This is a genomic window from Pseudomonas urethralis, from assembly GCF_021602465.1.
GTDB classification, from domain to species: domain Bacteria; phylum Pseudomonadota; class Gammaproteobacteria; order Pseudomonadales; family Pseudomonadaceae; genus Aquipseudomonas; species Aquipseudomonas vlassakiae.
Genome location: NZ_BQIJ01000022.1, coordinates 1 through 57,016, shown reverse-complemented (window position 1 = coordinate 57,016; position 57,016 = coordinate 1). Strand labels below are relative to the sequence as shown.

Below are 57,016 nucleotides of genomic sequence, written 5' to 3'. Positions count from 1 at the left end.
CCATCATGGTCAACTGCAACCCGGAAACCGTCTCCACCGACTACGACACCTCCGACCGCCTGTACTTCGAGCCGCTGACCCTGGAAGACGTGCTGGAAGTCTGCCGCGTCGAGAAGCCGAAGGGTGTCATCGTTCACTACGGCGGCCAGACCCCGCTGAAACTGGCTCGCGCCCTGGAAGAAGCCGGCGTACCGATCATCGGTACCAGCCCGGACGCCATTGACCGTGCCGAAGACCGTGAGCGCTTCCAGCAGATGGTTCAGCGCCTGAGCCTGCTGCAGCCGCCAAACGCCACCGTGCGCAGTGAAGAGGAAGCCATCAGCGCTGCGGGTGGCATCGGTTACCCACTGGTCGTGCGCCCATCCTATGTGCTGGGTGGTCGCGCCATGGAGATCGTCTACGAGCTGGACGAGCTCAAGCGCTATCTGCGTGAAGCCGTGCAGGTTTCCAACGACAGCCCGGTACTGCTCGACCACTTCCTCAATTGCGCCATCGAGATGGATGTGGATGCAGTCTGCGACGGCACCGACGTGGTGATCGGCGCGATCATGCAGCACATCGAGCAGGCCGGCGTTCACTCCGGTGACTCGGCGTGCTCGCTGCCGCCGTACTCGCTGAGCAAGGAAGTGCAGGACGAAGTCCGCGTACAGGTCAAGAAAATGGCCCTGGAGCTGGGCGTCGTCGGCCTGATGAACGTGCAGCTGGCCCTGCAGGGCGACAAGATCTACGTGATCGAAGTCAACCCGCGCGCCTCGCGTACCGTACCGTTCGTGTCCAAGTGCATCGGCACCTCCCTGGCCATGATCGCTGCACGCGTGATGGCCGGCAAAACCCTGAAAGAACTGGGCTTCACCCAGGAAATCATCCCGAACTTCTACAGCGTCAAGGAAGCCGTCTTCCCGTTCGCCAAGTTCCCAGGGGTTGACCCGATCCTCGGCCCTGAGATGAAATCGACCGGTGAAGTCATGGGTGTCGGTGACAGCTTCGGTGAAGCGTTCGCCAAGGCCCAGATGGGGGCCAGCGAAGTGCTGCCGACCGGCGGTACTGCGTTCATCAGCGTGCGTGACGACGACAAGCCGCAAGTGGCTGGCGTTGCCCGCGATCTGATCGCCCTGGGCTTCGAAGTGGTTGCAACTGCAGGCACCGCCAAGGTCATCGAAGCGGCAGGCCTGAAAGTGCGCCGTGTGAACAAGGTGACCGAAGGGCGTCCGCACGTGGTCGACATGATCAAGAACGACGAAGTGTCGTTGATCATCAACACCACCGAAGGTCGCCAGTCGATCGCCGATTCCTACTCGATTCGTCGCAATGCGCTGCAGCACAAGATCTACTGCACCACTACCATTGCGGCTGGTGAAGCCATCTGCGAGGCGCTGAAATTCGGTCCCGAGAAGACTGTTCGTCGCCTGCAGGATCTGCATGCAGGACTCAAAGCATGAGCATTACCAAGTACCCGATGACCGTCCAGGGCGCCCGCGCCCTGGAAGAGGAGCTGGCCTTCCTGAGCAAGACCGAGCGCCCACGCCTGAGCCAGGCCATTGGCGAAGCGCGTGAGCTGGGCGACCTCAAGGAAAACGCTGAATACCACGCGGCCCGTGAGGAGCAGGGCATGGTCGAAGCGCGCATCCGTGATATCGAAGGCCGTCTGCAGAACTCGGTGGTGATCGATGTCACCACCATCGCCCACACCGGCAAAGTGATTTTCGGCACCACCGTGGTGCTGGCGAACACCGAGACCGATGACGAAGTGACCTACCAGATCGTTGGCGAAGATGAAGCTGACGTGAAAATAGGCAAGCTTTCGAGCAGCGCACCGATCGCCCGTGCCATCATTGGCAAGGAAGAAGGTGACACCGTGGTGGTGAAGACGCCAAGCGGTACGGTCGAGTACGAGATTGTCGAAGTCAAACACATCTGACCGGCGCCTGCGGGCGCCATCCCTCGAGGGGATTCTATGGCAACTGGCCCAGGTTTTCTGGGTCGGTGGCTTATGGGTGTTCCATGTAGGGCTGGTGCCGGCGCTGAAAGTCAGTGGCCTGGCGCCTTTGCTGGTGCAGGACGTCGCCGGGCAGATCGACCGCTGGTTGATCGGTGTGGCGTTGCTTGGCTTGTTGACCCAGCTGGCGGTGCTGGCGAGGGTGGACGGCCTGGTGGCCTGGTGGCGGCAGTTTCGTGGCCAGATGCTGTTGTTGGGCTTCGCAGCCTGCGTGGGGTATTACACCTTGCGCTACGGCATCTCGGTCGGCGAGCGCTGGCAGATGTTCTGTTTTCTCGTGTTGGGCTTCTCCGGCATCGTGCTGGTGGCCCAACCGGTCCCGGTCAGGGCGCGCCGCTAGCCGGTATGGAGCCTTGTGGGAGCGGCCTCGTGTCGCGAAAGGGTCGCGAAGCGACCCCAGGATGTCAGCTTTATCGCAAATACCGCAGGGGCTGCTTTGCAGCCCTTTCGCGACGCAAGGCCGCTCCCACACCCGTCACTTGTAACGGTGGATGTTGGACAACTGCTTGTTCGGCTGCGGATTCTTGCGATAGATCAGTGCCTTCTTGCCGATGGTCTGTACCAGTTCGGCGCGGCCGGCCTTGCACAGTTCGGCAATGACGACGGCGCGCTCTTCGCGATCTTCCGAGCGGATTTCGACCTTGATCAGTTCGTGATCGACCAGCGCGCGCTCCAGTTCGGCGATCACGCCTTCGTTCAAGCCGTTGCCAGCTACGATCAGGACCGGCTTCAGGTCATGACCAATGGACTTGTATTGCTTCTTCTGCTCGTTATTGAGCGGCATAATCTGACCCTTTCCGTCTGATTCTGTAAAATTGACCGGCATTTTACCCGAGGGCCACCGGCTCCGCCCAGTCAATCACGACGCATATCATCGAGGTGCCCCGTGGTACAACGTTCCAAAAGCAGCGCAAACTGGCTGCGAGAGCATTTCAACGATCCTTTTGTGAAGCAAGCGCAGAAGGATGGCTACCGCTCGCGTGCGAGCTACAAACTGCTGGAGATCCAGGAGAAAGACCGCCTGATCCGTCCTGGCATGAGTGTGATCGACCTCGGCGCGGCCCCTGGAGGCTGGTCGCAGGTGACCAGTCGTCTGATTGGTGGCCAGGGTCGCTTGATCGCCTCTGACATCCTGGAGATGGACTCGATCCCCGACGTGACCTTCATTCAGGGCGACTTCACCCAGGATGAAGTGCTGCAGCAGATTCTGCAGGCGGTCGGTGATTCGCACGTAGACCTTGTGATTTCCGACATGGCCCCCAATATGAGTGGTACGCCCGCGGTGGATATGCCGCGAGCCATGTTTCTCTGCGAGCTGGCCCTGGACCTGGCGACCCGCGTGCTCAAGCCGGGCGGGGACTTCCTGATCAAGATCTTCCAGGGCGAAGGTTTCGACATGTACCTCAAGGACGTGCGCAGCAAATTCGACAAGGTGCAGATGCGCAAGCCGTCGTCCTCGCGGGACCGGTCCCGCGAACAGTACCTGCTGGGCAGGGGTTTCAAAGGAGCATGAGGCGTATTGCGGGGTGGCTGATAGTTAATTCCAATCGGCTGCCCCGTCTGGATTGTCCGAACTTCGTGTAGTCTAGGTTTCACAAAGGGTTACAGACGGTGCCTGCGGATGCGTAGGTAATGTAGTAAGTTAGGGCGATGAATATCATGCGAGGCACGGCTGCGTCGTGCGCCGGCCTCAGAGGGTAGCGAATTGAACGACATGGCAAAGAATCTGATCCTGTGGTTGATCATCGCAGCTGTCCTGGTGACGGTGATGAACAACTTCTCCAGCCCTAACGAGCCGCAGACCCTCAACTATTCCGACTTCATCCAGCAGGTCAAGGATGGCAAGGTCGAGCGTGTGACCGTCGATGGCTACATCATTACCGGCAAGCGCGCCGACGGCGACAACTTCAAGACCGTGCGCCCGGCCATTACCGACAACGGCCTGATCGGCGACCTGGTCGACAACCATGTAGTCATCGAAGGCAAGCAGCCGGAACAGCAGAGCATCTGGACTCAGCTGCTGGTGGCAAGCTTCCCGATCCTCGTGATCATCGCCGTGTTCATGTTCTTCATGCGCCAGATGCAAGGTGGTGCAGGGGGCAAGGGCGGGCCGATGAGCTTCGGCAAGAGCAAGGCGCGCCTGCTTTCCGAAGACCAGGTCAAGACCACCCTGGCTGACGTCGCCGGTTGCGACGAGGCCAAGGAAGAGGTCGGCGAACTGGTCGAATTCCTGCGCGACCCGGGCAAGTTCCAGCGTCTGGGCGGTCGTATCCCGCGCGGCGTGCTGATGGTCGGCCCGCCAGGTACCGGTAAGACCCTGCTGGCCAAAGCTATTGCCGGTGAAGCCAAGGTACCGTTCTTCACCATCTCCGGTTCCGACTTCGTCGAGATGTTCGTCGGTGTAGGTGCAAGCCGGGTGCGTGACATGTTCGAGCAGGCCAAGAAGCATGCTCCGTGCATCATCTTCATCGATGAGATCGACGCTGTTGGTCGCCACCGTGGCGCCGGCATGGGCGGTGGTCACGACGAGCGCGAGCAGACCCTCAACCAGTTGCTGGTTGAAATGGACGGCTTCGAAATGAACGATGGCATCATCGTCATTGCCGCTACCAACCGCCCGGACGTGCTCGACCCTGCGCTGCTGCGCCCTGGTCGCTTCGACCGTCAGGTCGTGGTCGGTCTGCCGGATATCCGTGGCCGTGAGCAAATTCTCAAGGTGCACATGCGCAAGGTGCCGGTCGGCGAAAACGTCAATCCGGCCGTCATTGCCCGTGGTACCCCAGGCTTCTCGGGTGCCGACCTGGCCAACCTGGTCAACGAGGCTTCGCTGTTCGCCGCTCGCGCCAACAAGCGCCTGGTCGAAATGAAAGAGTTCGAACTGGCCAAGGACAAGATCATGATGGGTGCCGAGCGCAAGACCATGGTCATGTCCGAGAAGGAAAAGAGGAACACCGCCTATCACGAGGCCGGTCACGCCATTGTCGGTCGCCTGGTGCCTGAGCACGATCCGGTCTACAAGGTTTCGATCATACCCCGTGGTCGTGCCTTGGGTGTCACCATGTTCCTGCCGGAGGAAGACCGCTACAGCCTGTCCAAGCGTGCGCTGATCAGCCAGATCTGCTCGCTGTACGGTGGTCGGATCGCCGAGGAGATGACCTTGGGCTTCGATGGCGTTACCACCGGTGCGTCCAACGACATCATGCGAGCCAGCCAGATCGCTCGCAACATGGTCACCAAGTGGGGGCTGTCGGAAAAACTCGGTCCGCTGATGTACGCCGAAGAGGAAGGCGAGGTATTCCTCGGTCGCAGTGCCGCCAGCCAGCACGCCAGCGTTTCTGGCGAGACGGCCAAGCTGATCGACTCCGAAGTGCGCAGCATCATCGACCAGTGCTACGCCACTGCCAAGCAGTTGCTGATCGACAACCGCGACAAACTAGAGGCGATGACCGAAGCCTTGATGAAGTACGAGACCATTGATGCCGATCAGATCGACGACATCATGGCTGGCCGTACGCCGCGTGAGCCCCGTGATTGGGATGATGACAAGGATTCGGGCGCGCCGACTGCCCAGAATGATCGCCCGGAATCGCCGATCGGCGGCCCCGCAGCTCAACACTAAGGGCAGCTATGAGCTCAGTGCAGTACCCGACCCGGTTGCCTTGCGGCAACCGGGTTCTTGATCTCTCCCGTACCCATGTCATGGGTATCCTCAATGTCACTCCCGACTCCTTCTCCGATGGCGGGCGCTTCAGTCAGCGCGACGAAGCGTTGCGCCATGCCGAGGCGATGATCGCGGCAGGGGCCACGTTGATCGACATCGGTGGAGAATCGACCCGCCCCGGTGCGCGTGCGGTTTCGGTCACCGAAGAGATCGAGCGCGTGGCGCCGATGGTCGAGGCCATCAACAGTCGCTTCGACGTGGTCATCTCGGTCGATACCTCAACGCCGGCGGTCATTCGCGAGTCGGCGCGGTTGGGTGCCGGCCTGATCAACGACGTGCGTGCGCTGGAGCGCGATGGCGCCCTGGATGCGGCGGGGGACACCGGCTTGCCGGTTTGTCTGATGCACATGCGCGGTGAACCCGGGAACATGCAGGACGATCCGTATTACGACGATGTGACTGCCGACGTAACGCGCTATCTTGAACAGCGGATGGCCGCTTGCGCAGCGGTGGGTATCCCCGCCGAACGCATCATTCTTGACCCAGGCTTCGGTTTCGCCAAGACACTCGCGCACAACCTCAGCTTGTTCAAACACATGGAAGCGCTCTATCGCCTGGGGCGCCCGCTGCTGGTGGGCGTTTCGCGCAAGAGCATGATCGGCCTGACGCTGAATCGTCCGGTCGGTGAGCGACTGTATGGCAGCCTCGCGCTGGCGGCTCTGGCCATGACCAAGGGCGCCAGCATCCTGCGCGTCCATGACGTGGCCGAGACCGTCGACGTGGTGCGCATGATTGCCGCAGTACAGAACGCCGAATAAGAACATTGGAGTCCCTATGAGCAGAAAATATTTTGGTACCGACGGTATTCGTGGCCGCGTCGGCGAATACCCGATCACGCCGGACTTCATGCTGAAGCTGGGCTGGGCGGCTGGCATGGCCTTCCGCAAGCAAGGCAATTGCCGTGTACTGGTGGGCAAGGACACGCGTATTTCCGGTTACATGTTTGAATCCGCGCTCGAGGCCGGCTTGTCTGCAGCCGGTGCTGACGTCATGCTGCTCGGGCCTATGCCGACGCCGGCCATCGCTTACCTGACCCGTACTTTCCATGCTGAAGCAGGCATTGTCATCAGTGCCTCGCACAACCCGCATGACGACAACGGCATCAAGTTCTTCTCCGGGCAGGGCACCAAGCTGCCCGACGAAGTCGAGCTGATGATCGAGGAGTTGCTCGATCAGCCGATGACCGTGGTCGAATCGAGCAAGCTGGGCAAGGTTTCCCGCATCAACGACGCGGCTGGCCGCTACATCGAGTTCTGCAAGAGCAGCGTGCCGAGCAGCACCAGCTTCGAAGGCCTCAAGCTGGTGGTCGACTGCGCTCACGGTGCCACCTACAAGGTTGCCCCGAGCGTGTTCCGTGAATTGGGTGCCGACGTGACCGTGCTGCATGCGCAGCCGGACGGCCTTAACATCAACGAGGGCTGCGGCTCGACCCATATTGAGTCGCTGCAGGCTGCCGTACTGGTAGGGCATGCCGACCTGGGCATTGCCTTCGACGGCGATGGCGACCGGGTATTGATGGTCGACCACACCGGCGCCATCGTCGACGGCGACGAGTTGCTGTTCATCATCGCTCGTGACTTGCAGGAGCGTGGCAAGCTGCAAGGCGGCGTGGTCGGCACACTGATGAGCAACCTGGGCCTCGAGCTTGCGCTCAAGGATCTGGATATTCCGTTCGTGCGGGCAAAGGTCGGCGATCGCTATGTAATGGCAGAACTGCTCGAGCGCGATTGGTTGCTCGGGGGTGAAAACTCCGGGCACGTGGTGTGCTGTAACCACACCACCACCGGTGACGCGATCATTGCTGCCCTGCAGGTGCTGATGGCGCTCAAGCGTCGTGGCGAAACCCTGGCGCAGGCGCGTCAAGCCCTGCGCAAATGTCCGCAGGTCCTGATCAACGTGCGTTTCGGTGCGAGCAAGGTGGACCCGCTGGAGCATCCGGCCGTCAAGGAAGCCAGCGCCAAGGTCACCGAGGCCATGGCGGGGCGTGGGCGTGTGCTGCTGCGCAAATCCGGCACCGAGCCCTTGGTGCGGGTAATGGTCGAAGGTGACGACGAAAACCAGGTGCGTGGTCATGCCGAAGCCCTGGCCAAGCTGGTCGCAGAAGTTTGTGCCTGAAAGAGGCTTGCCAGCGCAGATCGGGTTGGGTAAGATCTGCGCCCACTTTGACCGACGAGGTAAAGCATGCGTCGCCCCATGGTAGCTGGTAACTGGAAGATGCACGGTACCCGCGCCAGCGTCGCTGAGCTGATCCTGGGCCTGGGCAATATGTCCGTGCCAAGCGGTGTTGAAGTCGCGGTGTTTCCGCCGACGCTGTTCATCAATCAAGTGGTTGATGGTCTGCAGGGTAGCGGGATCGCTGTCGGAGCACAGAATTCTGCGATAAAGCCCGAGCAGGGCGCGCTGACCGGTGAAGTTGCACCGAGTCAGTTGGTTGAAGCAGGTTGCAAGTTGGTCTTGATTGGTCACTCGGAGCGTCGCCAGATCATTGGCGAAAGTGAAGAAGTACTGAAAGAGAAGTTTGCAGCCGCTCAACTTAGTGGTTTAATGCCGGTGCTCTGCGTAGGGGAAACTCTTGAAGAGCGCGAGGCAGGCAAGACACTCGAAGTTGTCGGGCGTCAACTAAGCAGTATCATCGACGCGTTCGGTGTTAAGGCTTTTGCCAAGGCTGTAATTGCCTATGAGCCGGTTTGGGCTATTGGCACAGGTTTGACGGCTTCGCCTCAACAGGCTCAGGATGTGCATGCAGCCATCCGCGCCCAGTTGGCGGTCGAAGACGCCGAAGTTGCCGCAAGCGTGCAGCTTCTCTACGGCGGCAGCGTGAAGGCGGCCAATGCGGCCGAACTGTTCGGCATGCCGGATATCGATGGGGGGCTCATTGGTGGAGCGTCCCTGAACGCAGACGAATTCGGTGCAATTTGTCGCGCCGCAGGAAACTGAACAAATGCTGGAAACAGTTATCGTTGTTTTTCATCTGTTGGCAGCGCTGTCGCTTGTAGTGCTGGTTCTGCTGCAACAGGGTAAGGGTGCGGAAGCAGGTGCATCTTTCGGCGCAGGTGCCTCAAACACTGTGTTCGGAAGCCAAGGTTCTGCTACCTTCCTGAGTAAATTGACTGCTATACTCGCTGCCACTTTCTTTTTGACAGCACTTGGGTTAGGATACTTCGCGAAGCAACAAGCTCACCAGCTTAGCCAAGCAGGTCTTCCAGATCCAGCGGTGCTAGAAGTGAAAGAGCCGCAGAAACCGGCAGTTAATGATGATGTACCGGTGCTCCAGGAACAGAAGAGTGACACCACCCCTAAAGGTGACGTACCTCCTCCGGCCGAAGAGCAGAAGTAACGGGTTTCAAGTAGTAGTATTGCCGAGGTGGTGGAATTGGTAGACACGCAACCTTGAGGTGGTTGTGCCCATAGGGTGTAGGGGTTCGAGTCCCCTTCTCGGTACCAATTGAAGCTTGAGAGCCCGCTTTAGCGGGCTTTCTTGCAGGTGAAGGTTTGGGTTTGACCCATAAGCAGGTTAAGTCTTATACTTTCGCCCCAGCTTTGTCGCGGGGTGGAGCAGCTTGGTAGCTCGTCGGGCTCATAACCCGAAGGTCGTTGGTTCAAATCCAGCCCCCGCAACCAGCTTCAGCGGAGCCCCTTTTCAGGGGCTTTTTGCTAGCTGAACGAAATTTACGGCGTCGTTGTCCTACGGCGCTTTCAGGGATGGGCGCTTCGCCCATTTTTTATTTGCACAGCATGCACGAGGGGGTTCAGGTGTCGAGCAAGCTAGAACAGTTGCAGGCCTTGTTGGCCCCGGTGGTCGAGGGTCTGGGCTATCAGTGCTGGGGGATCGAATTCGTATCCCAGGGTAAGCATTCGGTACTGCGCATCTATATCGACAAGGAAGACGGCATCCTGGTGGACGACTGCGAAGCGGTCAGCCGTCAGGCCAGCGCGATCCTCGATGTGGAAGATCCGATCAGCAGCGAATATACCCTTGAGGTCTCCTCTCCAGGCATGGATCGCCCACTGTTCACTCTGGAACAGTTTGCCTCGCATGCCGGCGAACAAGTGAAGATCAAGCTGCGTTCACCCTTCGAGGGGCGTCGTAACTTCCAGGGCCTTCTCCGCGGTGTGGAGGATCAGGACGTGGTGGTCCAGGTGGACAACCAGGAGTTCCTGCTGCCGATCGATTCGATCGACAAGGCCAATATTATTCCCAGTTTTGACTGAGACGTGCCGGGCCCGGCGGACTATCCGGGCCTAATGGCTTGCGCAAGGCGAGGCGTACGATGAGCAAAGAAGTACTGCTGGTTGTTGAATCGGTATCCAACGAAAAAGGTGTACCGCCCGGCGTCATTTTCGAAGCGCTGGAAGTGGCCCTGGCTACTGCAACCAAAAAACGTTTTGAGGACGAAGTCGATCTGCGTGTGGAAATCAACCGCCACACCGGTAGCTATGAGACGTTCCGTCGCTGGACCGTGGTCGACGAAAACGACCTGGACGATCCGGCGATCGAAACCTGGCTGGACAAGATCAAGGACACTCACCCTGAAGCGAAAGTCGGTGACGTGATCGAAGAAAAGATCGAGTCCATCGAATTCGGCCGTATCGCCGCGCAGACCGCCAAGCAGGTCATCGTGCAGAAGGTTCGTGAAGCCGAGCGCGCCCAGGTGGTTGACGCCTACCGCGAGCGGGTCAACGAGATCATCTCCGGCACCGTCAAGAAAGTCACCCGTGACAACGTCATCGTTGATCTGGGTAACAACGCCGAGGCCCTGCTGGCCCGCGAAGACATCATTCCACGTGAGACCTTCCGTGTTGGCGTGCGCCTGCGTGCGCTGCTCAAGGAAATCCGCACCGAGAACCGCGGTCCTCAGCTGATCCTGTCGCGCACCGCGCCGCAGATGCTGATCGAGCTGTTCCGCATCGAAGTGCCGGAAATCGCCGAAGGCCTCATCGAAGTCATGGCTGCATCCCGTGATCCGGGGTCGCGTGCCAAGATCGCCGTCCGCTCCAAGGACAAGCGCATCGACCCGCAAGGTGCCTGTATCGGCATGCGCGGTTCGCGCGTCCAGGCCGTATCCGGCGAGCTGGGTGGTGAGCGCGTGGATATCGTCCTGTGGGACGAGAACCCGGCGCAATTCGTCATCAACGCCATGTCGCCGGCTGAAGTCGCGGCGATCATCGTTGATGAAGATGCCCATGCAATGGACATCGCCGTTGCCGAAGACAACCTGGCACAAGCCATTGGCCGTGGTGGCCAGAACGTTCGCCTGGCCAGTCAGCTGACTGGCTGGACCCTGAACGTGATGACCGAGAAGGACATCCAGGCCAAGCAACAGGCTGAAACCGGCGACATCCTGCGTAATTTCATCGAAGAGCTGGAAGTCGACGAGGAGCTGGCCCAAGTGCTGGTCGACGAAGGCTTCACCAGCCTCGAAGAGATTGCCTACGTACCGTTGGAAGAAATGCTCAACATCGATGGCTTTGACGAAGAAATCGTCAATGAGCTGCGCGCTCGTGCCAAGGACCGTTTGTTGACCAAGGCCATCGCTACCGAAGAAAAACTGGCAGACGCCCATCCGTCCGACGACTTGCTCTCCCTCGAGGGCATGGACAAGGACCTGGCAGCGGAACTGGCGGTGCGCGGCGTGGTTAACCGCGAAGACCTGGCCGAGCAGTCGATTGACGACCTGCTCGACATCGACGGCATCGACGAAGAGCGTGCCGGCAAGTTGATCATGGCCGCCCGAGCCCACTGGTTCGAGTAATTAGGCGCGGCCTGAGGAGAGAAGTGCATGACGCAAGTCACGGTGAAAGAACTGGCCCAAGAGGTCGAGGCACCGGTAGAGCGCCTGCTGCAGCAGATGCGTGAGGCAGGTCTGCCGCACACCGACGCCGGTCAGGTAGTGACCGACAATGAAAAGCAGACTCTGCTGACCCATTTGAAGAGCAGCCACAAGAGCAAGGCGGAAGAGCCGCGCAAGATTACCTTGCAGCGCAAGACCACCAGCACCCTGCGTGTCGCCGGTAGCAAAAGCATCAGCGTAGAAGTACGCAAGAAGAAAGTTTTCGTTCAGCGCAGCCCGGAAGAAATCCAGGCCGAGCAGAAGCGTGAGCTGGATGATCGCCGCGCGGCTGAAAATGCCGCTCGCGAAAAGGTCGAGGCCGAAGTTCGCCAGCGCAACGAAGAGCAGGCTCGCCGTCAGGCGGCCGATGCTGCTGCAGCGCCAGCTCCGGCGCCTGTGGCAAAGGCCGAACCAGCACCGGCTCCGGCTCCGGCCCCGGTAGTCGCCGACGCCCCGGCGTCCGAAGACGCCGCCGCCCGTGCTGCCGAGCGCAAGAAGGACGAAGCCCGTCGCAACGAAGGCCGCACCCGTGACGAAGACCGTCGTGGTGGCGAGCGTCGTGGCGAAGCGCCGCGCGTGTCGATCAAGGTCAAGGTCAAGGAGAAGGAAAAGGCTCCGACTCCTCGTGCCGCACCGCGCACCACCGACGAAGAGAGCGATGGCGCTCGTCGTGGCCGTGGTGGCAAGAGCAAGCTGAAGAAACGTAATCAGCACGGCTTCCAGAACCCGACCGGCCCCGTCATTCGTGACGTGACCATCGGCGAGACCATTACCGTCTCCGAGCTGGCCAACCAGATGTCCGTCAAGGGCGCCGAAGTGGTCAAGTTCATGTTCAAGCTGGGTACCCCGGTTACCATCAACCAGGTGCTCGACCAGGAAACCGCTCAGCTGGTCGCAGAAGAGCTGGGTCACAAGGTCACCCTGATCAGCGATACCGCCCTGGAAGATTCCCTGGCCGAATCGCTGAAGTTCGAAGGCCAGACCGAGTCGCGTGCGCCGGTAGTTACCGTCATGGGTCACGTCGACCACGGTAAGACCTCGCTGCTCGACTACATCCGTCGTGCCAAGGTTGCTGCCGGCGAAGCCGGTGGTATTACCCAGCACATCGGTGCCTACCACGTGGAAACCGACCGCGGCATGGTCACCTTCCTCGATACCCCGGGCCACGCCGCGTTTACCGCGATGCGTGCCCGTGGTGCCAAGGCCACCGACATCGTCATCCTGGTGGTGGCGGCGGACGACGGCGTGATGCCGCAAACCCGCGAAGCCGTTCAGCATGCCAAGGCTGCTGGCGTTCCGCTGGTGGTTGCAGTGAACAAGATCGACAAGCCGGGTGCCGACCTCGATCGCATCCGCAACGAACTGGCCGTCGAAGGCGTGACCTCCGAGGACTGGGGTGGTGACACGCCGTTCGTCAAGGTTTCGGCGAAGATGGGTACCGGTGTCGACGAATTGCTCGAAGCCGTCCTGCTGCAGGCCGAAATCCTCGAGCTGACCGCCACCCCGACCGCTCCAGGTCGTGGCGTCGTGGTCGAATCGCGCCTGGACAAGGGCCGTGGCCCGGTGGCGACCATCCTGGTCCAGGACGGTACCCTGCGTCAGGGCGACATGGTCCTGTGCGGCTCCAACTATGGCCGCGTACGTGCGATGCTCGACGAGAACGGCAAGCCTGTGAAGGAAGCCGGCCCGTCGATCCCGGTCGAGATCCTCGGCCTGGACGGTACCCCGGAAGCCGGTGACGAGCTGTCCGTGGTTGCCGACGAGAAGAAGGCCCGTGAAGTTGCCCTGTTCCGTCAAGGCAAATACCGCGAGGTCAAGCTGGCCCGTGCTCACGCCGGCAAGCTGGAAAACATCTTCGAGACCATGGGTCAGGAAGAGAAGAAGACCCTCAACATCGTCCTCAAGACCGACGTGCGGGGCTCCCTGGAAGCACTGCAGGGCTCGTTGTCTGGTCTGGGCAACGACGAAGTTCAGGTGCGCGTGATTGGTGGCGGCGTCGGTGGTATCACCGAAAGCGACGCCAACCTGGCGCTGGCTTCGAATGCAGTACTGTTCGGCTTCAACGTGCGTGCCGATGCCGGCGCGCGCAAGATCGTCGAGCAGGAAGGTCTGGATATGCGTTACTACAACGTGATCTACGACATCATCGAAGACGTCAAGAAAGCCCTGACCGGCATGCTCGGCAGCGATGTTCGCGAGAACATCCTGGGCGTTGCTGAAGTCCGTGACGTGTTCCGTTCGCCGAAGTTCGGCGCCATCGCTGGCTGTATGGTCATCGAAGGTACCGTGTACCGCAACCGTCCGATCCGCGTACTGCGCGAAGACGTTGTGATCTTCGAAGGTGAACTGGAATCGCTGCGTCGCTTCAAGGACGACGCTTCCGAAGTGCGTTCGGGCATGGAGTGCGGTATTGGCGTCAAGAGCTACAACGACGTCAAGGTCGGCGACAAGATCGAAGTCTTCGAGAAAGTCCAGGTTGCTCGTACCCTTTAAGGGTGAGCAGGGCGCCAGCCCCCGCCGCAGGGCGGTGGGCAGCGCCTCAGTAGGTAGCGCCCGGTCAGGCTTAAGCCTCACCGGGCGTTTGCCGCTTTAAGTTACAGGTAGCAAGAATGGCCAAAGAATACAGCCGTACCCAACGTATCGGTGATCAGATGCAGCGTGAGCTGGCCGAGCTGATCCGCCGTGAAGTCAAGGACCCACGCGTCGGTCTGGTGACCATCACCGCTGTGGATGTCAGCCGCGACCTGGGCCATGCCAAGGTCTTCATCACCGTCATGGGCGAAGAAGCGCCAGACGCCGTGCAGCAGTCGCTCAAGGCCCTTAACAGCGCCGCAAGCTTCCTGCGCCTGCACCTGGGCCGCTCGATGCAACTGCGCAGCGTGCCGCAGTTGCACTTCCACTTCGATGAAAGTGTCAGCCGCGGTGTCCACCTCTCGGCGCTGATCGAGCGTGCAGTGGCCGAAGACCGCCTGCACAAGGATGCCGACGAGTCGGACGCCAAGGAGTAAGCGGTGGCCCAGGTCAAACGTATCCGCCGCAACGTCAGCGGCATCATCCTGCTCGACAAGCCGCTGGGCTTTACCTCCAACGCCGCGCTGCAGAAGGTCCGTTGGTTGCTCAATGCCGAGAAGGCCGGCCACACCGGCAGCCTCGACCCACTGGCCACCGGCGTGCTGCCGCTGTGCTTTGGTGAGGCGACCAAGTTTTCGCAGTACCTGCTCGATTCCGACAAGGGCTACGAAACGGTCATGCAGCTGGGGCAGACTACCAGCACCGCAGACGCTGAAGGTGAAGTCCTGCAGACCCGCGAGGTGACCGTTGGTCGCGCCGATATCGAAGCGGTGATCCCGCGTTTTCGCGGTGAAATCCTTCAGGTACCGCCGATGTACTCGGCGCTCAAGCGTGACGGCCAGCCGCTGTACAAACTGGCGCGTGCAGGAGAGGTAGTGGAGCGCGAGGCGCGTTCTGTTACTATTGGCCGCTTGGAGTTGCTCGAGTGCGAAGGCACCCGTGCACGGTTGTCGGTTGGCTGCAGCAAAGGCACCTATATCCGCACCCTGGTGGAGGATATCGGCGAGGCCCTGGGCTGTGGCGCCTACGTCGCCGAGTTGCGCCGGACCCAGGCCGGGCCTTTTGCCCTGGCCCAGACGGTGACCCTCGAGGCACTCGAGCAGGCCCATGCCGAAGGCGGCAACGAAGCGCTCGACCGCTTCCTGATGCCGTCCGACAGCGGGCTGCAGGACTGGCCACTGGTGTGCCTGTCCGAGCACAGCGCGTTTTACTGGCTGCATGGCCAGGCAGTGCGTGCGCCGGATGCACCGCAGTTTGGCATGGTCCGCGTACAGGATCACAATGGCCGCTTCATCGGTATCGGTGAAGTGAGCGAAGACGGGCGCATTGCGCCGCGTCGATTGATTCGGTCGGAATGACCGAAACCACAGGTCGAGGCTTTGGCTGAAACCGGTGGGTCGAGGGTGGCTGTCAGTAGGCACGGTCACAGCTCATTTTATTAATACAGGGTTTTGTCCCTGGCCTATTGGACCCCGCTTGCGGGATCCGTTTGATTTGGAGAAGCCTCATGGCCCTCAGCGTTGAAGAAAAAGCTCAGATCGTTGCCGAATACCAGCAAGCCGCCGGCGATACCGGTAGCCCGGAAGTGCAGGTTGCTCTGCTGACCGCCAACATCAACAAGCTGCAAGGCCACTTCAAGGCCAACGACAAAGACCACCACTCCCGTCGTGGTCTGATCCGTATGGTCAACCAGCGTCGTAAGCTGCTGGACTACCTGAAGGGCAAAGACACCACTCGTTACAGCGCCCTGATCGGTCGCCTGGGCCTGCGTCGCTAATAGCGGCCTGGTCAGTGGTGTGCATGGCGTGTCGCAAGCTTCGGCTATGCTGCTTTGCAGCATCGCCGTCGGGCACGCCACGCGTATCTCCGAGGTTGGCAGCCTGGTTTTGCTGAGCGGTTTACCGCACAGCAGCCAGGTTCCCAACCTCGTGTTGTATCTGGACGGTCAATGGGGCCGATTCCCCGTTCTGCCCAAGAATTCGCAAGAAACCAGTTCCCCCAGAGCCACTGAAAAAAGGTAGGAAACCGTGAACCCGGTAATCAAGAAATTCCAGTTCGGTCAATCGACCGTTACTCTCGAAACGGGCCGTATCGCCCGTCAGGCAACCGGCGCCGTGCTGGTTACCGTCGACAACGACGTCACCGTGCTGGTGACCGTGGTCGGTGCCAAGCAGGCCGACCCAGGCAAGGGTTTCTTCCCGCTGTCGGTCCACTACCAGGAAAAGACCTACGCCGCCGGCAAGATCCCGGGTGGCTTCTTCAAGCGTGAAGGCCGTCCTTCCGAGAAAGAGACGCTGACCTCGCGCCTGATCGACCGTCCGATCCGCCCGCTGTTCCCAGAAGGGTTCATGAACGAAGTGCAGGTTGTCTGCACCGTGGTTTCCACCAGCAAGAAGACCGATCCGGACATCGCTGCGATGATCGGTACCTCGGCTGCCCTGGCCATCTCCGGCATTCCGTTCGAAGGCCCGATTGGCGCTGCCCGTGTTGCCTTCCACGAAAGCACCGGCTACCTGCTGAACCCGACCTACGAGCAGCTGGCTGCTTCGAGCCTGGACATGGTCGTTGCCGGTACCTCCGACGCCGTTCTGATGGTTGAGTCGGAAGCTCAAGAGCTGACCGAAGACCAGATGCTGGGCGCCGTGCTGTTCGCCCACGACGAGTTCCAGGCTGTCATCCAGGCTGTCAAAGAGCTGGCCGCCGAAGCGGGCAAGCCGACCTGGGACTGGAAACCTGCCGTTGCCAATACCGAACTGTTCAACGCCATCCGTGCAGAGTTCGGCGAAGCCATTTCCCAGGGCTACACCATCACCGTCAAGGCCGACCGCTATGCGCGCCTGGGTGAGCTGCGCGATCAGGCCGTTGCCAAGTTCTCCGGTGAAGAAGGCCAACCTTCGGCTGCTGAAGTCAAAGAAATCTTCGGCGAAATCGAATACCGCACCGTTCGCGAAAACATCGTCAATGGCAAGCCTCGTATCGACGGCCGCGACACCAAGACCGTACGTCCGCTGAACATCGAAGTCGGTGTGCTGCCGAAGACCCACGGCTCGGCCCTGTTCACCCGTGGCGAAACCCAGGCCCTGGTCGTCGCGACCCTGGGTACTGCGCGTGATGCCCAGCTGCTGGACACCCTCGAAGGCGAGAAGAAAGACCCGTTCATGCTGCACTACAACTTCCCACCGTTCTCGGTGGGCGAGTGTGGTCGCATGGGGGGTGCCGGTCGTCGCGAAATCGGCCACGGCCGTCTGGCCCGTCGTTCGGTTCAGGCCATGCTGCCATCTGCCGACGTGTTCCCGTACACCATCCGTGTGGTGTCGGAAATCACCGAATCCAACGGTTCCAGCTCCATGGCTTCGGTCTGCGGTGCTTCCCTGGCCTTGATGGACGCCGGTGTACCGATGAAGGCACCCGTTGCCGGTATCGCCATGGGCCTGGTCAAGGAAGGCGAGAAGTTCGCAGTCCTGACCGATATCCTCGGTGACGAAGACCACCTCGGCGACATGGACTTCAAGGTTGCGGGTACCGCCAAAGGTGTTACCGCGCTGCAGATGGACATCAAGATCAACGGCATCACCGAAGAGATCATGGAAATCGCCCTGGGCCAGGCCCTGGAAGCGCGCCTGAACATCCTCGGCCAGATGAACCAGATCATTGGCGAGTCGCGTACCGAGCTGTCGGCCAATGCCCCGACCATGATCGCGATGAAGATCGACACCGACAAGATCCGTGATGTCATCGGCAAAGGCGGCGCTACCATTCGCGCCATCTGCGAAGAAACCAAGGCTTCGATCGACATCGAAGATGACGGCTCGATCAAGATCTTCGGCGAAACCAAGGACGCGGCAGACGCAGCCAAGCAGCGCATCCTGGGCATCACTGCCGAGGCCGAGATCGGCAAGATCTACGTCGGCAAGGTCGAGCGAATCGTCGACTTCGGCGCCTTCGTCAACATCCTGCCTGGCAAGGACGGCCTGGTTCACATCTCGATGCTGAGCGACGCTCGCGTAGAGAAGGTGACCGACGTACTGAAAGAAGGTCAGGAAGTCGAAGTACTGGTACTGGACGTGGACAACCGCGGCCGTATCAAGCTGTCGATCAAAGACGTTGCCGCTGCCAAGGCTTCGGGCGTCTAAGCGACTGACATGCGACAGGAAAAGGGCCCCTCTGGGGCCCTTTTTTTTTGGAGGCCGGGGAACCTTTTGCGGACTTGCATCTTGCATGCAGGTTTTTCGCACTGATTGCAAAATGCACGAATACCGGTTGCTGCCTTATTCGTTAAGTTCTTGATTTACAAGGAAACAAACGAAGCGGGAAAACTGGCATAGCGCATGCAACTACAGTGTTACCTGCCGCCAGGACATACGGCGCAGACCTTTCGACAAACAGGAGTGACCCAAATGAAGAAGTTCGCCATTGCTGCCGCTACTGCTACCGCTCTGACCCTGACCATGGCCAACGGTGCCTTCGCTGCCCAGCCAACTCAGGCTCCGGTCATGTTGGCTGCCAATACCGTGGACAACGCCAAACAGGAAGGCTCTGACACCTGGATCACCACCAAGGTCAAAGCTGACCTGATGACCGAGAAAGGCGTACCGGGTAGCGATATCAAGGTGGAAACCAGCCACGGTGTGGTTTCGCTGTCTTCTGACGTGAAGGTGACTGAATCGCAAAAGGCTGAAGCTGTTCGCATCACCAAAAATATCAAAGGCGTGAAAAGCGTGATGGCTGATGGCTTGAAAGCCGAATAAGGAATGTCCCGTCGGCCAAAAGGATTTGGCCACCTCTACCGAAGCCCCGGCCACTGCCGGGGCTTTTTCATGTTGGCCTCAGTACACCGGGTTACGCGCGATCACATGACTTTCGAAGCACTCCTGCTCTGCGATCAGCGGCTCGACCAGTGGGCGGCTATCGCGAAAGTGGGCGGTCTGGGTATGCGACTCGTACGCATTATCGTCGCGGTAGATCTCGTACAGGTAGATCACGTCTGGATCCATGCGGTCCTGGGATACGTCGAACACCAGGCAGCCGGGCTCGGTAGCGACAGAGGCAGCGGCATTGACCTTGATGGCAGTGAGAAATGCTTCGGCGCAGCCGGCTTTGACGCGGGTCTTGATGAACAGGCTATACACAGGACGTTCCTTTTGTTTTAAATTCTGATATGAATTGTATGCAAAAATGGAGTCGCGCCAATGTCCGAATTACCTGCCCGTCCTGGCCGCCTGAATGGTCTGCGCCATATCGCCTTGCTGGTGCCCAACCTGGAGGAGTGTGAACGTTTCTATGTCGATGTGATGGGCATGGAGGTGCTGAACCGGGCTAATGAGGACCTGGTTTATCTGACTTGCGGTAACGACAATCTGTCGTTGGGGCGTGGGGCGGGGGCGGCCAATGGCCTGCAGACCTTGGACCATTACGGTTTCATCGTCGATAGCGTGGAGGAGCTGGAGGCCTGGTACCACTACTTCAAGGCGCGTGGGGTGACATTGCTCGACAAGCCGTTCAACCATGGTGATGGTGCGCGCAGCTTCCACCTGCTGGATCCGGCGGGGAACAAGGTACAGCCGCTGTATCACCCGTCGGTTTCGGGGCAGCGGCTGGTGTGATAGCCGGCCTGAAGCGGATTTTGTGGGAGCGACCTTGCGTCGCGAAACGGCCGCAGAGCGGCCCTCGGATTTCAGCTTGGTACACCTGTTTCTGGGGCCGCTGCGCGGCCCTTTCGCGACGCAAGGCCGCTCCCACAAGTCCGCGTTCGGGTCAGCTGATCACTCAGCATCCAAGTGCATCGGCGTTACCACCCGTCCATCACTCTCAGCCTGCCCCAGGTTGGTATCGATGAAGTAGACCCGGTCATCCTCGAGCTTGCCCTTGTCAACCAGGTAGTCCTTGATGCTGCTGGCCCTTTCCTGGCCAAGGGTGCGCAGCAACGCAGGGCTTTCAGCCCACGACTTGATCACCGCCTCGCGCAGCTTGGCGGTGCGCTCGTCACGGCTCAACTGCTCCCACTCGGCGGGAGGTTGTTGCTTCAGGCGGGTCCGGTAGATGCCTTCGAGCATCGCCGGCTTGTCGCGCTCATCGACCTGCAGCATCGAGGCATTGGCCGGTACCTTGTCGCCACGGCGTTGCAGGATTTTGTACCAGTTCGCCTGGTATTCACGTTCCAGGCGTTGCTGAGCAATCAAGGGGCCGTCGCTGCTCTGGGCACTGGTGCCTTCGATCTCCAGGCGAAGCTCCGGGCGCTCCTTGAGTGCGGATGCGAGCTTGTCCAGTGCCGATTGCGCATCGCCACTGAGCTCACTGGAGCCTGGGGCGAACGCCACGGTACCGAGGTCTTCCGAGCCGCCACCGGCAATCAGCCCACCGATGAACTTGAACGGCGCCTGCGCCGCACGCAGCACCAGGTTGCGCAGGGTCTGCCAGACGATCGGCATGACGCTGAACTGCGGGTTGTTCAGGTCACCGGAAACTGGCAGTTCAATGGAGATCCGCCCTTCAGTGTCCTTCAGCAGCGCGATCGCCAGGCGGATCGGCAGGTCCACGGCATCCGGGCTGTCGACCTTCTCACCCAGTTGCAGCTGCTCGACCACCACCTTGTTCTCGGCCTTGAGCTGACCGTTGGTGATCAGGTAATGCAGGTCAAGGTTCAGCCGCCCCTTGCGGATGCGGAAGCCGGCGAACTTGCCGGAGTAGGGCGTCAATGTGGTCAGTTCGACGCGCTTGAAGCTGGTGGCGATATCCAGGCTGGCCAGCGGGTTGAAGGGGTTGAGTGCGCCCTTGATGGTGACCGGGGCATAACGGTCGACCTTGCCTTTGACGTCGACCTTGGCCGGGGTCGGCTTGCGGTTGTCGATGGTGCCTATCCGGCCATTGAGCTGCTGGATGGCGGTGGCAAAGTTCGGGGTGAGGGTCAGGTCGGCGAAGTTGGCCGAGCCATCGTTGATGTCGATCTGGCCGATGCGGATGCCCAGTGGCTTGCCGGCATTGGCACTGGCCGGCTTGGCCGGGCTGCTGGCAGGCGCGCCGGCCGGTTGGGGGATCAGCAGGTCGTCGACGCTGGTGGTGCGGTCTTCGTTGATGATGAAGCGTGCGTAGGGCTGCAGCAGGGTCACCTTGTCGATCGACAGGGCATCACCGTGCACGTACGACAGGCCATCGACGTTCACTTGCTGCCATTTGACGAAGTCACGGCCCTTGATGGTGTCCAGGGTGTGCAACTGGTTGACCTGAGCCTTGCCTGCAACGCTGAAGGCCAATGGCTCGGTGCTCGTGAGGTTGACCTTGAGGTCGCTGGCGAGCATGCCACTGCGCAGCTCAAGGCGAATGAACGGGCTGATGTAGGCCTGGGCGACGCGCAGGTCGATGTCACGGGTGCTGACATCGAGCTTGGCCGTGAGCGGCGCCAGATTCACTTCACCTGCCGCCTGCAGCTTGCCTTGCTTGCCAATGCCGGTGTCGAGCTTGAGGGTGAATGGCGACTGGTTGAGGCTGTCGAAACCTTGCATATCGAGGTTCAGCGGGCCTACGTCCAGCGCCACCGGCTCCTTCTGGCTGCGGTCGGCGAGGTGAGCCTGATAGTTGCGCAGTTGCACGTCCTTGAGCAGTACCTGCCAAGGCTTGCTCGGCGCTTTCGCGGCTTTTTCATCTGCGCTGGGCTCGGCAGTCGCCGGCTCGGCTTTTTCTTTCGGGGTGGGCTTGGCCGGCTGGCTGGCGAACAGCTTCTGCCAGTCGAGCTGGCCGTCCTTTTCCAGGGCTGCCCAGGTTTCCAGTTTTTCGCTGCGGACTTTGCCGACGGTGACCAGCTGCCTGGCCAGGTCGATGGACGTCTCACTCACCTCCAGGTTGGCCAGGCGCACCAATGGCCGGCCATCGGGTGCCTTGATGGCGAACGGCGCGACCTTGACCGAGGTGTTGTCCAGCAACAGCTCGGTTTCCTTGGACAGGTTGAGCGTGTAGTGGGTGTCGAGGTTGACCACGCCGTCTTCAAGCACAAGGGGCAGGGCATCGCGGACATAGGGCCAGAACAGCTTCATCTTGCCGTCGGTGACTTTCAGTGTGCCTTTCGAGGCGATCGGCGCCAGGCTGAGGGTGCCATTCCAGTCGACGCGGCCACCATTGGGACCGAGCGCCACCAAGGTCATGTCGGCGTTGTCGTCGGGCAGGGTACTGAGATTCTTCAGCTCCAGGTTCATGTCGTCGTAGAGGAACTCGATCGGTTCGCTCGGGCGCACGTCCTCGAAATGCAGGTAGCCGCCGCTGATCTTGATGCTGTCGATACGCAGCGGGAAGGGATCGCCGGCGGGCGCGTCCGGTTTGGGTTCGCTGGCTGGCAACTTGAACAGTTGGGTCAGGTTGAGCGTGCCGTCCTTGGCGAACAGCACCTCGTTGCGGGGTTTGTCGAGCTCGATCGCCTGCAGGTGCAGTGCGCGTTTCCACAGGCTATCGAGCGCCAGGTTCGCGTATAGCCGTTCGAAGCCGACCTGCTCCTTGCCGGGCTCGCCGAGTTGCAGGCCCCACAAGGTCAGCTCGAGGCTGAAGGGGTTGAGTTCGATGCGTTGCAGATGCGCCGGCACGGTAGCGTATTGCGCCAGCTGCTGGTTGGCGATCCGCAAGGCGACACCAGGGAGGATGAGGAAGCCGAGCAGGCTGTAGAGGCCACAAGAGCCAACAGGGCGCCGAGGGCGCGAGTCAATCCTTTGTACATGTGTCGCTTCGTCTGTCTAAGCAGGAGTGCTTGGAGTATGGCACGTTAAATCGGTTCCGCTGAGGCGACCAGTTTCCCCTCACTCGATACCCATGCGCCGCCTGGCCCGGTGCGCCGAACCGTCACGCATGGCCCAGCGCAGGATCGGTGCCGTGCGCTGCAGGCCAAGGCGGATCATCTGTCGTTGCAGCGGCCCCTGTTGAAGGCCGAGCAGGGCCTGGGCCCAGTCCGGCAGCAGGTCGATACCCGCCTGCAGCATCAATTTGCCCACTGGCTCGGCAAGGCGACTGGGTGCGGGGGCTTCGAGCAGTATCCCGACCACTTCCAGGCTACGGGCGCTGCATTGCAGCTGTGGGCGCATCTGCTGCAGATAGTCCTCGACCTGTTGGCAGGAGCGTGGCACCCCACGGGCACCGAGGCGTTCGGCAATCAGGGCGATCTCGGCGTAGTAAGCGTCCTGATCGGCGCGTGACAGTTGCGGGTCACGGTAGCGCAGGTGGGCAGCAAGGAAGCTGCTGACTTCGGCTACATGCACCCAGGTCAGCAGGTCTGGGTCGCTGGCAGCGTAGGGACGGCCGTCCGGTGCAGTACCGGTCACCTGCACGTGGATGGTGCGCACCTTATCGATCAACCACTCGGCATCACGGGTGGAGCCGAACGTGGTGCCGGAGATGAACTGGCTGGTGCGACGCAGGCGACCGAGCAGGTCTTCGCGAAAATTGGAGTGGTCCCACACCCCGGCCAAGGCCAGCGGATGCAACAGTTGCAGCATCAGGGCACTGATCCCACCAACCAGCATGCTCGGAAAGTCGCCATGCACCCGCCAGCTGATGCTGTGGGGGCCGAACAGGCCGGGGTCGCCCTTGGGAGATTCAAGGTCGAGCTGGCCGAGGGCCAGCCCGGTGAGGCTCATGACCTGGGTTTCGATGCGTCGGCGTAGGGCTTCCATGGCGTCCTGTGCGTCAGGACGGCCAGGGAACGTGGCCGCCCGCTATTGATTGAGGCGTTTGTCGATCAGGCCCTGGACTACGCTCGGGTCGGCCAGGGTCGACGTGTCGCCGAGATTGTCCAGTTCGTTGCAGGCGATCTTGCGCAGTATACGCCGCATGATCTTGCCCGAGCGGGTCTTGGGCAAGGCCGGGGCCCACTGAATCAGCTCTGGCTTGGCGAAACTGCCGATCTCCTTGCTGACCAGCGCCAGCAACTCGGCCTTGAGCGTATCGTCCGGGGTAATGCCATTCATGGGCGTAACGAAGGCATACACGCCCTGGCCCTTGAGGTCATGCGGATAGCCGACCACGGCAGCCTCGGCGACGCTGTCGTGCAGCACCAGCGCGCTTTCCACCTCGGCGGTGCCGATGCGGTGCCCGGAGACGTTGATGACATCATCGATGCGGCCGGTGATCCAGTAGTCACCGTCGGCATCGCGGCGGGCGCCGTCACCGGTGAAATAGTAGCCGGGCATGGGTTTGAAGTAGGTGTCGACCATGCGCTGGTGGTCGCCGTAGACGCTGCGTATCTGCCCTGGCCAACTGGCCTTGATCACCAGCAGCCCGGCGCCGGGGCCTTCGACCAGTTTGCCTTTTTCATCCAGCAGCGCAGGTTGCACGCCGAACATCGGCTGGGTGGCGCAGCCGGGCTTGAGTCGTTGTGCCCCGGGCAGCGGCGTGAGCATGATGCCGCCGGTCTCGGTCTGCCACCAGGTGTCGACGATGGGGCAACGCTTTTGTCCAACCTCTTCGAAATACCACTCCCAGGCTTCCGGGTTGATCGGCTCGCCTACGCTGCCGAGCAGGCGCAGGCTTTTGCGCGAGGTTCCCTGCAGCGGCGCCGAGCCTTCGCGCATCAAGGCACGCAGCGCAGTGGGCGCGGTGTAGAAGATGTTCACCTGATGTTTGTCCACCACCTGCCAGAAGCGCGAGGTGTCTGGGTAGTTGGGGACGCCTTCGAACATCAGCGAAATCGCACCGTTGGCCAGCGGCCCGTAGACGATGTAACTGTGACCGGTGACCCATCCAACGTCTGCCGTGCACCAGAACACCTCGCCATCGCGGTAATCGAACACCACCTTGAAGGTCATGGCTGCCTGCAGCAGGTAACCAGCGGTGCTATGTAGCACCCCCTTGGGTTTGCCGGTACTGCCGGAGGTATACAGGATGAACAATGGGGCTTCGGCGTCCATCGGTTCGGGCGGGCAGTGGTCGCCGGCCTTTTCGGTCACTTCGTGATACCACAGGTCGCGGCCTTCGCTCCAGGCGACATCGCCACCGGTACGACGCACCACGAACACGCTGCTGACCGCAGGGCAACTGCTCAGGGCCTTGTCGACGTTCTGCTTGAGCGGGATGCGTTTGCCGCCGCGTACGCCTTCGTCGGCGGTGATCACGGTGCGGCAGTCGGCATCGAGAATGCGGTCGCGCAGGGCATCTGGCGAGAAGCCGCCGAACACCACCGAGTGGATGGCACCGATGCGTGTGCAAGCGAGCATGGCATAGGCGGCTTCTGGAATCATCGGCATGTAGATGCACACCCGGTCGCCCTTGTGTACACCTCTTGCCTTTAGCGCATTGGCCAGGCGGCAGACCTGGCGGTGCAGCTCGCGGTAGCTGATGGCCTTGGAGTCCTTGGGGTCGTCACCCTCCCACAGCAGGGCGGTTTGCTCGCCGCGCTGTGCCAGGTGACGATCGATGCAGTTGAAGCTGACGTTGAGCTGGGCACCGTCGAACCAGCGGGCCTTGCCGTTCTTCAGGTCGCATTGCTGCACGCTCGACCAGGGTTTGGTCCAGTCCAGGCGTTTGGCCTGTTCGGCCCAGAAGGTGTCGGGATCGTCGACCGACTGGCGGTAGAGGCGCTGGTAGTCGTCGGGGGAAAGGCTGGCGGACTGGCTGACGGCCAAGGCCTGGGGATACTGTCTGATATCGAACATGGCGGGTGGTCCTGCTCTTGTCGGAGGGACGGCAGCGGCTATTCGATGGACAGTGTAGCTGGAGTGGTGTTCAACCGACCCGGCCTCTTCGCGGGTAAGAGGCCGGGACAGGCGTCAGATCAGCCGCGGTGACGGCCGCGGAAGTAGTTGATCAGGCCTTGGGTGGAACCGTCTTCGGCGCTGTCTTCAAGGCTGCCCACAAGACGTTGGTATACGCCTTTGCCCAGCTCCTTGCCCAGCTCGACGCCCCACTGGTCAAAGGCGTTGATGCCCCAGATCACGCTTTGCACGAACACCTTGTGCTCGTACATCGCCACCAGTGCGCCCAGGCGGCGCGGGCTGATGCGTTCGACTACCAGGGTGTTGCTCGGGCGGTTGCCAGGAATCACCTTGTGCGGCGCGAGCTTTTCGATGTCCGCGTCGTTCAGGCCCTTCTGGCGCAGTTCGGCTTCGGCTTCTTCACGGGTCTTGCCGAGCATCAGCGCCTGGCTCTGCGACAGGCAGTTGGCGTACAGCCACTGATGGTGGTCCGCCACCGGGTTGAAGCTGACCACTGGCACGATGAAGTCGGCCGGGATCAGCTGGGTGCCCTGGTGCAGCAACTGGTGGTAGGCATGCTGGCCGTTGCAGCCGACGCCGCCCCAGATCACCGGACCGGTATCGGTCTTCACCGGGGTGCCATCCTGCAGCACGCTCTTGCCGTTGGACTCCATGTCCAGCTGCTGCAGGTGCTTGGTGATGTTGCGCAGGTAATGGTCGTACGGCAGGATCGCGTGGCTGCTGGCGCCCCAGAAGTTGCCATACCAGACGCCCAGCAGGGCCAGCAGCACGGGCATGTTCTTGTCGAACGGCGCGGTCTGGAAGTGCTGGTCCATGGTGTAGGCACCGGACAGCAGTTCCTTGAAGTTGGCGGTCCCGATGGCCAAGGCGATCGGCAGGCCGATGGCCGACCACAGCGAGTAGCGCCCGCCTACCCAGTCCCACATCGGGAAGATGTTCTCTTCACGCATGCCGAAGGCCACGGCAGCGGCCTTGTTGCTGGAAACCGCGATGAAGTGACGGTACAGCTCGGCTTCCGAGCCGCCTTGAGCAAGGTACCAGGTGCGCGCGGCCGTCGCATTCTTCAGGGTCTCGAGGGTGTTGAACGACTTCGACGAGACGATGAACAGCGTGGTTTCGGCGCGCAGGTTGGCCGACAGTTCGTGGAATTCGCTGCCGTCGATATTGGCCAGGTAATGGCAACGCACGCCACGCTGGGCGTAAGGCAGCAAGGCTTCAGAGACCAGCTCGGGGCCGAGGAATGAGCCACCGATGCCGATGTTGACCACATCGGTGATCGGCTTTTCGCTGTAGCCACGCCACAGGCCGTCATGGATTCGGCCGACCAGCTCGGTAATCTGGTTGAGTACCTTGTGGACTTCCGGCATCACGTTGACACCGTTGACGTTGAGCTTGTCGCCGACCGGACGGCGCAGCGCAGTGTGCAGCACCGGACGGCCTTCCGAGGCGTTGATGATCTCGCCGCTGAACATCGACTTGATCGCATCCTGCAGGCCAACCTGTTCGGCCAGGCTGACCAGAAGACCACGAGTTTCGTCGGTGATCAGGTTTTTCGAATAGTCGAGGAACAGCCCGCAGCTGCTCAGGGAGAACTGGTCGAAGCGCTTGGCGTCGGCGGCAAAGGCTTCGCGCATGCTGAAGCCTTGCATGGCGTCGCGGTGTGCTTGCAGGGCCTGCCAGGCAGGCAGGGCCGTAACATCGTGGGGTGTACGGTAATACGCCATTGCGCGGAATTCCTTGATGCGAGATGTGCCTTGGACAGGGCAGTCATTGCCGGGTTCAGGCTGGCCATCATTATAGGCAAAGGCCGCGCGCAGGGAATGGCTATGCAGGGGGAATTTGGGGCTGCGAAGCAGCCCCGGAAGGTTATGCGGTCTTCTCGTCCAGATGCAGATACAGGTTGTCGATCAACCGGGTGTTACCCAGGTAAGCGGCAACCAGAATCACCAGGTCCCGGTCACCGAACGCTGCCGGGCGCAGGTTCACGGCATGGCGCACTTCCAGGTAATCCGGGCGCAGGCCGGCAGCGCTCAGCTGTGCCTTGCCTTGCTCGATCAGCGCGGCGAAATCCACCTGGCCGCGGCCGAGCGCCTCACCGATCTGCTGCAGGGTGCGATACACCACTGGCGCCGTGGCGCGTTGCTCAGGCGTCAGGTAACCGTTGCGTGAAGACAGCGCCAGGCCATCTTCGGCGCGCACGGTCGGCTCGCCGATGATCTGGATCGGCATGTTCAGGTCGCGCACCATGGCGCGAATTACCGCCAGTTGCTGGTAGTCCTTTTCGCCAAACACGGCCAGGTCTGGCTGGACCATGTTGAACAGCTTGCTGACCACGGTGGCCACGCCTTCGAAATGCCCAGGGCGGCTGGCACCGCACAGGCCTTCGGACAGGTTGGGCACGCTGACTCGGGTTTGCACGCTCATGCCGTCCGGGTACATCTCTTCCACGGTGGGTGCGAACAGCAGGTTGCAACCGGCCTGCAGCAGGCGCTCCTGGTCGGCGGCGAGGGTGCGCGGGTATTTGTCGAGGTCTTCGTTGGCACCGAACTGCAAGGGGTTGACGAAGATGCTGGCGACCACGAAATCGGCACGTTGGGCAGCCTTGGCCACCAGCGCGGCATGGCCGCTGTGCAGGTTGCCCATGGTCGGCACGAAGCCGATGCGCTTGCCTTCGCCGCGTGCACGAGCGACGGCGGCACGCAGTTCGCGGACGGTCTTGACTGTGTTCATGCGCTGAATCCGTGTTCGGCAGCGGGGAAGGCAACGTCTTTGACGGCCTTGACGTAGGCGGTGAGGGCGCTCTGGATATCGGGCTGGCCTTGCATGAAGTTCTTCACGAACTTCGGCACGCGGCCACTCAGCGACAGGCCGAGCATGTCGTGCAGGACCAATACCTGGCCATCGGTGGCGCTACCGGCACCGATGCCGATCACCGGAATGCTCACTGCCTGGGTGATTTCTGCGGCCAGTTCGCTCGGTACGCATTCGAGCAGCAGCATCGCCGCGCCGGCTTGCTCCAGCGCAATGGCGTCGGCGCGCATCTGCCGGGCTTGCGCTTCCTGACGGCCTTGGACCTTGTATCCGCCCAGGACGTTGACGGTCTGCGGCGTCAGGCCCATGTGCGCGCACACTGGCACGCCGCGTTCGGCCAGCAGGCGGATGGTTTCGGCCAGCCAGGCGGCGCCTTCGAGCTTGATCATGTGGGCGCCGGCCTGCATCAGCGTGGCGCAGTTGGCAAACGCCTGCTCGGGAGTGGCGTGGGCCATGAACGGCAGGTCGGCGAGGATCAGCGCGCCATCATTGCCGCGTTTGACGCAGGCGGTGTGGTAGGCCATCTCTGCGGTGGTGACGGGCAGTGTGCTGTCATGGCCCTGCAGGACCATGCCCAGGGAGTCGCCCACCAGCAACACGTCGACGCCAGCCTGGCTGCAGGCCTTGGCGAAGGTTGCATCGTAGCAGGTCAGCATGGTGATCTTTTCACCCTTGGCCTTGAGGCCATGCAGGGTGGTCAGGGTTACTTCAGGCATGTAGGAAAATCCTCGTTCAGGCGCTGTGAAAAACGACTGCATACAACGCGCGTAGTCATCTTCCGGAGCGGCACATCATCGCGCGTGATGTTCGGGCACAGGTCCGTCCGGGCCTAAATACGGGTATGCGGCACTTTGGTGCCACACGGGACGCCTATAGTCGTGAGCGAGGTGGGGGAAGTCAATCACCCTGTTACCGCATTGTTACTAACAGGGTGTTACTGGCGTTACCGTGCCTGGGTGAATATCGCAAACGCCCGGTTTACAGGCGTTCCAGGCCGACGAATGGGCAGGCTTCGAGCAGTTGCGCAAGGGCACGGCCATCGGCCAGGCAGAAGTCGTCTGCGACCAGTTCGGCCAAGGGGTACAGCACGAAGGGGCGTGCATGCATGTGGTAGTGCGGCACCTGCAGGCGTGGCAGATCGATGACCTGGTCGCCGAACAGCAGGATATCCAGGTCGAGGGTGCGCGGGCCCCAGCGTTCCTTGCGCACACGGCCCTGGTCGTTCTCGATGGCTTGCAGGGCGTCGAGCAGTTCCAGCGGTGCCAGGCTGGTATCGAGGGCTGCTACCGCGTTGGTGTAACGCGGCTGGCCGGGCAACAGCGAGTCGCTGGTGTACAGCGCCGAAGCGACCACCAGGCGGCTGTCGGCAATCTGGTCGAGCGCCTGCAGGGCGCTGCGCAGTTGTTCTGCGGGCGCGTCCAGATTGCTACCGAGGCCGATGAAGGCGCGCGTGGTCACTCGAACGCCTCGTCACCGCCGCTGCGCTTGCGCTTGCCGCCACTGCGCTTGCGTTTGCGCGGGCCGCCAGCAGCGCCTTCGTCACGGCTGCCGAGCTCACGAATCATCTCGCGGCGCTCGCTGTCGTTGGCATCCTGGTAGTCGGTCCACCACTGGCCGAGGTCGTCGGTTTCTTCGCCGGCGCTTTCACGCAACAGCAGGAAGTCGTAACCGGCACGGAAACGCGGGTTGTCGAGCAGCAGGTCGGCACGCTTGCCACTGCGGCGCGGCAGGCGTTCCTGCATGTCCCAGATCTCGCGGATGGGCAGGGTGAAGCGTTTCGGAATGGCGATGCGTGCGCACTGCTCGGCGATCAGGTCGTGGGCTGCACCGTTCATGGCCGGGATCGGCGGCACGCCTTGGCTCTGCAGGTGCAGCACACGGCCTGGCAGGGCTGGCCAGAGCAGGGCGGCGAACAGGAAGGCCGGGGTCACCGGCTTGCCCTGCTTGACGCGCAGGTCGGTGTTGTTCAGCGCCTGGCTGATCAAGGTGTGGGTGTAGGTCGGACGCTCGTCCAGGGCATGGGCACTGGCCGGGAACAATGGTTCGAACAGTTCCAGGTCGACCAGCATTTCGAAGGCGATGGCCCCTTGGCCGGAGAGGAACAGCTTCAGGCATTCCTCGAACAGGCGTGCGGGCGGGATCTCGCGCAGCAGTGGTGCCAGTTTGCGGATCGGCTGGAAGGTGTGCTTCTCGATGCCGAAGTCGAGCTTCGCCGCAAAACGCACCGCGCGCAACATGCGTACCGGGTCTTCCTGGTAGCGGTGGGTCGGGTCGCCGATCAGACGCAACAGGCGGTTGCGGATGTCGTGCACGCCATTGGCGTAGTCGAGGATGCGCTCGCTGACCGGATCGTAGTACAGGGCGTTGATGGTGAAGTCGCGGCGCTGCGCGTCTTCTTCCAAGGTGCCGTACACGTTGTCACGCAGAATGCGACCACTGGCGTTGTGCGACGAACGGTGGCTGTCACTCTGGTCATCTTCGGAGTGGGGCGCGCGGAAGGTGGCGACTTCGATGATCTCACGGCCGAAATGCACATGGACCAGCTTGAAGCGCCGACCAATGATGCGCGCGTTGCGGAACTCGGCACGCACCTGCTCGGGTGTGGCGCTGGTGGCGACGTCGAAGTCCTTGGGCGTGATGCCCAGCATCAGGTCGCGGACGCAGCCACCGACCAGATATGCCTGGTAGCCCGCGCTCTGCAGGCGCTCGACGATGTTCACCGCGTGCCGGCTGAACTGGTGGCGCTGCAGCGAGTGTTGGCTCTTGTTGATCACCTCTGGCGTGGTGCGCCGGTGGTGCTGGCCCGGTACGGGAGGGCGGAACGACTGGAACAGCTTCTTCAGCATGGGATGCACTGTTTGAAGGAATGTTCGGCCAAGAATAGGAGAATGGCCGCATGATGGGCGGGGATTCTAGCATTTACTCGGGGAATGGTGTAGGCGGTAGCAGGAGACCCTGCCGAAGGGGGGAGAACGACAAGGGGAGCCTAAGCTCCCCAAGAAGTCGTTGCGTGCTCTTATTGTTTTTTTACTGGGCTTCTTGTTTTTGTTGAGTGCCCTGTCCACAAATCTCGAAGCTTGTGGACGACCCCCAATCCAGGGGTAAAGAGCAAACGGATTGCTTTGGTCGCTGATGTCATGCTGATCGTTCGATCCAACCAGTTCAGGCGCTGCTTTCAAGTGCAGTTTTTGTTGTTCTCTGCCTGGTCGTGGGGCAAGCCCCAAACACGCATCCTCTCCAAAAGAATCAGTTAGCTGCGCCTCCGCCGTCTTGTTCTTATTGTGCGTGAGCCGTTTCGTCTTGTTCTTATTCTGAGTTGCTGTGCTTGTTATTGTTCTTGTACCAGACATATAGCAGGTGCCGTGCCAACTTTTCGAAAATCAATGAAATCAAGGGCTTGAAGCGGGTTGGCCGATTTCGTCAGCTCGAAAATGCAGGATTTTCGTTACCGTACACCTCGGGAACTGTTACGCCGCAAAGGTTGGGTAACAGATTTGTGCGGGAGCGGGTGTGTTACCTGGGGGGGGCGGGGCGCGACATCTTTGTCGCCTGTGAGATCGAGCGCCGCCCGCGCGGCGCATCGCGGATAAATCCGCTCCTACAGTGGCCATGCCTGTGAGGCCATGGTTGTCAGCTCTGTATGTAGGGCTCTCGTCATGCGCCAAGGCAGGCGACCATGGCGTCACAGGTTCAATAGATGTGGAGCGGATCATCCGCGATGCGCCGCGCGGGCGGCGCTCGATCTCACTGGCGAGAAAGATCTCGCGGAATACTCAGTTGTCGCTGGTGGCGTTGCTCTTGCGCCGCGGGATGCCGAGGCGCTGGCGCCGTTCCCACAGGCACTTGCGGCTGACGCCGAGCTTGCGTGCCAGCTCGGTCTCGGTCATGTGGTCCTGGTGCTCAAGCACGAAGTGCTGGAAGTAGTCCTCCAGCGACAGGTCTTCGGTCGGTTCATGGCTGGCACTGCTGGCGCTGGCCGCGACCAGGGCATTGTCGAGGATGTCATCCTCCTCGAGGTCGCTCAGCTCGATGTCGATGCCCAGCATGTCGGCGGAAATCTCCGCACTCTCGCTAAGGATCACCGCCCGCTCCACGGCGTTTTCCAGTTCGCGCACGTTGCCCGGCCAGCTGTAATGACGAATGGCTTGCTCGGCCTCGGCCGAGAAGTGCAGGTCGTCACGGCCGATGCGCGCGCTCTGGCGGGCGAGGAAGGCGTTGGCGATCTCGTTCACGTCACTGCCGCGCTCGCGCAGGGCCGGCAACTTCAGGGCGATCACGTGGAGGCGGTAATACAGGTCTTCGCGGAACTGCCCGGCCTTGGCCAGGTTCTTCAGGTCGCGGTGGGTCGCGGCGATCAGGCGCACGTCGACTTTTTGCGACTGTACCGAACCGACCCGGCGAATCTCGCCTTCCTGCAGCACGCGCAGCAGGCGTGCCTGGGCTTCGAGCGGCAGTTCACCGATTTCGTCGAGGAACAATGTGCCACCGTCGGCGGCTTCTACCAGGCCAGCACGGCCGGCACTGGCGCCGGTGAATGCCCCTTTTTCATGGCCGAACAGTTCCGACTCGATGAGGGTCTCCGGAATGGCCGCACAGTTCACCGAAATCATCGGCGCCTTGGCGCGCCGTGACAGGTTGTGCAGGGCGCGGGCGACCAGCTCTTTGCCGGTGCCCGACTCACCCTGGATCAGCACGTTGGAGTCGGTCGGTGCCACCTTGCGGATCTTGCTGTACATGTCCTGCATGGGCGGGCACGAACCGATGATGCCGATCTCGCCATTGGCGGCGGCACCTTTGTCGGCTGGCGCGGCCTTGCCGTTGGCCCGCGGCTCGGCGGCCGGGGCCGGCGCGGCTGCCGGCGCGTTCTGGCGGTCGCGCAGGATGCGCGCCACGGCCTGAAGCATTTCATCGTGATCGAAGGGTTTGGCGATGTAGTCCACCGCGCCCATCTTCATCGAGTCCACCGCCGAGCGCAGGCTGGCGTAGCTGGTCATGATCAGCACCGGCGTGCCCTGGCCAAGCTTGATCAGCTCGGTGCCCGGGGCACCCGGCAGGCGCAGGTCGCTGACGATCAGGTCGAAGGTGGCAATGCTGAAGCGTTCCTGGGCCTCCTGTACCGAGCCGGCTTCGCTGACCTGGTACTGATTGCGTTCGAGCAGCCGACGCAGGGCCGAGCGGATGATGGTTTCGTCTTCGACGATCAGAATGTGCGGCATTGATTCAATTCTCTCGACGGTCTCGAATTTCAGGGGACGTCGCTACGACATGCCGGGGCAGGGTCACGCGGATCCGGGTGCCACGTTGCCGTTCGATATCGGCCGGGCTGTCGATGGTGATTTGCCCATAATGCTCTTCCACGATGGAATAGACCAGAGCGAGCCCCAGTCCGGTTCCTTCGCCCGGGTCCTTGGTGGTGAAGAACGGTTCGAACAGGCGGTCCATGATGTTCTTCGGGATCCCGCTGCCTTCGTCCTCGACGATCAGGTCGACGGTGTGCTCGCTGACTTCGCTGCGCACCCGCACGGCGCTGCCAGGCGGCGAGGCGTCGCGGGCATTGGACAGCAGGTTGATCAGCACCTGGGCGAGGCGCTGCGGATCGCCCTCGGCCCAGTGGTCCGGGTCGCAGAGATTGAAGAACTGTACTTCGAAGTTGCGCCGGTTCAACGCCAGCAGACCGATGGCGTCTTGTGCCACCTCGGCCAGGCATACCGGCTCTTCACTGTTCTGATGGCTGCCGCCGGCGTGGGCGAAGCTCATCAGCGACTGGACGATGCGCGACACGCGCTTGGTCTGCTCGAGGATCTGGCTGGACAGCTCGATGATTTCCCCATCGCCTTCACGCTCCTCGCGCAGGTTCTGCGCCAGGCAGGCAATGCCGGTAATCGGGTTGCCGATTTCGTGGGCCACGCCAGCGGCCAGGCGGCCGATGCTGGCCAGGCGCTCGGAATGCACCAGTTTGTCTTCCAGGGCCTGGGTTTCGGTGAGGTCCTCGACCAGCAGCACCAGGCCGCTGTTGCCGGGCGCCAGGGGCTCGTCGATGGCCGCCTTGTGCAGGTTCAGCCAGCGCGGTTGGCCGTCCAGCGCCAGGCGCTGCTTGTGCAAATGTTCGTCCGGCACGTTGATGAAGCCCTGCAGCAGGCCGCGCCAGGGTTCGCTGATGGTCACCAGGCGCGAGCCGACCACATGCTTGGCGGCAATGCCGGTCAGCTCTTCCATGGCCTTGTTCCACATCAGGATTTCCTGGTCCTTGGCCAGCGAGCAGACGCCCATGGGCAGCTCTTGCAGGGTCTGGCGGTGGTAGCGGCGCAGGGCGTCGAGTTCGGCGGCAAGGCCGGTGAGGCGCGAGTGGTAGTCTTCCAGGCGGCTCTCGATGAAATGGATGTCCTCGGTGACGTAGTTCTCGTTACCGGACTTGTACGGCAGGAAGGTCTCGACCATGTCCTGCGCCACGCTTGGCCCCATCAGGCCCGAGAGGTTGGCCTCGATACGGTCACGCAGGCGGCGCAAGGCATAGGGGCGGCGCTCATCGAACGGCAGGTAGAGGTCGCGCAGGGCCTGTTCGACCTCCTTCTGTGCCGCCTTGGCGCCAAGTGGCTTGGCCAGTTGGGTGGCGAATTCCTGTGGCGATGCGGCGTGCAGCTCGCGGCGCTGCGGCCGGCGCACGTTGTCCACGGCGCAGGCCTCGGCGGCGCTGACTTCCTCAGTGCTGGCGTTGGTGAACAGGGAAATCAGCGTGAACAGCAGCACGTTGGCCGCCAGCGAGGCAATGGCCGCCATGTGCCAGCTGGTGTCGTCAAGCACATAGATCATGTCCAGCAGCGGGATATAGAAGCCCTGCAGGTTGCCCAGCAGCGGCAGCAGCATGGTCACCAGCCACACCACGGTCCCGGCCAGCAGCCCGGCGATGAAGCCGCGGCGGTTGGCGGTCGGCCAGTACAGCACCGACAGCACGCCTGGCAGGAACTGCAGGGTGGCGACGAAGGCCACGATGCCCAGGTTGGCCAGGCTCTGGTGGTTGTTCTGGGTCAGGTAGAAGACGAAGCCGGCAGTGATGATGGCGACGATCAGCGCCCGGCGGGTCCACTTCAGCCAGCGGTAGATATTGCCTTCCGCCGGTGGCTGGTAAAGCGGCAGCACCAGGTGGTTAAGGGCCATGCCCGACAACGCCAGCGTGGTGACGATGATCAGCCCGCTGGCGGACGCGAGCCCGCCAACGTAGGCCAGCAAAGCCAGCGCCTGGTTGTTGGCGGCGATCCCCAGGCCCAGGGTGAAGTACTCGGGGTTGGTGCTGGCGCCCAGGCGCAGGCCGGCCCACAGCACCAGCGGCACGGCCAGGCTCATCAGCAGCAGGAACAGCGGCAGGCCCCAGCTGGCGCTGACCAGCGAGCGCGGGTTGAGGTTTTCGGTAAAGGCCATGTGGTACATGTGCGGCATGACGATGGCCGAGGCGAAGAACACCAGCAGCAGGGTGCGCCATGGGCCTTCCTGCAAGGGGGTGTGCAAGGCTGCCAGGGCCGTCTGGTTCTGCAGCAGCCACACTTCCAGTTGGTGCGGCCCGCCAAACACACCATACAGCGCATACAGGCCGATACCGCCCAGGGCCAGCAGCTTGATCACCGATTCGAAGGCGATGGCGAACACCAGGCCTTCGTGTTTCTCACGGGTGGCGATATGGCGCGAGCCGAAGAAGATGGTGAACAGGATGATCAGTGCACAGAAGGCAAAGGCCACCCGGGCCTTGACCGGTTCGCCGGTAAGGATGCTGATCGAGTCGGCCACTGCCTGAATCTGCAGGGCAAGCAGGGGCAGCACGCCGATCAGCATGATGAGGGTGGTCAGCGCGCCGGCCCAGGTGCTGCGAAAACGGAACGCCAGCAGGTCGGCCAGCGACGATAACTGGTAGGTGCGGGTGATCTTGAGGATCGGGTAGAGCAGCACCGGCGCCAGCAGGAATGCACCGGACACCCCCAGGTAACAGGCGAGGAAGCCGTAGCCATACTGATAGGCCAGGCCTACCGAACCATAAAAGGCCCAGGCACTGGCGTAGACGCCCAGCGACAAGGTGTAGGTCAGCGGGTGGCGAATGATGGAGCGCGGGATCAGCCCTCGCTCGCTGATCCAGGCCACGCCGAACAGCACCATGAGGTACGCGGCGCTGATCAGGATCATCTGGGTCAGGCTAAAGCTCATCGGCATCTCGTTGGCTCTGCAGGATGAAGGTGACGACGATCAGGATCAGCCAGAGCAGGTAGGGGCGATACCAGGCACCGGTCGGTTCGATCCACCAGTCCATGATGGCCGGGGAGAACAGGTAGATCCCCACGACCAGAAGCAGGACCAAACGATAGATGTACATGCTGGCCTCGATGGTTGGGCGCTGCGGGCTTGGACTTATTATTGGCGCAATTGACTGTGGCGATGCTAGCGGTAATCCATAGGGTTCGCCAAGAGTTTGAATTTATTACGCTTTTGAATTTGTGCGGTATTTGCCTGTGCCGGCCTCTTCGCGGGTAAACCCGCGAAGAGGCATGCCTGCTTCAGTGCAAATCAGCCTCTGGCACCGTCAGCTGCCGGGCAATGGCTTCTGGCCGCCACTGCTCGCGTGCTACCGCCAGCACTTCGGCGGGTGTTGCCAGCAGCAGTTCGGCATCGGTGTCCTGCCCCAGCGCCCGCAACGCGCGCAGCAGCAAAGGCGTCGCCTGCGCCGCCTGCAGTGGCGGCGAACGATAGGACTTGCCCAGCTTGTGCCCGTCAGGCTGGACGATCAGTGGAATGTGCAGATAACGCGGTTGCGAAAAGCCCAGCAACTCTTGCAGGTACAGTTGGCGCGGCGTGTTGTCGAGCAGGTCGGCCCCGCGCACGATATCGGTGATGCCTTGCCAGGCATCGTCCAGCACCACCGCCAATTGATAGGCATAGAGCCCATCGCGTCGCTGGATGATGAAGTCGCCCACTTCGCGCCCAAGGTGCTGCTGGAACTCGCCTTGTACCCGGTCGCTGAAGCGGTAGATCAGTTCGGGTACCCGCAGGCGGATCGCCGCGCCTTCCCGGGCATGCCCCGCATTACGGCAATAGCCTGGGTAAATGCCGTTGTGCCCCTCCAGCTGCTTGCGGGAGCAGGTACAGGCGTAGGCCAGGCCCATGCTGAACAGGCGGTCGACCACGGCGGCATAGGCTTCGTGGCGCTGGCTTTGATAAACCACTTCGCCATCCCATTCCAGGCCGTAGCGCTCGAGGGTCTGCAGTATCGCGTCGCGGGCCCCTGGCATTTCCCTGGGTGGGTCGGTGTCTTCCATGCGCAACAGCCAGCGGCCGCCCACGGCGCGGGCATCGAGCCAGGAGGCCAGGGCGGCGACCAGCGAGCCGAAGTGCAGGAAGCCGCTTGGGGTGGGGGCGAAGCGTCCGATATAACGGGAGTCTTTCATGGCATTGCCAGGCATATAAATGAAACGGGGCGCATGATGCGCCCCGTTCGGATGGAAGACGTGTCAGCCTTTGCCGACGGTCTTTTCCTTTTTCTCCGCGATTTCCTTGCAGTCGAAGCACAGGTCGGCGGTAGGACGGGCTTCAAGGCGGCGCAGGCCGATCTCGATGCCGCACGATTCGCACCAGCCGTATTCTTCGTCCTGGATCTTCTGCAAGGTCTTGTCGATCTTCTTGATCAGCTTGCGCTCGCGGTCGCGGTTACGAAGCTCCAGGGCAAATTCTTCTTCCTGGCTGGCGCGGTCGGCCGGGTCGGGGAAGTTCGCAGCTTCGTCCTTCATGTGGTCTACGGTGCGGTCGACACTCTGCATGAGCTCGCTTTTCCAAGCATTAAGCAGCTTGGTGAAGTGATCCCTCATGCGGTCGTCCATGTAATCTTCGCCCGTGCCCTCTTGATAGGGCGCGACACCGTACATGGTCTGACCGGTTTTTTGCTTTTCTACGGTGGACATGAATAGACCGCCTCTCACTCATCTGATCCAATGCGCAGGCTGCTCCATCTCCGGCACCCGCCGGCCCTGCGACTGCGAGCCGCCGAACTTACCAGATAGATCGGGGGTTGCGCTAGCCCGCCCGATCCTAGGTGTTGACCGCAGCGCGCGGCGCACGTTCGGTGCACTGCAAAGGTAGAATCAACAGTTTAGACCCAATTGAGAGAAGGTCATGGCCCACCCCTACAGCGCGCGCAGCCGCGCCATCGAACCCTTCCACGTCATGGCGTTGCTGGCGCGGGCCAACGAGCTGCAAGCAGCCGGCCATGACGTGATCCACCTTGAAATCGGCGAGCCGGATTTCACCACCGCCGCACCGATCGTCGCTGCCGGCCAGGCCGCGTTGGCCGCCGGGCATACCCGCTATACCGCCGCCCGTGGCCTGCCAGCGCTGCGCGAGGCCATCGCCGGTTTCTATGGCCAGCGTTATGGCCTGCAGATCGACCCCGAGCGGATTCTCGTCACGCCGGGCGGCTCCGGAGCGTTGCTGCTGGCCAGCAGCTTGTTGGTCGACCCCGGCAAGCACTGGCTGCTGGCTGACCCGGGTTACCCGTGCAACCGCCACTTCCTGCGCCTGGTCGAAGGCGGCGCGCAGCTGGTCCCAGTCGGGCCGGAGGTCAACTACCAGCTCACAGCCGACCTGGTCGAGCGTTACTGGGACAAGGACAGCGTCGGCGCCCTGGTCGCCTCGCCAGCCAACCCGACGGGCACCGTGCTGGGCCGCGAGGAGCTGGCCAGCCTGTCCAAGGCCACCCGTGAACGCCATGGTCACCTGGTGGTGGACGAGATCTACCACGGCCTGACCTACGGCATGGATGCGCCGAGCGTGCTGGAAGTGGATGACTCGGCGTTTGTCCTCAATAGTTTTTCCAAGTATTTCGGCATGACCGGCTGGCGGCTCGGCTGGCTGGTGGCCCCGCCCAATGCCGTGGCCGATCTGGAGAAGCTGGCGCAGAACCTCTACATCAGTGCACCGAGCATGGCCCAGCATGCGGCGTTGGCCTGCTTCCAGCCGGAAACGCTGGCGATTTTCGAAGCGCGTCGCGCCGAATTCGCCCGTCGCCGCGACTACCTGTTGCCGGCCCTGCGTGAATTGGGCTTCCGCATTGCCGTCGAGCCGCAGGGCGCGTTCTACCTGTATGCCGATATCAGCGCGTTCGGTGGCGATGCCTTTGCTTTCTGCCAGCATTTCCTTGAAACCGAGCATCTGGCCTTTACCCCAGGCCTGGACTTCGGACGCCATTTGGCCGGCCATCATGTTCGGTTTGCCTATACCCAGGGCCTGCCGCGCCTGGAACAGGCGGTCGAGCGCATCGCCCGTGGGCTGCGGAGCTGGCAAGGCTGAATGGTGTTCTTTCCTCCACTTGAACAAGGGCGCCTGCTGCGTCGCTACAAGCGCTTCCTGGCCGATATCGAATCGGCCAGTGGCGAGCAACTGACCATCCACTGCCCGAACACCGGTTCCATGCTTAATTGCATGCGCGAAGGCGGGCAGGTGTGGTTCAGCCGCTCCAACGACCCCAAGCGCAAATTGCCAGGCACCTGGGAAATCAGCGAAACGCCTCAGGGCCGCCTGGCTTGCATCAACACCGGGCGCGCCAATGCGCTGGTTGAGGAGGCGCTGCGTGCCGGAGTGATCCACGAGCTGGCCGGGTTTACCGCGCTGAAACGTGAGGTAGCTTATGGCGAAGAACGCAGCCGGGTGGATTTTCGCCTGGAGTTTGCAGCCGGGCCCGCTTATATCGAGGTCAAGAGCGTGACCCTGGGTTACCCGGATACTGCCGTGGCGGCGTTCCCGGATGCCGTGACCCAGCGCGGCGCCAAGCACTTGCGCGAGCTGGCGGCTTTGGCCCGCCAGGGCATTCGTGCGGTGCAGCTGTACTGCGTGAACCTGACCGGCATCGAGGCGGTACGCCCAGCCGATGAAATCGACCTTGCCTATGCCAACGCCCTGCGCGCTGCGGTGGCCGATGGGGTCGAGGTGCTGGCCTACGGGGTACGCCTGGATAGCGGGCAGATCGTCATCGACCGCCGGCTACCGGTGTTGCTCAACCCCTGAGCCAGATGCCGTGGCTGTCCTCATGGCAGTCCAGGGCCTGCAGCATTTCGCCTTCGCAAGGGCCGGCCACGCATTCACCACTCTCCATCAGAAACAGCGCGCCATGATGGGCACAGTGGATCAGGCTGGCACTGTCGTCGAGAAAGGCATCTTGCGCCCAGTTCAGCGGGATGCCGCGGTGAGGGCAGCGGTTGCGGTACAGGTATACCTGGCCCTGACGGCGCACGCCGAACAGGTCGATGCCGTCTACGCTGAAGGCGCGGCTATGGCCCTCGGCCAGGGCCGTGGAAGGACAAAGAAAATGCATTGCAGGGAAGGCTCGTGAAACAAAGTGATGGCTTGACGCGTCAATGCGAATAATTATCAAATTGCCCGCATTTGCTGCACCGGCTGCCTATGGTGCGCAGTTCCGCTGCCCGCCACAAGGCGTGCGGCCCGCCTTCAGAAGGAATCCGGTGATGCGCCGTCCCGCTGGCTTGCTCGCCCTGTGCGTAGTTTTCGTTGCTTCCACCCAGGCCTTGGCCGCCGAATTGCCGCAGCGCTGGGTCAGCGCGGGCGGGGCGCTGAGCGAGTGGATCAGTGAACTGGGTGGCGAGCCACGTCTGGTGGGCGTCGATACCACCAGCCAGCACCCCGCGTCGCTGAAGGCCTTGCCGAGTGTTGGTTATCAGCGGCAGTTGTCGGCCGAGGGCATTCTCAGCCTGCACCCGGATGTGCTGGTGGGTACCGAGGAGATGGGGCCGCCGCCGGTGCTGGCGCAGGTGCGCAAAGCCGGCGTGCCGGTCGAGTTGTTTTCCAGTCAGGCCGATCTGGCTGCCGTGGACGAGAATCTCAAGCACTTGGGCACCTTGCTCGGTGCCGAGGACAAAGCCGCACAGTTGGTGGCGGGCTATCATCAGCAACTCGAAGCGCTGCAATCGCAGGTCAGGCAGGCTCGGCAGCAGCATCAGGCGCCAGGTGTGCTGCTGCTGGTGGGGCATGCTGGCGCCAAGCCGCTGATTGCCGGGCAGGGCACTGCAGGCGACTGGGTGCTGCGCCAGGCGGGGGGGCGCAACCTGGCCGAACACCAAGGCTACAAGAATTTCTCCAATGAGGCGCTGGCAGCGCTCGACCCGGATGTCGTGGTGTTTTCCGATCGTGCGTTGAGCGGTGAGCAGGCCTTGCAGGCGTTGCTCAAAGAGAACCCGGCGTTGGCCGCTTCCCGAGCAGTGCGCGACAAGCGCCTGGTGTCGCTCGACGCGACCTTGCTGGTTGGAGGTCTCGGCCCACGCCTGCCAACCGCCATGCAGGAACTGGCGACAGCGTTCTACCCGGCCAGCGCTGCCAAATGAAACAACGTATCCCACCGCGAACGCTATTTGTTTGCCTGGCTTTGCTGTGCCTGATGGCCGTCTGGCTATCGCTGGCCCTTGGGCCGGTCAGCCTGCCGCCAGGGGATACCTTGCGCGCCGGCCTGCGTTTGCTCGGGCTGCCAATTGCCGCTGACGGCCTGGAACAGGCAGACATGATCCTTGCCCAGATCCGCATGCCCCGTACGCTGCTGGGGCTGGCAGTGGGCGCTGTGCTGGCGCTTTCCGGAGTGGCCATGCAGGGCCTGTTCCGCAACCCGTTGGCCGACCCCGGCCTGGTCGGTGTCGCCAGTGGTGCCGCTTTGGGGGCGGCGGTGGCGATTGTCGGCGGCAGTTGGCTAGGGGGTGTCCCGGAAGGGTTTGCCCCGTACCTGCTGTCGGCCTGCGCTTTCATCGGTGGGTTGGGCGTCACGGCGCTGGTGTACCGATTGGGACGGCGTGAGGGGCAGACCAACGTCGCCACGATGCTGCTGGCCGGCATTGCGCTGACAGCGCTGGGCGGCTCGGCGGTGGGGCTGTTCACCTACCTGGCCGATGACGCCACGCTGCGCACGCTGACCTTCTGGAATCTGGGCAGCCTCAATGGTGCCAGTTACGAGCGGCTCTGGCCTTTGTTGCTGATCACTGCGGGGGTGGCGCTCTGGCTGCCGCGCCGGGCTCAGGCGCTCAATGCGTTACTGCTCGGTGAATCGGAAGCGCGGCATCTGGGCATCGAAGTGGAGCGGCTCAAGCGCGAGCTGGTGTTCTGCACGGCTTTAGGGGTTGGCGCTGCAGTCGCCGCAGCGGGGCTGATCGGCTTCGTTGGGCTGGTGGTGCCACATCTGGTGCGGTTGCTGGCTGGCCCCGACCATAGGGTATTGTTGCCTGCCTCGCTGTTGGCCGGTGGGACCTTGCTTTTGTTTGCCGACCTGGTGGCGCGCTTGGCGTTGGCCCCGGCTGAATTGCCCATTGGTATCGTGACCGCATTCATCGGTGCCCCGTTCTTCCTGTTTTTGCTGGTTCGAGGGCGTAATTGATGCTCGAGGTCCAAAACCTGCATCTGCGCCGAGGCAGCAATGAAGTGCTGCATGACATCAATCTGCAACTGGAGCCTGGGCAGGTGCTGGGCGTGCTGGGGCCTAACGGCGCGGGTAAGAGCAGCCTGCTGGGGGCATTGTGCGGCGAGCTAGCGCCAAGCCACGGGCAGGTGACCCTGCAGGGTAAAGCCCTGGCTCAATGGCCTGGCCAGGCTCGGGCACAGCGCCTGGCGGTGTTGCCACAGGTATCCAGCCTGGGCTTCGCCTTCCGTGTCGAGGAGGTAGTCGGCATGGGGCGGCTGCCCCACGGCAGTGGTCGGCAGCGTGACCGGGAGATCGTCGAGGCAGCGTTGCGTGCCGCGGATGCCTGGCACCTGGTTGAGCGCAGTTACCTGGCGCTGTCCGGTGGTGAGCGCCAACGTGTGCACCTGGCACGGGTGCTGGCCCAGCTCTGGCCGGGTGAACAGGGGACCACGCTGTTGCTCGACGAACCGACTTCCATGCTCGACCCTTTGCACCAGCATACGACGCTGGAAGCTGTACGCAGCTTCGCCGACCGTGGTGCAGCAGTGCTGGTGATCCTGCATGACCTCAACCTGGCTGCACGCTACTGTGATCGTGTCCTGCTTCTCGAAAGCGGCCGCTGCCACGCCCTGGCCAGCCCCCGGGAGGTGCTGACGCCAGTGTCACTCAAGGCCGTGTTCGGCATCGACGTGCTGGTGCAGGCGCACCCGGAACGGGGCCACCCGCTGATCATTACCCGCTAGGAGGCACTGCCCATGGGTCATCCTTTGCTGTGCGGTTCATTGCTGTGCCTGGCGCTGGCGCTGGGTGGCTGTCAGGCCAACCTGCCGCCGTTGCCGGCCTGGCAGAGCAGCGAGGGGCGGGATAACGCCGAACTGGGGCAGATTCACGATCTGGCCAGTGGACAGGTGATCAGCCCCGAACAGCTGGTCGAGCGCCTGGCCGATGCGCCACGGGTGTTGATCGGCGAGAAGCATGACAACCCGGATCATCACGCCTTGCAGCTGTGGTTGATGCGTGCGCTGCAGCTGCGCCGGGCGCAGGGCAGCCTGTTGCTGGAAATGCTGCAACCCGAGCAGCAGGCCGGCGTCGATGCGCTCGCCGGGCGAGCGCAACTGCCACAGGACCTGCCCAAGGCCCTGGCCTGGGACGACGGCTGGGACTGGCAATTGTACGGCCCTATTGTGCGAGAAGCCTTGCAACACCGTGTGCCGCTGTTGGCAGCCAACCTGTCACCCACCGAGATGCGCCAGGCCTATCGGCACCCTGCGGTCATGTCGGGAACCCGGTCCAATGCGCCAGCGGTACGGGCGGCACTGCTCGATCAGGTGAAGCAGGGGCATTGTGGCCTGCTACCGGAAAGCCAGCTGCCAGCGATGCTGGCTGTGCAACAACAGCGGGATCGGCGTATTGCCGAACGGCTGCTGGCGGCGCCGCAGCCAGCGCTGCTGTTGGCCGGGTCGTTCCATGCGCGCAAGGACTTGGGGGTGCCTTTGCACCTTGCCGATCTTGGCGCGACGGGCGAGAGCAAAGTGGTGCTGCTGGCCGAAGTGGGTGAGCAGGTCAGAAGCGAGATGGCCGACTTTGTCTGGTACACGGCGGCGATGCCCGAGCAGGACTACTGCGCGCAGTTGCGCCAATAGCACAGACGCCGCTGGGCGGGGTGAACCTGCGGGCAAAAAAAGACCCGGCAAAATGCCGGGTCAATAACCGTGATTAGCCTGATGAGGAGATAATCTGAGAATCCGAACCAGGGACTCTTAGCTTATCCAACCAGTCTCGCGACCAGTTGTGATAATCATAACGATTCTCATTTCATCGTCAACACCCTTCTCGCGTTTATTTCAGATTTTTTTGGCGATAGGGCATTTCGCATCGAGTTGTTGATTGAGCGCTTCCTTGCGTTCGGCTGGCAAATCGTTCCAGTGCATGTCCAGCAATGCACCTTCAATGGCGTACAACAGCACCTTCGACGCCCTGAACCCTCGCGTTTTCACGGCCTGATAGGCGCCCACCGCGCCGAGCCGGCGCAAGTCCGACGCGCTGTGGATACCCGCCGCATGCAACCACTGCGCAGAGGTCTTGCCAAGATTCTTCAGGTGCTGCAATTCATCGTTCATCGAGCCTCCTTGCGATGGCTGAACGGGTCTAGGGGATAAATCGCGAGCAGGTCAGAGAGGAGTGTAGCGGGGGTTGGAAAATGCGCGGCCTTTTGCCATCGGGGACGACGAGCTGTGCTGGCTTGGGCAGGCGCTGCTCCGGCAACGGGCCGGAGCAGGCGTAAAGCGGACTTACAGTCCTGGCAGGCGCTGGCGAATCTGCTCGATCACCTGGTCCATACCGCTGGCTTCCTGGGTATCGATGCGGGTGCTGTGTAGCAGCTCCTGTGCATCCAGTGGCTCACGGCTGGCCTGCTGGGCCTTGACCACTTCAAGCGTGGCATCCGACGGGTCGCTGTTCTCGGCCTGGCGCTGTTCCAGCCAGCTGGCGATGACCGCTTCCGGTGCATGGCAGTCGAGGATCAGGAACGGCACGCCAGTCTCGTTGGCCACTGCTGCTGCGGCCTGGCGCTGTTCAGCCTTGAGGTAGGTGGCATCGAGCACCACCGGGAAACCGGCACGCAAGATCGTCGCCGCCAGTGCGTGCAGGCGCTGGTAGGTGGCCGTGCTGGCGTCCTGGTCATAGATCCCGGCAGCGAGTTGGCCGGCGTTCTGCGCCTGCTGTTCGCCGAACAGGCGCTTGCGCTCCACATCCGAACGCACGCGAACCGCGCCCAGCGCCTCGACCAGGCGCATGGCCACGTGGCTCTTGCCCACTGCCGAAACGCCATGGGTGACAGCAAGCAGGCGGGAAGGAATGGCGCTGTAGCTTTCCGCCAGGTTGGCGTAGTTGCGGTAGGTGCGCAGGGTCGTGGCGCGCTGCACGGCGTCGGCATCGCCCGACAGGCTGAACAGGGCGACCTTGGCCCGTACCAGTGCACGGTAGGCCTTGTAGAAATTCAGCAGTTCCAGCCCGGCGTAGTCGCCGGTCAGCTCCAGGTACTGGCTGATGAAGCGGCGGGCCAGGCACTTGAGGCCACGGTCTTCCAGGTCCATGGCCAGGAAACCGATGTCGGCGTAGACGTCAGTCAGGCGGAACGGCTCGTTGAACTCGATGCAGTCGAAGATCACCACCTTGCCATCGATCAGGGTGGCGTTGCCCAGGTGAATGTCACCGTGGCATTCACGGATGAAACCATTGGCCTTGCGCGCCTGGAGCAGGCCATGCAGGCGCTCGAAGCTGCTGCGCGCCCAGGCCTGGAGGTTGTCCAGTTGCTGCAGGTCGGCTTTGTCGCTGAGGAACGGGCGGATCTGCTCGAAGTTCTGCTCGACCGGAGCCATCACGCTTTCCGGGGTGCCCAGCGGATGCTCCGGCGACACTTTCGGTGCCTGCAGGTGGAATTCGGCAATCTGCCGGGCCATCTGGTCGATGTGGCTGGTATTCAGCTCGCCATTGGCCTGCAAGGTGCTGAGCATCTGGCCTTGGGGGAACTGGCGCATCTTCAAGGCATATTCGATTGCCTCACCTTCACCACCGATCTGTGGCGCTTCGGCACTGCCGGTGATTGGCAGGACTTCAAGGTACAGGCCGTCGGTCAGGCGCTGGTTCAGGCGCAGCTCTTCGTTACAGAAGTGCTGGCGTTGGCCCAGGCTGGTGAAGTCGAGGAAGCCGAAGTTCATCGGCTTTTTGATCTTGTAGGCGTACTCGCCGGTGAGCAGGACCCAGGAGATGTGCGTCTCGATGAGCTGGAACCCGTCCACGGGATGAGGGTACAGGGCAGGGTTCTGCAACGCGTTGATCAAGGCTTGGCTCACGGGAAATCCTTCCGGGGACAGGGAATTCGAAAGCGCCATTATGGTCAATGGTGCCGTCCCTGCCTACCGCCAGAGGGCGCCTGCCTACCCTTTATAAAGTGCGTATAATCCGCCACCATGACTCGAACCCGAAATCCCCGTACCCCTCAGAAACGCCCGACCGGCCGCTCGCGCGCCTGGCTGGGCTGGGCCTTGAAGCTCAGCCTGGTCGGCTTGGTGATCGTCGCCGGCTTCGCGGTTTACCTCGATGCCATCGTTCAGGAGAAGTTCTCCGGCAAGCGCTGGACCATCCCGGCCAAGGTGTATGCCCGGCCGCTGGAGCTGTTCAGCGGCCAGAAACTGAGCAAGAACGACTTCCTCACCGAGCTCGACGCCCTCGGATACCGGCGTGAAAGCGCGGCCAACGGCCCGGGCGCGGCGGCGGTCAACGGCAATACCGTCGACCTCAATACCCGTGGCTTCCAGTTCTACGAGGGTATGGAGCCTGCGCAGTTCGTGCGCGTGCGCTTCTCCGGCGACTATGTGGCAGACCTCGCCGGTGCCAACGGCAAGAAACTCGACGTGGTACGCCTTGAGCCGCTGATGATCGGCGGCATCTACCCGAAGAACCTCGAAGACCGCATCCTGATCAAGATCGACCAGGTGCCGCCATACCTGCTCGAAACCCTGGTAGCCACCGAGGACCGGGACTTCTACAGCCACTTCGGGGTGTCGCCGAAGTCCATCGCCCGGGCCATGTGGGTCAACACTTCGGCCGGTTCGATGCGCCAGGGCGGCAGTACCCTGACCCAGCAGCTGGTGAAGAACTTCTACCTGACCAGCGAGCGTAGCCTCACCCGTAAGCTGACTGAAGCGATGATGGCCGTACTGCTGGAAATGCATTACGACAAGCGCGAGATCCTCGAGGCCTATCTCAACGAAGTATTTGTCGGCCAGGATGGCCAGCGCGCCGTGCATGGCTTCGGCCTGGCCAGCCAGTTCTTCTTCAGCCAGCCGCTGTCGGAGCTGAAACTGCACCAGATCGCCTTGCTGGTTGGCATGGTCAAGGGGCCGTCTTATTACAACCCGCGGCGTTACCCTGACCGTGCGCTGGCGCGGCGTAACCTGGTCCTCGACCTGGTGGCCGAGCAAGGCGTGGCCAGCCAGGCGGAGGTCGATGCGGCGAAGAAGATGCCATTGGGCGTGACCAAGCGCGGCAGCCTGGCCGACAGTTCGTTCCCGGCATTCCTTGACCTGGTCAAGCGCCAGCTGCGCCAGGACTACCGTGACGAAGACTTGACCGAGGAAGGCCTGCGCATCTTCACCAGTTTCGACCCGATCCTGCAGATGAAGGCTGAAACCTCCATGGCCGAAACCTTCAAGCGCCTGGCCGGGCGCAAAGGTGCCGACGAGGTGGAATCGGCGATGGTCGTGACCAACCCGGAAACCGGCGAGGTGCAGGCCTTGATCGGCAGCCGCCAGTCCGGCTTTGCGGGCTTCAACCGTGCCATCGACGCCGTACGGCCGATCGGCTCGCTGGTCAAGCCGGCGGTGTACCTGACCGCGCTGGAGCAGCCAAGCAAGTACACCCTGACCTCCTGGGTGCAGGACGAACCGTTCTCGGTCAAAGGAGCCGATGGCCAGGTATGGCGCCCGCAAAACTATGACCGGCGTTCGCACGGTACGATCTATCTGTACCAGGGCCTGGCCAACTCGCTGAACCTGTCGACCGCCAAGCTCGGCCTGGAAGTCGGTGTGCCGAATGTGATCAAGACCATTGGTCGCCTCGGCGTCAACGTCGATTGGCCAGCCTTCCCGGCAATGCTGCTGGGGGCTGGCGGCATGTCGCCCATGCAAGTCGCGACGATGTACCAGACCATCGCCAACGGTGGCTTCAACACACCGATGCGCGGCATCCGCAGCGTGCTCACGGCCGAAGGCGAGCCGCTCAAGCGCTACCCGTTCCAGATCCAGCAGACCTTCGACCCAGGTGCCATCTACCTGGTACAGAACGCCATGCAACGGGTGATGCGTGAAGGTACCGGTCGCTCGGTCTATAACGTGCTGCCAAGCTCGCTGACCCTGGCGGGCAAGACCGGCACCAGTAACGATTCGCGCGACAGCTGGTTCTCTGGCTTCAGCCAGGACCTGCTGGCCGTGGTGTGGATGGGCCGAGACGATAATGGCAAGACGCCATTTACCGGTGCCACCGGCGCCCTGCAGGTGTGGACCAGCTTCATGAAGAAGGCCGACCCGCTGCCATTGGACATGCCACAGCCAGACAATGTGGTGCAGGCGTGGATCGATCCGTACAGCGGCCATGGTTCTGACAGAAGCTGTCCGGGCGCCGTGCAGATGCCGTATATTCGCGGCAGTGAACCGCCCGCCGGAGCGACCTGCGGCGGTGAGCAGAATCCCGTAGAGTCGGTCATGGACTGGGTCAAGGGCTGGATGAACTGAGCCCAACGCAGCATTGATGAGGTGTGAATTGAAAAAGTGGCTGTTTCCTGCCGTGACGGCGCTGGTAGTGCTCCAGGGGTGCTCCAGCGTGCCGCGAGGCAACATTCCGGTAGTGGACTCGAGCACCCGGGTGTCCAATAGTGAGCGCGTCCAGGCCCACCGTTCGGCGGGCATGAGCAATGGCACCGCGCAGGCACAGTCGCTGCCAGAGGACTCGGGCGTGACCGTGATGATTCCGCAGGGCGCGGGAGCCGCAGGCATCCAGACCTTCCCGGCGGGCAGCAGCGCGGCGCCAATCAGTACCGGCCCCATCACGCCAGGCCCGGTGACGTCGGCGCCGATCACTACAAACCCTAACCCGATCGCTGACGAACCCTTCGATATCGCCTCGATGAACAGCACGCCGGCCGCGTCCAGCGCACCGACCGGCATCCCGCGCAGTAATGCCGCTTCCGGTGGTCTTTCGGCCGACGAGCAGCTCGATGGCCCGGTACTGGCGCTGCTGACCACCGCTCAGTCGCAGCAGGGCAGCGGTGATTTCAACGGTGCCGCTTCGAGCCTGGAGCGCGCCCAGCGCATCGCTCCGCGTGAGCCTCAGGTATTGTTCCGCCTGGCCCAGGTGCGCCTGTCGCAAGGCGACGCGCCCCAGGCCGAGCAACTGGCCCGCCGTGCGTTGACCTACGCCAATGGCCGCCCCGACCTGCAGGCCGAGCTGTGGAACACCATCGCCCAGGCCCGTGAGAAGCAGGGTGACAGCGCCGGTGCCGCCTTGGCGCGGCAGAAAGCGCGGGTCAACTCCTGATGATCGAGCAACGCATTCTCGATATCGCCGACCACCTGCTGCTCATCGAGCGTGAGCTGCAGGTGCAAGGCTGGTGGGATGATGAGCCGCCGAGCGACGATGCGCTGGCCAGTACCGTTCCTTTCGCGGTCGACACGCTCAGCTTCGAGCAGTGGTTGCAGTGGATCTTCCTGCCGCGCATGAAGATCATCATCGAACTCGGCCACCCCCTGCCCAATGCCTCGAGCATCCTGGTGATGGCGGAAACCGTGTTCACCGATCGTCCGGAAGAAAGTCGCGAGCTGCGCCGCCTGTTGGCAGCATTCGACCAATTGATCGCTCCTTCCGCCTGATTTCTTCAGTTTTTCCTTCAAGGGCCGCAGATTGTGGCCCTTTTTTATAAAAATGTTATTTTTTCTGCTGCTGACTCGGTTTTTAGTGGTGGAAGGAATTCATCTTCGGGAAAAATTGGCAATAATTTTTCTTGACTTGTAGGCGCCAAATCACAAGAATCCAGATTCCGCTGTAGAGGGACTGCCAGAAGCAGACCCGCTAAGCAGATCATGAGGCGCACACCCGCGCCGCCTGTAACACCCCGCAACGCGTTACCTCGCGCTGGGTGGGAAAACCCCGCAACACTCTGGGGTCCTCCCAATACTTGCTCAGTCAGTGCTGAACGTTCGCTCATGCTCTGCTTGGCAGTAAACCTATTAAGACCCGCCCAGTGAGGGCGGTATTCTGGCGTTTTAGAGGTGAACAACGTGGAGCTTTTATCTGGCGCTGAAATGGTCGTCCGCTTCTTGCGTGACGAAGGCGTTAAGCACATCTACGGGTACCCTGGTGGTGCTCTCCTTCATGTTTATGACGCGCTGTTCAAAGAGCCGGAAGTGGAACACATCCTGGTTCGTCACGAGCAGGCGGCAACCCATATGGCGGACGGCTACGCCCGCGCCACCGGCAAGGCCGGCGTGGTGCTGGTAACCTCCGGTCCGGGCGCGACCAATGCCATTACCGGCATTGCCACCGCCTACATGGATTCGATTCCGATGGTCATCCTGTCCGGCCAGGTGCCTAGCACCATGGTAGGTACCGATGCCTTCCAGGAAACCGACATGATCGGTATCTCGCGGCCGATCGTGAAGCACAGCTTCATGATCAAGAACCCGACCGAGATCCCTGAAGTACTCAAGAAAGCCTTCTACCTGGCGCAATCCGGTCGCCCAGGCCCGGTCGTGGTCGACATTCCAAAAGATATGACCAACCCGGCCGAGAAGTTCGAGTACGTCTATCCGAAGAAGGTCAAGCTGCGCTCTTACAGCCCGGCTGTGCGCGGTCATTCCGGCCAGATCCGCAAGGCTGCCGAAATGCTCCTGGCTGCCAAGCGCCCGATCGTCTATGCCGGTGGCGGCGTGATCCTCGGCGGTGGCTCCGAAGCCCTGACCGAAATCGCCAAGTCACTGAATCTGCCGGTCACCAACACCCTGATGGGGTTGGGTGGCTTCCCGGGGACTGACCGTCAGTTCCTCGGCATGCTCGGCATGCACGGCAGCTTCACTGCCAACATGGCCATGCACAATGCCGACGTGATCTTTGCTGTCGGCGCGCGTTTCGACGACCGCGTGGTCAATGGCCCGGCCAAGTTCTGCCCGAATGCCAAGATCATCCATGTCGACATCGACCCGGCGTCGATTTCCAAGATGATCAAAGCCGACGTGCCGATCGTTGGCCCGGTCGACAGCGTGCTCAGCGAAATGCTTGGCATCCTCAAGGAAATTGGCGAGCAGCCTGACAAGGTGGCGCTGGATGCCTGGTGGAAGCAGATTGACGAATGGCGTGGCAATGGCGAGCTGTTCCCGTATGACAAGGGCGACGGCAACGTCATCAAACCGCAAAAAGTCATCGAGACCCTGTGCGAAGTGACCCATGGCGATGCTTTCGTCACCTCGGACGTTGGCCAGCACCAGATGTTCGCGGCGCAGTACTACCGCTTCAACAAGCCGAACCGCTGGATCAACTCCGGTGGCCTGGGCACCATGGGCTTCGGCTTCCCGGCAGCGATGGGCGTCAAGCTCAACTTCCCGGATCAGGACGTTGCCTGCGTGACTGGCGAAGGCAGCATCCAGATGAACATCCAGGAGCTGTCCACCTGCATGCAGTACGGCCTGCCGGTGAAGATCGTCAACCTGAACAACGGTGTATTGGGCATGGTCCGCCAATGGCAGGACATGGCCTACAACGGTCGTCATTCGCACTCGTACGTCGAGTCGCTGCCTGACTTCATCAAGCTGGCCGAGGCCTACGGCCATGTGGGTATCCGCATCACCAGCCTGAAAGATCTCAAGCCGAAGCTTGAAGAAGCGTTTGCGATGAAGGACCGCCTGGTGTTCATCGACATCGCGGTCGACCGCAGCGAGCACGTCTATCCGATGCAGATCAAGGATGGCTCGATGCGTGACATGTGGCTGAGCAAGACGGAGCGTACCTGATATGCGGCACATCATTTCCCTGCTGCTGGAAAACGAACCCGGTGCTCTGTCCCGTGTGGTCGGCCTGTTCTCCCAGCGCAACTACAACATTGAAAGCCTGACCGTGGCGCCGACCGAAGACCCGACCCTGTCGCGTCTGACGCTGACCACCGTTGGCCATGACGAAGTGATCGAACAGATCACCAAGAACCTGAACAAGCTGGTCGAAGTGGTAAAACTGGTCGACCTGTCGGAAAGCGCCCATATCGAGCGTGAACTGATGCTGGTCAAGGTCAAGGCCACCGGTGCCCAGCGCGCCGAGATCAAGCGCACCACGGACATCTTCCGTGGCCAGATCGTCGATGTGACCGCCAGTGTGTACACCGTGCAGCTGAGCGGCACCAGCGACAAGCTGGACAGCTTCATCCAGGCGATCGGCACCGCATCGATTCTCGAAACCGTGCGCAGTGGCGTTACCGGCATCGCCCGTGGCGACAAAGTGCTCAGCATCTAAATTCAAAAATTAGCGATGGCTCCGCAGGGGCCGAGATATAACCAGGGGTATTTTCATGAAAGTTTTCTACGATAAAGACTGCGACCTTTCCATCATCCAGGGTAAGAAAGTCGCCATCATCGGTTACGGTTCCCAGGGCCACGCTCAGGCGTGCAACCTGAAGGACTCCGGTGTAGATGTCACCATCGGTCTGCGTAAAGGTTCGGCCACCGTTGCCAAGGCTGAAGCCCATGGCCTGAAAGTGACCGACGTTGCCTCCGCCGTCGCTGCCGCCGACCTGGTCATGATCCTGACCCCGGACGAGTTCCAGGGCCAGCTGTACAAGCAGGAAATCGAGCCGAACATCAAGAAGGGCGCTACCCTGGCCTTCTCCCACGGCTTCGCCATCCACTACAACCAGGTTGTTCCACGTGCCGACCTCGACGTGATCATGATCGCGCCAAAAGCACCGGGCCACACCGTGCGCTCCGAGTTCGTCAAAGGTGGCGGTATCCCTGACCTGATCGCTATTTATCAGGACGCCTCCGGCAACGCCAAGAACGTCGCCCTGTCGTACGCTTCGGGCGTAGGCGGCGGCCGTACCGGTATCATCGAAACCACCTTCAAGGACGAGACCGAAACCGACCTGTTCGGTGAGCAGGCTGTTCTGTGCGGTGGTACCGTCGAGCTGGTCAAAGCCGGCTTCGAAACCTTGGTTGAAGCAGGCTACGCGCCAGAAATGGCCTACTTCGAGTGCCTGCACGAGCTGAAGCTGATCGTTGACCTCATGTACGAAGGCGGCATCGCCAACATGAACTACTCGATCTCCAACAACGCCGAGTACGGTGAGTACGTCACCGGTCCGGAAGTCATCAACGAAGAATCCCGCAAGGCCATGCGTAACGCTCTGAAGCGCATCCAGGACGGTGAGTACGCGAAGATGTTCATCTCCGAAGGTGCTACCAACTACCCATCGATGACCGCCAAGCGCCGCAACAACGCCGCTCACGGCATCGAGATCATCGGCGAGCAGCTGCGTTCGATGATGCCTTGGATTTCGGCTAACAAAATCGTCGACAAGACCAAGAACTGAGTCTTATCGAAAGATGAAAAACGCGGCTTCGGCCGCGTTTTTTCGTTCTGGCAGTCAGCTTCTGGTATAAAGCAGACCAGTGGCTCGCCGTCAGAACCTGTTTTGCGGGCCCGTGTCGAACATTTTCCATCCTGTTGCAAGGTACCCTCCATGAGCGAACGTCCCGAAGAGCCGAACAAGCCCTCCGACGCCGAAAGCCTGCTACCTGTCGATGAGCACGTTGAAGAAGGGCATGACGCCGAAGGGCGCAAGGTGCGCCATCGCGGCATCTATCTGCTGCCCAACCTTTTCACCACCGCCAACCTGTTTGCCGGTTTCTATTCCATCATCAGCTCGATGAGTGCGCAGAGCGCTGGCGATCCACGCGAGGCAAGCAAGTATTTCGCCTTTGCCGCCATTGCGATCTTCGTGGCCATGGTGCTCGACGGCCTCGATGGTCGTGTGGCGCGCATGACCAATACCCAGAGCGCCTTCGGTGCCGAGTACGACTCGCTATCGGACATGGTCGCCTTCGGTGTGGCCCCAGCCCTGCTGGCCTTCGGCTGGGCGTTGGGTGACATGGGCAAGGTCGGCTGGATGGTCGCCTTCATCTATGTAGCGGGTGCGGCGTTGCGTCTGGCGCGTTTCAATACCCAGGTTGGCACTGCCGACAAGCGCTACTTCATCGGCCTGGCCAGTCCGGCCGCCGCCGGTGTGGTCGCCGGTACCGTCTGGGCATTCAGCGACTACGGCATTCAGGGCTCCAAGCTGTCGTTCCTGGTGGCACTGCTGGTAGCCGCTGCGGGCATGCTGATGGTCAGCAACATCAAGTACAACAGCTTCAAGGAGCTGGACCTCAAGGGGCGCGTGCCGTTCGTGGCGATCCTCGCGGTGGTGCTGGTGTTTGCCGTGGTGTTCAGCGACCCACCGCGCATTCTCCTGCTGATCTTCCTTGCCTACGCTGCTTCGGGGCCTATCCAGTTCCTGTTGCGTGGTCGTCGCCGCAAAGGGTGATAAATATTTAATGCTGGAATAACCCTCCGGCTCCATAGTCTTACTGGTACATCCGTTATCCAGTGCTGTGGAGCCGACCATGCTCATCAAGCTTCCCAGGTCTTCCGACTGCAAGGCAGCGGAGATTACTCCTGAAGGTATCTACTTTTCCCGTCGTACTCTGCTCGGTGGCTCGCTGGCTGGTCTGGCCTTGGGCGCATTGCCAGGCGGGGCGAGCGCAGCTGATGTGTCGCGCTATGCCGATGTGGCGCCCGGCGCCGCGCCAGGCTGGTTTACCGACAAGCTCGTTGCCGCACGTTGGCAGGCAGTGACGGTCAAGGATGAGGCGATCACGCCCTTTAAAGACGCCACCCATTACAACAACTTCTATGAGTTCGGCCCGGACAAGGGCGACCCGGCCGCCAATGGCGACAGCCTGAAGACCGAGCCCTGGTCGGTCGTGGTGGATGGTGAGGTGGGCAAGCCGGGGCGCTATGCGCTGGAAGACCTCGTAAAACCCTATCAACTTGAAGAACGCATCTACCGGCTGCGCTGTGTGGAGGCGTGGTCGATGGTCATTCCCTGGCTGGGGTTTCCCTTGGCGCAGCTGCTCAAGCAGGTCGAACCGACCTCGAAGGCGCGCTATGTCCGTTTCGAGACGCTGAAGGACCCGCAGCACATGCCTGGGCAGCGTTCAGGCTTTGCCTTGATCGACTGGCCTTACAGAGAAGGCCTGCGCCTGGATGAGGCGATGCATCCGCTGGCGATTCTGGCCGTGGGGATGTATGGCAGGGAGCTGCCCAACCAGAATGGTGCGCCGTTACGTCTGGTGGTGCCTTGGAAGTACGGCTTCAAAAGCATCAAGTCCATCGTGCGAATCAGCTTGGTGGCCGAGCAGCCCGGGACCACCTGGCAGGGGCTGGCGCCAGAAGAGTATGGCTTTTACGCCAATGTGAATCCGACCGTTGACCATCCGCGCTGGACTCAGGCTCGCGAGCGACGCTTGCCCAGCGGTTTGTTCAGTCCCAACGTGCGAGAGACTCAGATGTTCAATGGTTACGCCGATGAGGTGGCGTCACTGTATACCGGGCTTGATCTGCGGAAGAACTATTGATGCGCTATCCCTGGTTTCGGCTGGCTATTTTTATTGTGGGGTGTCTGTTCCCCGCATGGTGGTTGTACGAGGCGGCAATGAACCTGTTGGGGCCGGACCCCGGGAAGATCATCATGGATCGACTGGGGCTGGGGGCGTTGACCTTTTTGCTGATCACCTTGGGGATGACGCCGCTGCAGAAACTGACGGGGTGGCCGGGGTGGATCGTGGTGCGGCGTCAGCTGGGGTTGTGGGTGTTTGCCTATATCGTGCTGCACATCCTGGCGTACCTGTTCTTTATCCTTGGGTTGGATTGGGGGCAGCTGGCGGTCGAGCTGCGCAAGCGACCTTACATTATTGTCGGTTCGCTTGGTTTTCTCGGCTTGCTGGTGCTTGCGGTTACCTCGAACCGGTATAGCCAGCGGCGACTGGGGGCGCGTTGGAAGAAGCTGCACAAGCTGGTGTACGGGGTGCTTGGATTGGGGTTGTTGCACTTCCTGTGGATCGTTCGGTCGGATCTGAGGGAGTGGGCTATTTATGCAGGCATTGGCGCTGTGCTCATGTTCATGCGGTTTCCTGCTGTTGCGCGGACCCTTCCGAGGATTTTACGGAGGCCGGAGAGGGCGCGCTGAGATGTTTTTGAAAGAAAAGGTTGACGGGGTTTCGAATCCCCTTATAATGCGCCCCACTTCCAGCGACATCGGAACGACAAACTCCTTGAAATTCAATGAGTTAGGTAGTTGCGGCGAGGTTGGGAGCGCTTCGATCGAATGATCGATGGCGGTTGAGA

51 protein-coding genes, 2 tRNA genes and 1 pseudogene (1 of these 54 cut by a window edge) are annotated in these 57,016 nt (G+C 61.7%); 35 read left to right on the top strand and 19 right to left on the bottom strand.

Annotated elements, in window-relative coordinates:
• The 3 genes in view from carB to L6D64_RS25155 are tightly spaced (each overlapping or abutting the next) and all read left to right on the top strand, a layout consistent with a single transcriptional unit that may run on beyond the window.
• Positions 1-1,439: the final stretch of a carbamoyl-phosphate synthase large subunit gene (gene carB, locus L6D64_RS25165; RefSeq protein ID WP_054885645.1), read on the top strand. 1,783 nt of this gene lie to the left of the window's left edge; the window shows 1,439 of its 3,222 coding nt (coding positions 1,784-3,222); the start codon falls outside the window, past its left edge; the stop codon is at positions 1,437-1,439.
• A complete protein-coding gene (greA, locus tag L6D64_RS25160) occupies positions 1,436-1,918 on the top strand; it encodes a transcription elongation factor GreA (protein WP_082433603.1) in 483 nt (160 codons plus the stop codon). Before carB ends, greA begins: the two co-directional genes overlap by 4 nt.
• Positions 1,896-2,336, top strand: a complete 441-nt coding sequence (locus L6D64_RS25155; protein ID WP_054885644.1) for a hypothetical protein — start codon at positions 1,896-1,898, stop codon at positions 2,334-2,336. Before greA ends, L6D64_RS25155 begins: the two co-directional genes overlap by 23 nt.
• Before the next feature lie 135 nt (positions 2,337-2,471).
• Here the strand turns inward: L6D64_RS25155 and yhbY are convergent, their stop codons facing one another.
• A complete protein-coding gene (gene yhbY / locus L6D64_RS25150) occupies positions 2,472-2,780 on the bottom strand; it encodes a ribosome assembly RNA-binding protein YhbY (RefSeq protein ID WP_054885643.1) in 309 nt (102 codons plus the stop codon).
• A 102-nt stretch (positions 2,781-2,882) separates the two neighbouring features.
• Here yhbY and rlmE point away from each other — a divergent pair, with 102 nt between their 5' ends.
• The 16 genes from rlmE to L6D64_RS25070 all read left to right on the top strand — a co-directional run bounded on the left by rlmE (position 2,883) and on the right by L6D64_RS25070 (position 18,867).
• The gene (rlmE, locus tag L6D64_RS25145; protein ID WP_054885642.1) at positions 2,883-3,509 is read left to right on the top strand and encodes a 23S rRNA (uridine(2552)-2'-O)-methyltransferase RlmE; all 627 of its coding nucleotides are present in this window, start codon (positions 2,883-2,885) and stop codon (positions 3,507-3,509) included.
• A gap of 201 nt (positions 3,510-3,710) precedes the next feature.
• The gene (gene ftsH, locus L6D64_RS25140; RefSeq protein ID WP_176509702.1) at positions 3,711-5,615 is read left to right on the top strand and encodes an ATP-dependent zinc metalloprotease FtsH; all 1,905 of its coding nucleotides are present in this window, start codon (positions 3,711-3,713) and stop codon (positions 5,613-5,615) included.
• 8 nt (positions 5,616-5,623) lie between these two features.
• Entirely contained in the window at positions 5,624-6,475 is an 852-nt protein-coding gene (folP, locus tag L6D64_RS25135; protein WP_176509701.1) for a dihydropteroate synthase, read from the top strand.
• Between the two features lie 16 nt (positions 6,476-6,491).
• Complete coding sequence (gene glmM, locus L6D64_RS25130; RefSeq protein ID WP_054885639.1) at positions 6,492-7,832, top strand: phosphoglucosamine mutase; 1,341 nt, start codon at positions 6,492-6,494, stop codon at positions 7,830-7,832.
• A 66-nt stretch (positions 7,833-7,898) separates the two neighbouring features.
• The gene (tpiA, locus tag L6D64_RS25125; protein WP_176509700.1) at positions 7,899-8,654 is read left to right on the top strand and encodes a triose-phosphate isomerase; all 756 of its coding nucleotides are present in this window, start codon (positions 7,899-7,901) and stop codon (positions 8,652-8,654) included.
• A gap of 4 nt (positions 8,655-8,658) precedes the next feature.
• Positions 8,659-9,054, top strand: a complete 396-nt coding sequence (gene secG, locus L6D64_RS25120; RefSeq protein ID WP_176509699.1) for a preprotein translocase subunit SecG — start codon at positions 8,659-8,661, stop codon at positions 9,052-9,054.
• Positions 9,055-9,075: 21 nt separating this feature from the next.
• Positions 9,076-9,161 (top strand) — tRNA-Leu (locus L6D64_RS25115).
• 100 nt (positions 9,162-9,261) lie between these two features.
• Positions 9,262-9,338: transfer RNA gene (locus L6D64_RS25110), tRNA-Met, on the top strand.
• Positions 9,339-9,470: 132 nt separating this feature from the next.
• Positions 9,471-9,929: a ribosome maturation factor RimP gene (rimP, locus tag L6D64_RS25105; RefSeq protein WP_054885662.1), complete on the top strand. Its 459-nt coding sequence runs from the start codon at positions 9,471-9,473 to the stop codon at positions 9,927-9,929.
• A gap of 59 nt (positions 9,930-9,988) precedes the next feature.
• Positions 9,989-11,470, top strand: coding sequence for a transcription termination factor NusA (nusA, locus tag L6D64_RS25100; protein ID WP_054885636.1), 1,482 nt, complete (start codon positions 9,989-9,991; stop codon positions 11,468-11,470).
• Between the two features lie 27 nt (positions 11,471-11,497).
• Positions 11,498-14,041 carry a translation initiation factor IF-2 gene (gene infB, locus L6D64_RS25095; protein WP_176509698.1) on the top strand — a complete coding sequence of 848 codons (2,544 nt, stop codon included), beginning with the start codon at positions 11,498-11,500 and terminating at the stop codon, positions 14,039-14,041.
• A gap of 116 nt (positions 14,042-14,157) precedes the next feature.
• Positions 14,158-14,556, top strand: coding sequence for a 30S ribosome-binding factor RbfA (rbfA, locus tag L6D64_RS25090; RefSeq protein ID WP_054885634.1), 399 nt, complete (start codon positions 14,158-14,160; stop codon positions 14,554-14,556).
• A 3-nt stretch (positions 14,557-14,559) separates the two neighbouring features.
• On the top strand, positions 14,560-15,477 hold the full coding sequence (gene truB / locus L6D64_RS25085) for a tRNA pseudouridine(55) synthase TruB (RefSeq protein WP_176509697.1): 918 nt from the start codon (positions 14,560-14,562) through the stop codon (positions 15,475-15,477).
• A gap of 149 nt (positions 15,478-15,626) precedes the next feature.
• Entirely contained in the window at positions 15,627-15,896 is a 270-nt protein-coding gene (rpsO, locus tag L6D64_RS25080) for a 30S ribosomal protein S15 (RefSeq protein WP_003249971.1), read from the top strand.
• A 250-nt stretch (positions 15,897-16,146) separates the two neighbouring features.
• Complete coding sequence (gene pnp / locus L6D64_RS25075; RefSeq protein WP_099815140.1) at positions 16,147-18,252, top strand: polyribonucleotide nucleotidyltransferase; 2,106 nt, start codon at positions 16,147-16,149, stop codon at positions 18,250-18,252.
• 264 nt (positions 18,253-18,516) lie between these two features.
• Positions 18,517-18,867, top strand: coding sequence for a BON domain-containing protein (locus tag L6D64_RS25070; RefSeq protein WP_054885631.1), 351 nt, complete (start codon positions 18,517-18,519; stop codon positions 18,865-18,867).
• Positions 18,868-18,945: 78 nt separating this feature from the next.
• On the opposite strand, the gene L6D64_RS25065 is transcribed toward L6D64_RS25070, so the two are convergent.
• Positions 18,946-19,248: a heme-binding protein gene (locus L6D64_RS25065; RefSeq protein ID WP_176509696.1), complete on the bottom strand. Its 303-nt coding sequence runs from the start codon at positions 19,246-19,248 to the stop codon at positions 18,946-18,948.
• Between the two features lie 60 nt (positions 19,249-19,308).
• On the opposite strand from L6D64_RS25065, the gene L6D64_RS25060 reads away from it, so the two are divergent.
• Positions 19,309-19,722, top strand: a complete 414-nt coding sequence (locus L6D64_RS25060; protein WP_176509695.1) for a VOC family protein — start codon at positions 19,309-19,311, stop codon at positions 19,720-19,722.
• Between the two features lie 159 nt (positions 19,723-19,881).
• Here the strand turns inward: L6D64_RS25060 and L6D64_RS25055 are convergent.
• The 13 genes and pseudogenes from L6D64_RS25055 to dksA all read right to left on the bottom strand — a co-directional run bounded on the left by L6D64_RS25055 (position 19,882) and on the right by dksA (position 38,549).
• Positions 19,882-22,817, bottom strand: a pseudogene (locus L6D64_RS25055) (DUF748 domain-containing protein).
• A gap of 79 nt (positions 22,818-22,896) precedes the next feature.
• Positions 22,897-23,766, bottom strand: coding sequence for an oxygenase MpaB family protein (locus L6D64_RS25050; protein WP_176509694.1), 870 nt, complete (start codon positions 23,764-23,766; stop codon positions 22,897-22,899).
• Between the two features lie 42 nt (positions 23,767-23,808).
• Positions 23,809-25,743 carry an acetate--CoA ligase gene (acs, locus tag L6D64_RS25045; protein ID WP_176509693.1) on the bottom strand — a complete coding sequence of 645 codons (1,935 nt, stop codon included), beginning with the start codon at positions 25,741-25,743 and terminating at the stop codon, positions 23,809-23,811.
• Between the two features lie 119 nt (positions 25,744-25,862).
• Positions 25,863-27,527: a glucose-6-phosphate isomerase gene (pgi, locus tag L6D64_RS25040; protein WP_176509692.1), complete on the bottom strand. Its 1,665-nt coding sequence runs from the start codon at positions 27,525-27,527 to the stop codon at positions 25,863-25,865.
• 142 nt (positions 27,528-27,669) lie between these two features.
• The gene (panC, locus tag L6D64_RS25035) at positions 27,670-28,533 is read right to left on the bottom strand and encodes a pantoate--beta-alanine ligase (protein WP_176509691.1); all 864 of its coding nucleotides are present in this window, start codon (positions 28,531-28,533) and stop codon (positions 27,670-27,672) included.
• Entirely contained in the window at positions 28,530-29,330 is an 801-nt protein-coding gene (gene panB / locus L6D64_RS25030) for a 3-methyl-2-oxobutanoate hydroxymethyltransferase (RefSeq protein ID WP_054885624.1), read from the bottom strand. Before panB ends, panC begins: the two co-directional genes overlap by 4 nt.
• Before the next feature lie 262 nt (positions 29,331-29,592).
• Positions 29,593-30,072, bottom strand: coding sequence for a 2-amino-4-hydroxy-6-hydroxymethyldihydropteridine diphosphokinase (folK, locus tag L6D64_RS25025; RefSeq protein ID WP_176509690.1), 480 nt, complete (start codon positions 30,070-30,072; stop codon positions 29,593-29,595).
• A complete protein-coding gene (locus L6D64_RS25020; protein WP_176509689.1) occupies positions 30,069-31,460 on the bottom strand; it encodes a polynucleotide adenylyltransferase PcnB in 1,392 nt (463 codons plus the stop codon). Before L6D64_RS25020 ends, folK begins: the two co-directional genes overlap by 4 nt.
• 927 nt (positions 31,461-32,387) lie before the next feature.
• The gene (locus tag L6D64_RS25015; RefSeq protein ID WP_054885621.1) at positions 32,388-33,830 is read right to left on the bottom strand and encodes a sigma-54-dependent transcriptional regulator; all 1,443 of its coding nucleotides are present in this window, start codon (positions 33,828-33,830) and stop codon (positions 32,388-32,390) included.
• Positions 33,831-33,834: 4 nt separating this feature from the next.
• Complete coding sequence (locus L6D64_RS25010) at positions 33,835-36,810, bottom strand: sensor histidine kinase (RefSeq protein WP_176509684.1); 2,976 nt, start codon at positions 36,808-36,810, stop codon at positions 33,835-33,837.
• A complete protein-coding gene (locus L6D64_RS25005; RefSeq protein ID WP_003250005.1) occupies positions 36,794-36,970 on the bottom strand; it encodes a hypothetical protein in 177 nt (58 codons plus the stop codon). Before L6D64_RS25005 ends, L6D64_RS25010 begins: the two co-directional genes overlap by 17 nt.
• 181 nt (positions 36,971-37,151) lie before the next feature.
• Positions 37,152-38,039, bottom strand: coding sequence for a tRNA glutamyl-Q(34) synthetase GluQRS (gene gluQRS, locus L6D64_RS25000; RefSeq protein ID WP_176509683.1), 888 nt, complete (start codon positions 38,037-38,039; stop codon positions 37,152-37,154).
• Between the two features lie 63 nt (positions 38,040-38,102).
• A complete protein-coding gene (dksA, locus tag L6D64_RS24995; protein ID WP_054885619.1) occupies positions 38,103-38,549 on the bottom strand; it encodes an RNA polymerase-binding protein DksA in 447 nt (148 codons plus the stop codon).
• Positions 38,550-38,760: 211 nt separating this feature from the next.
• Here dksA and L6D64_RS24990 point away from each other — a divergent pair, with 211 nt between their 5' ends.
• A complete protein-coding gene (locus L6D64_RS24990) occupies positions 38,761-39,933 on the top strand; it encodes a pyridoxal phosphate-dependent aminotransferase (protein WP_176509682.1) in 1,173 nt (390 codons plus the stop codon).
• Positions 39,934-40,647 carry a DNA/RNA nuclease SfsA gene (gene sfsA / locus L6D64_RS24985; RefSeq protein WP_176509681.1) on the top strand — a complete coding sequence of 238 codons (714 nt, stop codon included), beginning with the start codon at positions 39,934-39,936 and terminating at the stop codon, positions 40,645-40,647.
• Here sfsA and L6D64_RS24980 read toward each other — a convergent pair.
• On the bottom strand, positions 40,637-40,954 hold the full coding sequence (locus L6D64_RS24980; protein ID WP_176509680.1) for a Rieske (2Fe-2S) protein: 318 nt from the start codon (positions 40,952-40,954) through the stop codon (positions 40,637-40,639). The genes sfsA and L6D64_RS24980 overlap by 11 nt on opposite strands.
• A 148-nt stretch (positions 40,955-41,102) precedes the next feature.
• Here L6D64_RS24980 and L6D64_RS24975 point away from each other — a divergent pair, with 148 nt between their 5' ends.
• From L6D64_RS24975 to L6D64_RS24960, 4 genes are read left to right on the top strand one after another with little or no spacing between them, the layout of a single operon-like run.
• Entirely contained in the window at positions 41,103-41,978 is an 876-nt protein-coding gene (locus L6D64_RS24975; RefSeq protein WP_176509679.1) for a heme/hemin ABC transporter substrate-binding protein, read from the top strand.
• A 50-nt stretch (positions 41,979-42,028) separates the two neighbouring features.
• Positions 42,029-43,012, top strand: coding sequence for a FecCD family ABC transporter permease (locus tag L6D64_RS24970; RefSeq protein WP_176509685.1), 984 nt, complete (start codon positions 42,029-42,031; stop codon positions 43,010-43,012).
• Positions 43,012-43,779, top strand: a complete 768-nt coding sequence (locus L6D64_RS24965; protein ID WP_176509678.1) for a heme ABC transporter ATP-binding protein — start codon at positions 43,012-43,014, stop codon at positions 43,777-43,779. The genes L6D64_RS24970 and L6D64_RS24965 overlap by 1 nt, the downstream gene beginning before the upstream one ends.
• A 12-nt stretch (positions 43,780-43,791) precedes the next feature.
• A complete protein-coding gene (locus L6D64_RS24960) occupies positions 43,792-44,679 on the top strand; it encodes a ChaN family lipoprotein (protein ID WP_176509677.1) in 888 nt (295 codons plus the stop codon).
• A 201-nt stretch (positions 44,680-44,880) separates the two neighbouring features.
• Here L6D64_RS24960 and L6D64_RS24955 read toward each other — a convergent pair whose 3' ends face one another.
• Together L6D64_RS24955 and L6D64_RS24950 are read right to left on the bottom strand one after the other, a co-directional pair.
• Complete coding sequence (locus L6D64_RS24955) at positions 44,881-45,156, bottom strand: TfoX/Sxy family protein (protein WP_176509676.1); 276 nt, start codon at positions 45,154-45,156, stop codon at positions 44,881-44,883.
• 171 nt (positions 45,157-45,327) lie between these two features.
• Positions 45,328-46,890 carry a bifunctional aminoglycoside phosphotransferase/ATP-binding protein gene (locus L6D64_RS24950; protein WP_176509675.1) on the bottom strand — a complete coding sequence of 521 codons (1,563 nt, stop codon included), beginning with the start codon at positions 46,888-46,890 and terminating at the stop codon, positions 45,328-45,330.
• Positions 46,891-47,007: 117 nt separating this feature from the next.
• Between L6D64_RS24950 and mrcB the strand changes: the two genes are divergently transcribed.
• The 9 genes from mrcB (at position 47,008) to msrQ (ending at position 56,858) form a co-directional block, all read left to right on the top strand.
• Positions 47,008-49,329: a penicillin-binding protein 1B gene (gene mrcB, locus L6D64_RS24945; RefSeq protein ID WP_054885609.1), complete on the top strand. Its 2,322-nt coding sequence runs from the start codon at positions 47,008-47,010 to the stop codon at positions 49,327-49,329.
• A 16-nt stretch (positions 49,330-49,345) separates the two neighbouring features.
• Positions 49,346-50,131, top strand: a complete 786-nt coding sequence (locus L6D64_RS24940) for a tetratricopeptide repeat protein (protein ID WP_176509674.1) — start codon at positions 49,346-49,348, stop codon at positions 50,129-50,131.
• On the top strand, positions 50,131-50,463 hold the full coding sequence (locus L6D64_RS24935) for a YqcC family protein (RefSeq protein ID WP_176509673.1): 333 nt from the start codon (positions 50,131-50,133) through the stop codon (positions 50,461-50,463). The genes L6D64_RS24940 and L6D64_RS24935 overlap by 1 nt, the downstream gene beginning before the upstream one ends.
• Positions 50,464-50,871: 408 nt before the next feature.
• Positions 50,872-52,596: an acetolactate synthase 3 large subunit gene (locus L6D64_RS24930; RefSeq protein ID WP_176509672.1), complete on the top strand. Its 1,725-nt coding sequence runs from the start codon at positions 50,872-50,874 to the stop codon at positions 52,594-52,596.
• A gap of 1 nt (position 52,597) precedes the next feature.
• Complete coding sequence (gene ilvN, locus L6D64_RS24925) at positions 52,598-53,089, top strand: acetolactate synthase small subunit (RefSeq protein ID WP_003250040.1); 492 nt, start codon at positions 52,598-52,600, stop codon at positions 53,087-53,089.
• Between the two features lie 55 nt (positions 53,090-53,144).
• Positions 53,145-54,161, top strand: coding sequence for a ketol-acid reductoisomerase (gene ilvC / locus L6D64_RS24920; RefSeq protein WP_054885606.1), 1,017 nt, complete (start codon positions 53,145-53,147; stop codon positions 54,159-54,161).
• Between the two features lie 150 nt (positions 54,162-54,311).
• Positions 54,312-55,154, top strand: coding sequence for a CDP-diacylglycerol--serine O-phosphatidyltransferase (gene pssA, locus L6D64_RS24915; protein ID WP_176509671.1), 843 nt, complete (start codon positions 54,312-54,314; stop codon positions 55,152-55,154).
• Positions 55,155-55,233: 79 nt separating this feature from the next.
• Complete coding sequence (msrP, locus tag L6D64_RS24910; RefSeq protein ID WP_176509670.1) at positions 55,234-56,247, top strand: protein-methionine-sulfoxide reductase catalytic subunit MsrP; 1,014 nt, start codon at positions 55,234-55,236, stop codon at positions 56,245-56,247.
• Positions 56,247-56,858, top strand: coding sequence for a protein-methionine-sulfoxide reductase heme-binding subunit MsrQ (msrQ, locus tag L6D64_RS24905; RefSeq protein WP_176509669.1), 612 nt, complete (start codon positions 56,247-56,249; stop codon positions 56,856-56,858). The genes msrP and msrQ overlap by 1 nt, the downstream gene beginning before the upstream one ends.
• On the opposite strand, the gene L6D64_RS24900 is transcribed toward msrQ, so the two are convergent.
• Positions 56,832-57,016: hypothetical protein (locus tag L6D64_RS24900; RefSeq protein ID WP_236192605.1), on the bottom strand; the 185-nt coding region annotated here is incomplete at its 5' end. The two genes, msrQ and L6D64_RS24900, sit on opposite strands and share 27 nt — an antisense overlap.

What these genes read in the sequence shown, in the direction of transcription:
- greA (WP_082433603.1), top strand. Translation starts at nt 1,436, where the DNA reads ATGAGCATTACCAAGTACCCGATGACCGTCCAGGGCGCCCGCGCCCTG.
- yhbY (WP_054885643.1), bottom strand. Translation starts at nt 2,780, where the DNA reads ATGCCGCTCAATAACGAGCAGAAGAAGCAATACAAGTCCATTGGTCAT.
- ftsH (WP_176509702.1), top strand. Translation starts at nt 3,711, where the DNA reads ATGGCAAAGAATCTGATCCTGTGGTTGATCATCGCAGCTGTCCTGGTG.
- folP (WP_176509701.1), top strand. Translation starts at nt 5,624, where the DNA reads ATGAGCTCAGTGCAGTACCCGACCCGGTTGCCTTGCGGCAACCGGGTT.
- glmM (WP_054885639.1), top strand. Translation starts at nt 6,492, where the DNA reads ATGAGCAGAAAATATTTTGGTACCGACGGTATTCGTGGCCGCGTCGGC.
- tpiA (WP_176509700.1), top strand. Translation starts at nt 7,899, where the DNA reads ATGCGTCGCCCCATGGTAGCTGGTAACTGGAAGATGCACGGTACCCGC.
- secG (WP_176509699.1), top strand. Translation starts at nt 8,659, where the DNA reads ATGCTGGAAACAGTTATCGTTGTTTTTCATCTGTTGGCAGCGCTGTCG.
- nusA (WP_054885636.1), top strand. Translation starts at nt 9,989, where the DNA reads ATGAGCAAAGAAGTACTGCTGGTTGTTGAATCGGTATCCAACGAAAAA.
- infB (WP_176509698.1), top strand. Translation starts at nt 11,498, where the DNA reads ATGACGCAAGTCACGGTGAAAGAACTGGCCCAAGAGGTCGAGGCACCG.
- rbfA (WP_054885634.1), top strand. Translation starts at nt 14,158, where the DNA reads ATGGCCAAAGAATACAGCCGTACCCAACGTATCGGTGATCAGATGCAG.
- rpsO (WP_003249971.1), top strand. Translation starts at nt 15,627, where the DNA reads ATGGCCCTCAGCGTTGAAGAAAAAGCTCAGATCGTTGCCGAATACCAG.
- L6D64_RS25070 (WP_054885631.1), top strand. Translation starts at nt 18,517, where the DNA reads ATGAAGAAGTTCGCCATTGCTGCCGCTACTGCTACCGCTCTGACCCTG.
- L6D64_RS25060 (WP_176509695.1), top strand. Translation starts at nt 19,309, where the DNA reads ATGTCCGAATTACCTGCCCGTCCTGGCCGCCTGAATGGTCTGCGCCAT.
- L6D64_RS25050 (WP_176509694.1), bottom strand. Translation starts at nt 23,766, where the DNA reads ATGGAAGCCCTACGCCGACGCATCGAAACCCAGGTCATGAGCCTCACC.
- acs (WP_176509693.1), bottom strand. Translation starts at nt 25,743, where the DNA reads ATGTTCGATATCAGACAGTATCCCCAGGCCTTGGCCGTCAGCCAGTCC.
- pgi (WP_176509692.1), bottom strand. Translation starts at nt 27,527, where the DNA reads ATGGCGTATTACCGTACACCCCACGATGTTACGGCCCTGCCTGCCTGG.
- panC (WP_176509691.1), bottom strand. Translation starts at nt 28,533, where the DNA reads ATGAACACAGTCAAGACCGTCCGCGAACTGCGTGCCGCCGTCGCTCGT.
- panB (WP_054885624.1), bottom strand. Translation starts at nt 29,330, where the DNA reads ATGCCTGAAGTAACCCTGACCACCCTGCATGGCCTCAAGGCCAAGGGT.
- L6D64_RS25020 (WP_176509689.1), bottom strand. Translation starts at nt 31,460, where the DNA reads ATGCTGAAGAAGCTGTTCCAGTCGTTCCGCCCTCCCGTACCGGGCCAG.
- L6D64_RS25015 (WP_054885621.1), bottom strand. Translation starts at nt 33,830, where the DNA reads ATGCCGCACATTCTGATCGTCGAAGACGAAACCATCATCCGCTCGGCC.
- L6D64_RS25010 (WP_176509684.1), bottom strand. Translation starts at nt 36,810, where the DNA reads ATGCCGATGAGCTTTAGCCTGACCCAGATGATCCTGATCAGCGCCGCG.
- L6D64_RS25005 (WP_003250005.1), bottom strand. Translation starts at nt 36,970, where the DNA reads ATGTACATCTATCGTTTGGTCCTGCTTCTGGTCGTGGGGATCTACCTG.
- gluQRS (WP_176509683.1), bottom strand. Translation starts at nt 38,039, where the DNA reads ATGAAAGACTCCCGTTATATCGGACGCTTCGCCCCCACCCCAAGCGGC.
- dksA (WP_054885619.1), bottom strand. Translation starts at nt 38,549, where the DNA reads ATGTCCACCGTAGAAAAGCAAAAAACCGGTCAGACCATGTACGGTGTC.
- L6D64_RS24990 (WP_176509682.1), top strand. Translation starts at nt 38,761, where the DNA reads ATGGCCCACCCCTACAGCGCGCGCAGCCGCGCCATCGAACCCTTCCAC.
- sfsA (WP_176509681.1), top strand. Translation starts at nt 39,934, where the DNA reads ATGGTGTTCTTTCCTCCACTTGAACAAGGGCGCCTGCTGCGTCGCTAC.
- L6D64_RS24980 (WP_176509680.1), bottom strand. Translation starts at nt 40,954, where the DNA reads ATGCATTTTCTTTGTCCTTCCACGGCCCTGGCCGAGGGCCATAGCCGC.
- L6D64_RS24965 (WP_176509678.1), top strand. Translation starts at nt 43,012, where the DNA reads ATGCTCGAGGTCCAAAACCTGCATCTGCGCCGAGGCAGCAATGAAGTG.
- L6D64_RS24960 (WP_176509677.1), top strand. Translation starts at nt 43,792, where the DNA reads ATGGGTCATCCTTTGCTGTGCGGTTCATTGCTGTGCCTGGCGCTGGCG.
- L6D64_RS24955 (WP_176509676.1), bottom strand. Translation starts at nt 45,156, where the DNA reads ATGAACGATGAATTGCAGCACCTGAAGAATCTTGGCAAGACCTCTGCG.
- mrcB (WP_054885609.1), top strand. Translation starts at nt 47,008, where the DNA reads ATGACTCGAACCCGAAATCCCCGTACCCCTCAGAAACGCCCGACCGGC.
- L6D64_RS24940 (WP_176509674.1), top strand. Translation starts at nt 49,346, where the DNA reads ATGAGGTGTGAATTGAAAAAGTGGCTGTTTCCTGCCGTGACGGCGCTG.
- L6D64_RS24935 (WP_176509673.1), top strand. Translation starts at nt 50,131, where the DNA reads ATGATCGAGCAACGCATTCTCGATATCGCCGACCACCTGCTGCTCATC.
- ilvN (WP_003250040.1), top strand. Translation starts at nt 52,598, where the DNA reads ATGCGGCACATCATTTCCCTGCTGCTGGAAAACGAACCCGGTGCTCTG.
- ilvC (WP_054885606.1), top strand. Translation starts at nt 53,145, where the DNA reads ATGAAAGTTTTCTACGATAAAGACTGCGACCTTTCCATCATCCAGGGT.
- pssA (WP_176509671.1), top strand. Translation starts at nt 54,312, where the DNA reads ATGAGCGAACGTCCCGAAGAGCCGAACAAGCCCTCCGACGCCGAAAGC.
- msrP (WP_176509670.1), top strand. Translation starts at nt 55,234, where the DNA reads ATGCTCATCAAGCTTCCCAGGTCTTCCGACTGCAAGGCAGCGGAGATT.
- msrQ (WP_176509669.1), top strand. Translation starts at nt 56,247, where the DNA reads ATGCGCTATCCCTGGTTTCGGCTGGCTATTTTTATTGTGGGGTGTCTG.